The organism is Nocardioides sp. J9, from assembly GCF_007829375.1.
Taxonomy (GTDB): Bacteria; Actinomycetota; Actinomycetes; order Propionibacteriales; family Nocardioidaceae; genus Nocardioides.
On sequence record NZ_VLJQ01000046.1, the window covers coordinates 28,116 to 81,377 of the forward strand.

Annotated in this window: 44 protein-coding genes and 3 pseudogenes; 17 read left to right on the plus strand and 30 right to left on the minus strand. The window is 72.2% G+C overall.

Annotated elements, in window-relative coordinates; all coding sequences use genetic code 11:
- A pseudogene (locus L615_RS03650) lies at nucleotides 1–1,232 on the plus strand (hypothetical protein); the annotation flags it as partial.
- Here L615_RS03650 and pdxH read toward each other — a convergent pair.
- A complete protein-coding gene (pdxH, locus tag L615_RS03655) occupies nucleotides 1,184–1,840 on the minus strand; it encodes a pyridoxamine 5'-phosphate oxidase (RefSeq protein ID WP_145724155.1) in 657 nt (218 codons plus the stop codon). The pseudogene L615_RS03650 and the gene pdxH overlap by 49 nt on opposite strands.
- Nucleotides 1,841–1,978: 138 nt before the next feature.
- On the opposite strand from pdxH, the gene L615_RS03660 reads away from it, so the two are divergent.
- Nucleotides 1,979–3,082 (plus strand): citrate synthase 2, encoded by a 1,104-nt coding sequence (locus L615_RS03660; RefSeq protein WP_028654782.1) that lies wholly within the window; start codon nucleotides 1,979–1,981, stop codon nucleotides 3,080–3,082.
- Between the two features lie 150 nt (nucleotides 3,083–3,232).
- Here L615_RS03660 and L615_RS03665 read toward each other — a convergent pair whose 3' ends face one another.
- Complete coding sequence (locus L615_RS03665) at nucleotides 3,233–4,825, minus strand: DHA2 family efflux MFS transporter permease subunit (RefSeq protein ID WP_028654783.1); 1,593 nt, start codon at nucleotides 4,823–4,825, stop codon at nucleotides 3,233–3,235.
- A gap of 250 nt (nucleotides 4,826–5,075) precedes the next feature.
- Nucleotides 5,076–5,948 carry a LysR family transcriptional regulator gene (locus L615_RS03670; RefSeq protein WP_145724156.1) on the minus strand — a complete coding sequence of 291 codons (873 nt, stop codon included), beginning with the start codon at nucleotides 5,946–5,948 and terminating at the stop codon, nucleotides 5,076–5,078.
- Nucleotides 5,949–6,027: 79 nt separating this feature from the next.
- On the opposite strand from L615_RS03670, the gene L615_RS03675 reads away from it, so the two are divergent.
- Nucleotides 6,028–6,954 (plus strand): EamA family transporter, encoded by a 927-nt coding sequence (locus tag L615_RS03675; RefSeq protein WP_145724157.1) that lies wholly within the window; start codon nucleotides 6,028–6,030, stop codon nucleotides 6,952–6,954.
- A gap of 94 nt (nucleotides 6,955–7,048) precedes the next feature.
- Here L615_RS03675 and L615_RS23695 read toward each other — a convergent pair.
- Nucleotides 7,049–7,258, minus strand: a pseudogene (locus L615_RS23695) (FCD domain-containing protein); the annotation flags it as partial.
- Between the two features lie 179 nt (nucleotides 7,259–7,437).
- A pseudogene (locus L615_RS24675) lies at nucleotides 7,438–7,647 on the minus strand (FadR/GntR family transcriptional regulator); the annotation flags it as partial.
- A 19-nt stretch (nucleotides 7,648–7,666) separates the two neighbouring features.
- Here L615_RS24675 and L615_RS03685 point away from each other — a divergent pair.
- A complete protein-coding gene (locus L615_RS03685) occupies nucleotides 7,667–8,926 on the plus strand; it encodes an MFS transporter (protein ID WP_145724158.1) in 1,260 nt (419 codons plus the stop codon).
- Here L615_RS03685 and L615_RS03690 read toward each other — a convergent pair.
- On the minus strand, nucleotides 8,904–10,319 hold the full coding sequence (locus tag L615_RS03690) for a PLP-dependent aminotransferase family protein (RefSeq protein WP_145724159.1): 1,416 nt from the start codon (nucleotides 10,317–10,319) through the stop codon (nucleotides 8,904–8,906). The two genes, L615_RS03685 and L615_RS03690, sit on opposite strands and share 23 nt — an antisense overlap.
- Before the next feature lie 65 nt (nucleotides 10,320–10,384).
- Here L615_RS03690 and L615_RS03695 point away from each other — a divergent pair, with 65 nt between their 5' ends.
- Entirely contained in the window at nucleotides 10,385–11,131 is a 747-nt protein-coding gene (locus L615_RS03695) for a pyridoxamine 5'-phosphate oxidase family protein (RefSeq protein ID WP_145724160.1), read from the plus strand.
- Here L615_RS03695 and L615_RS03700 read toward each other — a convergent pair.
- Nucleotides 11,052–11,729 carry a response regulator transcription factor gene (locus L615_RS03700; protein WP_028654788.1) on the minus strand — a complete coding sequence of 226 codons (678 nt, stop codon included), beginning with the start codon at nucleotides 11,727–11,729 and terminating at the stop codon, nucleotides 11,052–11,054. The genes L615_RS03695 and L615_RS03700 overlap by 80 nt on opposite strands.
- Nucleotides 11,726–12,823, minus strand: a complete 1,098-nt coding sequence (locus L615_RS03705; RefSeq protein ID WP_186449719.1) for a sensor histidine kinase — start codon at nucleotides 12,821–12,823, stop codon at nucleotides 11,726–11,728. The genes L615_RS03700 and L615_RS03705 overlap by 4 nt, the downstream gene beginning before the upstream one ends.
- A 130-nt stretch (nucleotides 12,824–12,953) precedes the next feature.
- Between L615_RS03705 and L615_RS03710 the strand changes: the two genes are divergently transcribed.
- Nucleotides 12,954–13,883 (plus strand): ATP-binding cassette domain-containing protein, encoded by a 930-nt coding sequence (locus L615_RS03710; RefSeq protein WP_232221692.1) that lies wholly within the window; start codon nucleotides 12,954–12,956, stop codon nucleotides 13,881–13,883.
- Nucleotides 13,880–14,785: an ABC transporter permease gene (locus L615_RS03715; RefSeq protein WP_261376543.1), complete on the plus strand. Its 906-nt coding sequence runs from the start codon at nucleotides 13,880–13,882 to the stop codon at nucleotides 14,783–14,785. The genes L615_RS03710 and L615_RS03715 overlap by 4 nt, the downstream gene beginning before the upstream one ends.
- A gap of 137 nt (nucleotides 14,786–14,922) precedes the next feature.
- Here L615_RS03715 and L615_RS03720 read toward each other — a convergent pair whose 3' ends face one another.
- Nucleotides 14,923–15,402 (minus strand): GNAT family N-acetyltransferase, encoded by a 480-nt coding sequence (locus L615_RS03720; protein WP_145724162.1) that lies wholly within the window; start codon nucleotides 15,400–15,402, stop codon nucleotides 14,923–14,925.
- 104 nt (nucleotides 15,403–15,506) lie between these two features.
- Here L615_RS03720 and serC point away from each other — a divergent pair, with 104 nt between their 5' ends.
- Nucleotides 15,507–16,628 (plus strand): phosphoserine transaminase, encoded by a 1,122-nt coding sequence (gene serC / locus L615_RS03725; protein WP_145724163.1) that lies wholly within the window; start codon nucleotides 15,507–15,509, stop codon nucleotides 16,626–16,628.
- 150 nt (nucleotides 16,629–16,778) lie between these two features.
- On the opposite strand, the gene L615_RS03730 is transcribed toward serC, so the two are convergent.
- The 4 genes from L615_RS03730 to L615_RS03745 form a co-directional block, all read right to left on the minus strand.
- Nucleotides 16,779–17,054 carry a hypothetical protein gene (locus L615_RS03730; protein ID WP_028654792.1) on the minus strand — a complete coding sequence of 92 codons (276 nt, stop codon included), beginning with the start codon at nucleotides 17,052–17,054 and terminating at the stop codon, nucleotides 16,779–16,781.
- A gap of 115 nt (nucleotides 17,055–17,169) precedes the next feature.
- Complete coding sequence (locus L615_RS03735; protein WP_028654793.1) at nucleotides 17,170–17,661, minus strand: O-acetyl-ADP-ribose deacetylase; 492 nt, start codon at nucleotides 17,659–17,661, stop codon at nucleotides 17,170–17,172.
- An 11-nt stretch (nucleotides 17,662–17,672) separates the two neighbouring features.
- Nucleotides 17,673–17,978, minus strand: coding sequence for a DUF1905 domain-containing protein (locus tag L615_RS03740; protein ID WP_036517059.1), 306 nt, complete (start codon nucleotides 17,976–17,978; stop codon nucleotides 17,673–17,675).
- 13 nt (nucleotides 17,979–17,991) lie between these two features.
- Nucleotides 17,992–18,981 carry a DNA topoisomerase IB gene (locus L615_RS03745; RefSeq protein WP_028654795.1) on the minus strand — a complete coding sequence of 330 codons (990 nt, stop codon included), beginning with the start codon at nucleotides 18,979–18,981 and terminating at the stop codon, nucleotides 17,992–17,994.
- A gap of 175 nt (nucleotides 18,982–19,156) precedes the next feature.
- On the opposite strand from L615_RS03745, the gene L615_RS03750 reads away from it, so the two are divergent.
- From L615_RS03750 to L615_RS03765, 4 genes are read left to right on the plus strand one after another with little or no spacing between them, the layout of a single operon-like run.
- A complete protein-coding gene (locus L615_RS03750; RefSeq protein WP_028654796.1) occupies nucleotides 19,157–19,798 on the plus strand; it encodes an ABC transporter permease in 642 nt (213 codons plus the stop codon).
- Nucleotides 19,795–20,979, plus strand: coding sequence for an ABC transporter ATP-binding protein (locus tag L615_RS03755; protein ID WP_051485527.1), 1,185 nt, complete (start codon nucleotides 19,795–19,797; stop codon nucleotides 20,977–20,979). The genes L615_RS03750 and L615_RS03755 overlap by 4 nt, the downstream gene beginning before the upstream one ends.
- Nucleotides 20,972–21,772 carry an ABC transporter permease gene (locus tag L615_RS03760; protein WP_232221693.1) on the plus strand — a complete coding sequence of 267 codons (801 nt, stop codon included), beginning with the start codon at nucleotides 20,972–20,974 and terminating at the stop codon, nucleotides 21,770–21,772. Before L615_RS03755 ends, L615_RS03760 begins: the two co-directional genes overlap by 8 nt.
- A 1-nt stretch (nucleotide 21,773) precedes the next feature.
- Nucleotides 21,774–22,769: a glycine betaine ABC transporter substrate-binding protein gene (locus tag L615_RS03765; protein ID WP_145724164.1), complete on the plus strand. Its 996-nt coding sequence runs from the start codon at nucleotides 21,774–21,776 to the stop codon at nucleotides 22,767–22,769.
- A 48-nt stretch (nucleotides 22,770–22,817) separates the two neighbouring features.
- Here L615_RS03765 and L615_RS03770 read toward each other — a convergent pair whose 3' ends face one another.
- The 5 genes from L615_RS03770 to L615_RS03790 all read right to left on the minus strand — a co-directional run bounded on the left by L615_RS03770 (nucleotide 22,818) and on the right by L615_RS03790 (nucleotide 28,645).
- The gene (locus L615_RS03770) at nucleotides 22,818–23,828 is read right to left on the minus strand and encodes a WD40 repeat domain-containing protein (RefSeq protein ID WP_145724165.1); all 1,011 of its coding nucleotides are present in this window, start codon (nucleotides 23,826–23,828) and stop codon (nucleotides 22,818–22,820) included.
- Complete coding sequence (locus L615_RS03775) at nucleotides 23,825–25,048, minus strand: SAM-dependent methyltransferase (protein ID WP_145724166.1); 1,224 nt, start codon at nucleotides 25,046–25,048, stop codon at nucleotides 23,825–23,827. The genes L615_RS03770 and L615_RS03775 overlap by 4 nt, the downstream gene beginning before the upstream one ends.
- A gap of 135 nt (nucleotides 25,049–25,183) precedes the next feature.
- Complete coding sequence (locus L615_RS03780) at nucleotides 25,184–26,470, minus strand: hydroxyacid-oxoacid transhydrogenase (protein WP_145724167.1); 1,287 nt, start codon at nucleotides 26,468–26,470, stop codon at nucleotides 25,184–25,186.
- Complete coding sequence (locus L615_RS03785; RefSeq protein ID WP_028654802.1) at nucleotides 26,467–27,351, minus strand: NUDIX domain-containing protein; 885 nt, start codon at nucleotides 27,349–27,351, stop codon at nucleotides 26,467–26,469. Before L615_RS03785 ends, L615_RS03780 begins: the two co-directional genes overlap by 4 nt.
- 49 nt (nucleotides 27,352–27,400) lie before the next feature.
- On the minus strand, nucleotides 27,401–28,645 hold the full coding sequence (locus tag L615_RS03790) for a geranylgeranyl reductase family protein (RefSeq protein ID WP_145724168.1): 1,245 nt from the start codon (nucleotides 28,643–28,645) through the stop codon (nucleotides 27,401–27,403).
- Nucleotides 28,646–28,938: 293 nt separating this feature from the next.
- Here L615_RS03790 and L615_RS03795 point away from each other — a divergent pair, with 293 nt between their 5' ends.
- The 5 genes from L615_RS03795 to L615_RS03815 all read left to right on the plus strand — a co-directional run bounded on the left by L615_RS03795 (nucleotide 28,939) and on the right by L615_RS03815 (nucleotide 34,571).
- Nucleotides 28,939–29,490, plus strand: coding sequence for a hypothetical protein (locus L615_RS03795; protein WP_145724169.1), 552 nt, complete (start codon nucleotides 28,939–28,941; stop codon nucleotides 29,488–29,490).
- Between the two features lie 70 nt (nucleotides 29,491–29,560).
- Nucleotides 29,561–31,585: an ATP-binding protein gene (locus tag L615_RS03800; RefSeq protein WP_145724170.1), complete on the plus strand. Its 2,025-nt coding sequence runs from the start codon at nucleotides 29,561–29,563 to the stop codon at nucleotides 31,583–31,585.
- Complete coding sequence (locus L615_RS03805) at nucleotides 31,582–32,316, plus strand: response regulator transcription factor (RefSeq protein WP_261376544.1); 735 nt, start codon at nucleotides 31,582–31,584, stop codon at nucleotides 32,314–32,316. The genes L615_RS03800 and L615_RS03805 overlap by 4 nt, the downstream gene beginning before the upstream one ends.
- Nucleotides 32,317–32,391: 75 nt before the next feature.
- Complete coding sequence (locus tag L615_RS03810; protein ID WP_145724171.1) at nucleotides 32,392–33,102, plus strand: hypothetical protein; 711 nt, start codon at nucleotides 32,392–32,394, stop codon at nucleotides 33,100–33,102.
- Nucleotides 33,099–34,571, plus strand: coding sequence for a hypothetical protein (locus tag L615_RS03815; RefSeq protein WP_028654808.1), 1,473 nt, complete (start codon nucleotides 33,099–33,101; stop codon nucleotides 34,569–34,571). The genes L615_RS03810 and L615_RS03815 overlap by 4 nt, the downstream gene beginning before the upstream one ends.
- 301 nt (nucleotides 34,572–34,872) lie before the next feature.
- Here L615_RS03815 and L615_RS03820 read toward each other — a convergent pair whose 3' ends face one another.
- The 12 genes from L615_RS03820 to L615_RS03875 all read right to left on the minus strand — a co-directional run bounded on the left by L615_RS03820 (nucleotide 34,873) and on the right by L615_RS03875 (nucleotide 53,127).
- A complete protein-coding gene (locus L615_RS03820) occupies nucleotides 34,873–38,754 on the minus strand; it encodes a DNA-directed RNA polymerase subunit beta' (RefSeq protein ID WP_028654809.1) in 3,882 nt (1,293 codons plus the stop codon).
- Nucleotides 38,755–38,844: 90 nt separating this feature from the next.
- A complete protein-coding gene (rpoB, locus tag L615_RS03825) occupies nucleotides 38,845–42,354 on the minus strand; it encodes a DNA-directed RNA polymerase subunit beta (RefSeq protein WP_028654810.1) in 3,510 nt (1,169 codons plus the stop codon).
- Nucleotides 42,355–42,668: 314 nt separating this feature from the next.
- A complete protein-coding gene (locus L615_RS03830; RefSeq protein WP_145724172.1) occupies nucleotides 42,669–43,595 on the minus strand; it encodes a DnaJ domain-containing protein in 927 nt (308 codons plus the stop codon).
- Nucleotides 43,592–44,377: a hypothetical protein gene (locus L615_RS03835; RefSeq protein ID WP_145724173.1), complete on the minus strand. Its 786-nt coding sequence runs from the start codon at nucleotides 44,375–44,377 to the stop codon at nucleotides 43,592–43,594. Before L615_RS03835 ends, L615_RS03830 begins: the two co-directional genes overlap by 4 nt.
- Nucleotides 44,374–45,669, minus strand: coding sequence for an MlaD family protein (locus L615_RS03840; protein ID WP_145724174.1), 1,296 nt, complete (start codon nucleotides 45,667–45,669; stop codon nucleotides 44,374–44,376). The genes L615_RS03835 and L615_RS03840 overlap by 4 nt, the downstream gene beginning before the upstream one ends.
- Nucleotides 45,666–47,093 carry an MCE family protein gene (locus tag L615_RS03845; protein WP_051485530.1) on the minus strand — a complete coding sequence of 476 codons (1,428 nt, stop codon included), beginning with the start codon at nucleotides 47,091–47,093 and terminating at the stop codon, nucleotides 45,666–45,668. Before L615_RS03845 ends, L615_RS03840 begins: the two co-directional genes overlap by 4 nt.
- The gene (locus L615_RS03850) at nucleotides 47,090–48,226 is read right to left on the minus strand and encodes an MCE family protein (RefSeq protein WP_145724175.1); all 1,137 of its coding nucleotides are present in this window, start codon (nucleotides 48,224–48,226) and stop codon (nucleotides 47,090–47,092) included. Before L615_RS03850 ends, L615_RS03845 begins: the two co-directional genes overlap by 4 nt.
- A complete protein-coding gene (locus L615_RS03855) occupies nucleotides 48,226–49,197 on the minus strand; it encodes an MCE family protein (protein WP_145724176.1) in 972 nt (323 codons plus the stop codon). Before L615_RS03855 ends, L615_RS03850 begins: the two co-directional genes overlap by 1 nt.
- Complete coding sequence (locus tag L615_RS03860; RefSeq protein WP_261376545.1) at nucleotides 49,194–50,249, minus strand: MCE family protein; 1,056 nt, start codon at nucleotides 50,247–50,249, stop codon at nucleotides 49,194–49,196. Before L615_RS03860 ends, L615_RS03855 begins: the two co-directional genes overlap by 4 nt.
- Entirely contained in the window at nucleotides 50,249–51,505 is a 1,257-nt protein-coding gene (locus tag L615_RS03865) for an MCE family protein (protein ID WP_028654817.1), read from the minus strand. Before L615_RS03865 ends, L615_RS03860 begins: the two co-directional genes overlap by 1 nt.
- 7 nt (nucleotides 51,506–51,512) lie before the next feature.
- Entirely contained in the window at nucleotides 51,513–52,340 is an 828-nt protein-coding gene (locus L615_RS03870; protein WP_145724177.1) for an ABC transporter permease, read from the minus strand.
- 4 nt (nucleotides 52,341–52,344) lie between these two features.
- Nucleotides 52,345–53,127: an ABC transporter permease gene (locus tag L615_RS03875; protein ID WP_145724178.1), complete on the minus strand. Its 783-nt coding sequence runs from the start codon at nucleotides 53,125–53,127 to the stop codon at nucleotides 52,345–52,347.
- Nucleotides 53,128–53,262: the final 135 nt, after the last annotated feature.

Genomic DNA, 53,262 nt, shown 5'->3' on the forward strand with positions numbered 1-53,262 from the left:
CCCCAGTCACGACGGCCGCCCTGGTCCCCAAGCCGGCCGTCGAGGCGGAGCCGGTCGCCGAGGCGGAGCCGGCCGCCGACCCCGAGCCCCCGGCCTCGGTCGAGCCGATCGCGCACGACGAGTTCCGCAGCCTGCTCACCCCGTCGCGGTCGGTGCCCCGTTTCGACCCACTGACCGACCCGTTGCCCGAGCTGCTGGACGACCCGCTCACCGGCCCCTGGCGGCCCGACGACGAGCCGGCACCGATCGACCTCTCCCGGGTCGCCGGTGGCACGAGCGACCAGACCGCGCAGGTCGATGCCGACGCCGCCTTCGAGGCCGACGCCGACGCCGAGGTCGAGGCCGAGACCGAGCAGCCTGCGGTCGACGCGGAGCCCGGGCCGGTCGACGCGCAGCCGGTCGAGGCCGACCCGGAGCCCGAGCCGCTGGTCGCCACCGCGCCGGTCCCCGCCCCGGAGCCGGTCAGGGCTGCGCCGCCGGCCCCGTCCCGGCCGGAGGCACCGGCCGACCAGCGGGGGATGCACGAGGAGTTCCGCAACTTCGTCTCGCCCGGCTTCGAGGTGCCGCGGTTCGAGCCGCTCGAGGGTGAGCTGCCGGCGGGCAGCGACCTGGTCCGTCGGCGCCGCAGCCGCAGCAGCCGCAGCGCCCGGGGACTCGGACGGCGCCGCGACCGCGCGAGGCGGACACCGTCCCCCGAGCCGCAGCCGGCCGCGGAGCCGAGCCTCGACGAGGCTGTCGAGCAGCGGATCGCCGCGTTCACCAGCCCGGTCACGAGCACGAGCGGCAGCGACCCCGCAGCCACCGAGCCCACCACCGAGCCGGCCACCGAGCCGACCACCGAGGTCGCGCCCGAGCCGGAGCGGACGGCGCTCGACCTCCAGGCCGTCGACGGGGGCGACGACGGCGACCGTGGTGACGAGCCCGCCGCCGCGGACGAGTCCGAGCGGGACGACCACCTGGACGACCAGCCGGACCAGGCCGACGGGGCCGGGCCGGAGCAGCCGGAGGTTCAGGCGAGCACCGCGCGTGCGTCTCGTCAGCGCGGCCCGGCGGTCGCCCACGCCTCCTCCGACGACGACCGCCAGCACACGCTCGTGCTGGTGGCGGTGATCGCGGTCCTGATCGTGCTCGGCGTGGTCTGGGCCTCGCGGGACTCCGGCGAGCCCGAGGAGGCGGGGACGCCTCAGGGTGCCAGCCGCTCCAGCGTCCAGCTCGTGCCGTCGGCGGTGTAGCGCAGCCGGTCGTGCAGCCGGCCGCGCCGCCCCTGCCAGAACTCGAAGCGCTGCGGCGCGACGCGGTAGCCGCCCCACCCGGGCGGCACCGGGACGTCCTGCCCGGCGAAGCGCTCCTCGGCCTCGCGGTAGCGCAGCTCCAGCTCGTCACGCCCGAGCACGACCTGCGACTGCGGTGAGGCCCAGGCGCCGAGCTGCGAGCCGCGGGGCCGGGTCGCCCAGTAGGCCTGCACGTCGCCGGCCGGCAGGCGGGTCGCCGTGCCCTCGACGCGCACCTGCCGCTCGAGCGGGTGCCACGGGAAGAGCAGCGCGCAGGCCGCCGTGTGCTCGAGCGCGGCGCCCTTGCGCGAGGCGGTGTTGGTGAAGAACCGGAAGCCGTCCGGGCCGACGCCCTTGAGCAGCACGGTGCGCGCCGACGGCGTCCCGTCGGGGTCGACGGTGGCGACCACCATCGCGTTCGGCTCGTGCAGCCCGGCGGTCGCGGCGTCGTCGAACCAGCGCTGCCACAGGGCCCACGGGTCGGGGCCGGCGCCGACCTCGTCGAGCCCGGCGTCGCCGTACTCGGCACGCAGCGCGGCGAGGTCGGACGGGTGCTCGTGCTCTGCCATGGACCCAACCTAGACGTGGGCCGGATCGCGTTGGCGGGGACGCCCGTAGGGGCCGTTACGGGAGTGGGGCAGAATGCGGGTGGCCCGCGGCCCGCTGCGCCCTCGCGCGCGCCGCCCGAAGCAACGAAGGAGTCGCCGATGGTCGAGGTACATCACGGACTGGAAGGCGTCGTCGCCTTCGAGACCCAGATCGCGGAGCCGGACAAGGAGGGCTCGGCGCTGCGCTACCGCGGCGTCGACATCGAGGACCTCGCCGGCCGCGTCCCCTTCGAGAACGTGTGGGGGCTGTTGATCGACGGCTCCTTCACCCCCGGCCTGCAGCCGGCCGAGGCGTACTCGCTGCCCGTCCACACCGGTGACGTGCGCGTCGACCTGCAGTCGGCGATCGCGCAGCTGGCGCCGGCCTTCGGCATCACCTACACCTACGACTCGACCCCCGAGAAGGTCCGCGAGGACCTCGGCCGGGCGGCCGTCATGGTGCTCGCCTGGGCCGGGCAGTCCGCCCGCGGCCTGGGCCTGCCGGTCGTGCCCCAGAAGGTCGTCGACGAGGGCAAGACCCTCGCCGAGCGGTTCCTGCTGCGCTGGCGCGGCGAGGCCGACCCGAAGCACGCGAAGGCGATCGACGCCTACTGGTCGTCGGCGGCCGAGCACGGCATGAACGCCTCCACGTTCACCGCCCGCGTCATCACCTCGACCGGGGCCGACGTGGCAGCCGCCCTCTCCGGCGCCATCGGCGCGATGAGCGGCCCGCTGCACGGCGGCGCCCCCTCGCGCGTGCTCGGCATGATCGAGGACGTCGAGAAGTCAGGCGACGCCCGCAAGTACGTCAAGAACCTGCTCGACTCCGGCGAGCGGCTGATGGGCTTCGGCCACCGCGTCTACCGCGCCGAGGACCCGCGCGCCCGCGTGCTCCGCCGCACCGCCCGCGAGCTGGGCGCCGCCCGCTACGAGGTCGCCGAGGCCCTCGAGCAGGCCGCCCTGGCCGAGCTCCGCGAGCGCCGCCCGGACCGCGTGCTGGAGACCAACGTCGAGTTCTGGGCGGCCATCGTCCTCGACTTCGCCGACATCCCGGCGCACATGTTCACCTCGATGTTCACCTGTGCCCGCACCGGCGGCTGGTCGGCACACATCCTCGAGCAGAAGAAGACCGGTCGCCTGATCCGCCCGTCGGCGGTCTACACCGGTCCCTCGTCGCGGCCCGCCAGCGAGATCGACGGCTGGAACGCCGACTGGGCGGGATGACCCGCTCCCCCTGACGACGACAGCGCCCCACCGGCTCGGCCGGTGGGGCGCTGTCGTGTCGTACGGCGTCGGTCGGCGCCGTCCTTCAGTGCCGTGGGTCAGTGCCGTGGGTCAGTGCCGTGGGTCAGTGCCGTGGGTCAGTGCCGTGGGTCAGTGCATGAGCACCGGGGCGACGTCGCCGTCGGCGTCGGCGGCCTCGTCCTCCTCGCGGCGGCGCGGCAGGAACGCGACCGGGACGAGGGTGACCAGCACCAGGGCGAGCGCGACCCCGAAGGTGCTGCCGAAGGCACCGGCCGCAGCGTCGAGGCCGCTGGCGACGAGCTCGCGCGGCAGCTCCAGCGCCGTGGCCAGGCCCGGGTCCATGGTCGCGGCGATGGCGAGCTCGGCCTCGGAGAGCGACTCGCCGCCAGCCAGCGGGACGCTGTCGCCCTTGCCGAGCTGCGTGGTCAGCACGACCGAGAGCACGGCCGTGCCGACCGAGCCGCCGACCTGCTGGATGATGTTGAGCAGGGTGGACCCGCGGGCGGCGTCGGCGTGGCTGAGCGTCTTCAGCGCCGAGGTCATGATCGGCATCATCGTCATGCCCTGGCCCAGCCCCATCACGAACAGCGCGCCGCTGAGCAGCCAGTACGACGTGTCCGCCTCGAGCTGGGTGAAGCCGAGCAGGCCGACGGCCATCGCGACCAGGCCGAAGGGCGCCGTACGACCGATCGGGACCCGGTCGGCGAGCACGCCGGCCAGCGGCATCATCAGCATCGCGCCCAGGCCCTGCGGGGCGACGAGCAGGCCGGCGTGGAGCGTGGACTCGCCACGCACCTGCAGGTAGTAGCTCGGGAAGAGCAGGCCGGCACCCATGAACGCGACCATGAAGATGAACATGGTGATGGTGGCGACCGTGAGGCGCTTGTTGCGGAACAGGCGCAGGTCGACCAGCGGGTGGGCGGGCTTGAAGCTGTAGAGCACGAACGCGACGATCAGCACGATGCCGGCGGTGGCCGAGACCCACACCCGCGGGCCGAAGGACGCCCCCTCGCCGGACTCGGCGATCGAGGAGACGCCGAAGAGCAGCAGCGCCAGGCCGGGCGAGAGCAGCAGCATGCCGAACAGGTCGAAGCGCTCGGAGGGGTGCGGCTCGTCCTTCGGCAGGATCGCGGCGGCAGCGGCGATCGCGATCGCGCCCAGCGGCAGGTTGATGAGGAAGATCCAGTGCCACGACGCGATGTCGATCAGCCAGCCGCCGAGGATCGGGCCGCTGATCGGGCCGAGCAGCATCGGGACGCCGAGGATCGCCATCAGGCGACCCATCCGCTTCGGGCCGGCGGCCCGGGTCATCATCGCCATGCCCAGCGGCATCAGCATGCCGCCGCCGAGGCCCTGCAGCACCCGGAACAGGATGAGCATGCCGACCGAGTCGGCGAGCGCGCACAGCGCCGAGCCGGCGGTGAAGAGCAGCAGCGCCACCAGGTAGAGGCGCTTGGTGCCGAACCGGTCCGCGGCCCAGCCGGTCATCGGGATGACCGTGGCCAGGGCCAGCGTGTACGCCGTCATCGTCCACGCCACGGTGGCCAGCGAGGCGTCGAACTCCTCGCGGAAGGTCGGCAGCGCGACCGACACGACGGTGATGTCGAGGATGGACATGATCGCCCCGAGCACCACGACGAGCGCGACCTTGAGGACCGCGGCGTCGATGTGGTCGGGGTACTCGGGCTCGGCGGGGCGTGATGGCGCCGCAGCGTCAGTCATCGGGCGGGCTCCTTGCGGTCGCGGTCCGTCGGGAGCGGGTGCACCCGACGGGGAGTCTCGTTCGGTGTGCGCTCGCCGCGGCGGCGGTCCGACGACCGCGGCCTGCGGGGCGGCCGACCTGCGGCGCGTCCCCTGCTCGCGCGCAACCTTGGCAAACTATCACCAACCAGCGGTTGTTCCCGGCCGCGCGGCGTGATCCCGCGCACACACCCCGGGCCTCCGCGCTGGTGCTCCCGGCAAGTCGCCCGGGTCAGTGGGCGATGCCGAGCTGGTCGAGCAGCGCCGCCGCGGCCGGTGCCGGCCCGAAGCTGCTCCACACCAGGTGCTCGGTGCGCACCGGCGCCCCGGTCACCGGGATCGCGACCAGGTCCGGGAACTGGTCGACGAAGGCGGAGGCGAGCAGCGCGACCGCGAGACCCTCGCGCAGGATCCGCGCCATCAGCAGCATGTCCGCGACCTCGAAGGCGACCTCGCGGGTCAGCCCCGCCCGCTCGAACGCGAGGTCGCTCTGCTGGCGGCCCGGGCTGGTCGCCGGGAAGTCGACGAAGGTCTCCTCCGCGAGCCGCTCCAGCCGGACCCGGCGCCGGGAGGCCAGCGGATGGCGGGGCGCGACGACGGCGCGGTGCTGGTCGCGCGGGAAGACGTGCCCGGCGACGCCGGAGGGGACTCGCCCCTCGGGCAGCCCGAGGAACGCGAGGTCGAGCGAGCCCTCCGCCACCCGGCGCACGAGGGTGTCGCTGCTCGCGCTCTCGAACCGGACCCGGACACCGGGGTGGTGGGAGCGGAACTCCCGCAACGCTGCAGGCACGTCGACCGCTGCGACCGTCGGGATCACCCCGATGGACAGCGGTCCACGGATCTCGCCGACCGCCGCGGCGACCTCGGCGGCGGCGCGGTCGGCGGCGTCGAGGCACTGCCGGGCGACGGGGAGGAAGGCCTCGCCGGCAGGCGTGAGGCGGACCTGCCGACTGGTCCGGTGGAACAGGCGCGCGCCCAGCTCCTGCTCGAGCCGGGCGACCTGGTGGCTCAGCGCCGACTGCACGACGAAGCACCGCTCCGCCGCGCGGGTGAAGCTGCCGAGCTCGGCCACCGCCACGACGTACCGCATCTGCTGGAGCTCCACGAGATCAATCGTGCAGCACGATCGATCTCATGAAAAGCATGCGTTGGACTCATGGCTCGGAAGCGAGCACCGTGGAGGCATGACCTCCTCCACCCTCGCCGCTCCCGGCTCGCCGGCACCCGCCAGCACCTCCCCCGCCGTCGACCCGGGTCGCGCCGGCCTCACCGCGCTGACCGCGCTCGCGCCGGTGGTGTGGGGCACGACGTACCTCGTCACCACCGAGCTCCTCCCGGCCGGCCACCCGCTCTTCGCCGGCCTGCTGCGCGCCCTGCCCGCCGGCCTCCTGCTGCTCGTCGTGCTGCGGCGGCTGCCGCAGGGGGTGTGGTGGTGGCGGACGCTCGTGCTCGGCGCCCTCAACATCGGCGTCTTCTTCCCGCTGCTCTTCGTCGCCGCCGAACGGCTGCCGGGCGGCGTCGCCGCCACCGTCGGCGCGATCCAGCCCCTCCTGGTGGTCGCCCTGGCGCTGCCCGTGCTCGGCGAGCGGCCCACCACGCCGCGGGTGGGGTGGGCCGTCGCCGGCGCCGCCGGCGTCGCGCTGGTGGTGCTGAACCCGGCCGCCGACCTCGACGCCCTCGGCCTGCTCGCCGGCGCCGGTGCCGCGCTCTCGATGGCTGCGGGCCTCGTGCTGACCCGCCGCTGGGGCCGCCCCGAGGGCACCTCCTCCCCCGTCCTGGTCAGCTGGCTGCTCACCGCCGGCGGCCTGGTCCTGCTGCCCGCCACCGTCCTCGTCGAGGGCGCGCCGCCCGCGGTCGACGGCGGCGCGGCCSCSGSCTACCTGTGGCTCGGCGGCGTCGGCGGCCTGGCGGCGTACCTGCTGTGGTTCCGCGGCGTCGGCCGCCTGCCCGTCGCCTCCACCGCCCTGCTCGGCCTGCTCTCCCCGATCGTCGCCGCCACCCTCGGCTGGCTCGTGCTGGGCCAGGACCTCCGCCCCGTCCAGCTCGCCGGCTTCGCCCTCGCCCTCGCCGCCATCCTCGGCGGCCAGCTCGCCACCGGCGAGCGGCGGTGACGCGCACGGTAGGCCCTCGGGCACGGGAACGAGCACGGGCACGGACACGGGCCCGGCTCGACCACCGGGCGTCCGATCACGCCGTCCCGGGCAGTCAGCGGGTGACGTGGTCGAGCAGCTCGGCGCTGGCGCGGGCGGCGGCCCCGGCGTCGCCGCGGCGGACGGCCTCGAGGACGGCGTCGTGCTCGGGGAGCATCGCGGGGTAGCCCCGGGTCGGGTCGTCGATGCTGGCGCGCAGGGTCTCGACGAGGCCGCCGTAGAGCTCGCTGAGCAGCGGGTTGTGGGCGGCGGTGACCACGGCGACGTGGAAGGCGNNAGCCGATCGAGGGCGGCCAGGTCGTCGTCGGTACGACGCTGGGCGGCCAGCGCAGCGGCGCGCACCTCGATCGCCTGGCGCACCTCCAGCAGGTGCAGCGCGTCGACCCGCTCGACCTGGCGGCGCATCAGCGCCTGCACCTCGGTGGTCGCGGCGACGTAGGTCCCGTCGCCGCGGCGCACCTCGAGCACCCCGACGTGAGCGAGCGCCTTGACCGCCTCGCGGACGGTGTTGCGGCTGACCCCGAGGGTCGCGGCCAGCGCCGGCTCGGGCGGGATCCGGGTGCCGACGGACCACTCACCGCTCGCCAGCAGGCGACGCATCCCGTCGATCGCCTGGTCGACGAGGGAGGTGGGGGTGGCGGGCGCGAGGGGCATCCATTCGTCCAATCATCCGATGTCTGTCATGCTAGGGGACGTGCCCGACGTCGTCCACCCGACCCCGAGCCGCCCGACCAGCAGGCCACGCCGCGGCGGGCTCGGCCTGGTGGTCGCGGTCCTGCTCGTCTCGGTCAACCTGCGCATCGCCGTCACCAGCCTCGGCGCGCTGCTCGACCGGCTCGGCGAGATGGGCGTCTCCCCCACCACGCAGGGCGTCCTCACGTCCCTGCCCGTGCTGTGCTTCGCGATCGTCGGCGCCACGGCGATGGCGGTGACCCGCCGGGTCGGCGTCGACCGCGGCCTGGCGATCGCGCTGCTCGTGCTCACCGCCGGGCTCGTGCTGCGCGTGCTCGACGGCACCCCGGCCCTGCTGGCGGGCACCTTCGTCGCCTGCGCCGGCATCGCGCTCGCCAACGTGCTGATCCCTGCGATCGTCAAGGAGCACTTCCCGGGCCGGGTCGGCGCACTGACCGGCGCCTACACCGCGTTCCTCTCGATCGGCTCCGCGGCGGGCGCCGCGCTCGCCGTGCCCCTCACCAACGCCACCGGCTCCTGGCGCCTCGGGCTGGGCCTGTGGGCCGTCGTCGCGCTCGCGGCCGCGCTGGCGTGGGCGCCCTTCGCGCGCGGCGGCGCCGAGCGCCGCTCGACCCAGCGCGGCGCACCGATGTGGCGCCACCCGACGGCGTGGGCGGTCACCGTCCTGTTCGGCACCCAGTCGCTCTACGCCTACGTGATGATGAGCTGGCTGCCCAGCGTGTACGTCGACGCGGGGTTCAGCGAGGAGGCCGCCGGCGTGCTGCTCGCGGTCAGCATCATGATCGGCGTCCCGTTCTTCTTCGTCGTCCCCAGCATCGCCGGACGGATGCGGCAGCAGGGCCCGCTGATCGCCGGCCTCACCGGGCTCACCGTCCTCGGCTGGACCGGGCTGTGGGTCGCGCCGGAGCAGGGCGCGTGGCTGTGGGCGGCGCTGCTCGGCGCCGGCGGCTCGGTCTTCCCGGTCGTGCTGCTCTGCTTCGCCCTGCGCACCTCGACCTCGGCCGACACCGCCGCGCTGTCGACGATGGGCCAGAGCGTCGGCTACCTGATCGCGGCCGGCGGCCCCTTCCTCGTCGGGGTGCTGCACCACGCGACCGACGGCTGGGCCGTGCCGTGCGCGCTGCTCGTCGGCCTCGGCGTCGTGCAGGTGGGTGCCGGGTTGCTCGCCGGCCGACCGGTGACCATCGACGCACCGGCCGGTCCCGCTGCGAGCCAGGTCAGGACCGGTCCAGCGCGCTGACCAGCACCGCCAGCGCCTGGTCCAGCTCGGCGTCGCTCGGCCCGCCGAAGCCGACGACCAGCCCGCTGAGCCGCGCCGTGCGGCAGTAGTCGCGCAGCAGGTTGACCCGGAAGCCCGCCCGCTCCGCGGCCGCCCGGGCGCGGACCGCCCGGGCGTGCGGCAGCAACCACGTCGAGTACATGCCCGCCACCGGGCCGGCCAGCTCGGCGAAGGGCTCCAGCGCCGCCACCACCCGCGGCGCCCGCTCGGCGTAGACCCGGCGGGCGGAGCGGACCACCGCGTCGACGTACCCGTCGCGCAGCAGGGTGACCATCGCCCGCTGCACGGGCCACGCCGGGGCGTCGTGGGTGAGCGAGCGGTGCGCGTCGTAGGCATCGAGCAGCGCGTCCGGTACGACGCTCCAGCCCAGCCGCAAGGACGGCGAGATCGCCTTCGACGCGGTGCCGAGGTAGGCCACCCGCTCGCGGTCGAGGGTGGCCAGCGCCGGCACCGGCGCGACGTCGTAGCGGAACTCGGAGTCGTAGTCGTCCTCCACCACCAGCGCGCCGTCGCGTCGGGCCGTGGCAACCAGGACGAGCCGGTCGGCCGCCGGCATGACCCGGCCAAGCGGGTGCTGGTGGGCGGGGGTGACGTAGGCCGCCGCACACCCGGCGAGGTCGTGGACCGGCTCGAGCGCGGGCAGGTCGCGCACCTCGCGGCCGGACTCGCGCACCGTGGCGACGGCGGCGCGGTAGCCGGGGTCCTCGACCGCGACCGGCTCGCGCGGCAGGACGGCGAGCAGGTGCCGCAGCCCGGCGCCGGTGCCGCTGGTGACGCGCACCTGGTCGGCGTCGACAGCCAGGCCGCGGGTGCGGCCGAGCCGCTCGGCGACCAGTGCGCGCAGCTCCGGCAGCCCGCGCGGGTCGTCGTACCCCCGCGGCGGCGTCGCCGACGACACCTCGCGCCACGCCCGCCGCCACACCGCGGCGTGCCGCGGGTCGACCCACGGCGTGCCGGCGTCCATCATCACCAGCTCCCGCTCCGCCCGAGGGGTACGACGGCGCGCCGGTCGCGCCAGCCCCGCCGCACGACCGCCCGGGCCGCCCGCGACCCAGGTGCCGGCACCGCGGCGGGCCTCGAGCCGGGCCTCCCACATCTGGCCCTCGGGGCCCCAGCCGCCGGGGCGCGAGCGGAAGTCCCGGGCCTCGAGCCAGCCCTCGGCGAGCAGCTGGTCGAAGGCCTGCTCGACGACCGACCGGGAGACGCCGAGGTCCGCTGCGAGCCGGCGCGAGGCCGGCATCCGGTCGCCCGGGGCGAGGCCTCCGTCGAGCACCAGCTGGCGGACCCGGTCGGCGAGCTGGGTGCCGAGCGGGCGCGGGTCGGCCCGGTCGAGCCGGACAGGGAGGGTGCTCATTGGCCTGCCGAACTTGTCGAGAACTGGCCCGGGACAACAGGCCACTTGGCGCGCACCATGGTGCCATGACCACGCCCCCGACCGCACCGCCGTCCCACCAGTCCCTGCCGCCGCTCGAGCCGACCGCCCGCACCCGGGTGACCCGCGGCCGCAACCGCGCGGTCACCGATCGTGCCGCGCTGCTGGACCTGCTCGCCGACGGCCTGGTCGCCCACCTGGGCGTCACCGTCGGGGACCACCCGGTCGTGCTGCCCACGGCCTACGCGGTCGACCCCGACGGGCCGGACGAGGGTGGCAGCCTCTACGTGCACGGATCGGTCGCCGCCCGCTGGTTGTGCGGGTCCGTGGGCGCGACGGTGTGCGTCACGGTGACCGAGCTCGACGGGCTGGTCGCCGGCCGCTCGGCCTTCCACCACTCGATGAACTACCGGTCCGCGGTCGTCATCGGCCGGCCCCGGCTCGTCGACGACCCGGCGGAGCGGCAGCACGCGCTCGACCTCCTCGTCGACCACATGATCCCGGGCCGGTCGGCGACCCTGCGACCGAGCACGCGCAAGGAGCTGGCCGCCACCGCGGTGCTGGCGGTGCCGCTGCACGAGGCGTCGATGAAGGCCCGCGCCGGCGGGCCGGTCGACGAGCCGGAGGACGTCGCCGCGGGGGTCTGGGGCGGGCACGTGCCGGTGCGCCGCGAGCTCGGGCCCGTCGTACCGGCCGGGGACAACCTGCCGGGGCTCAGCGTCCCGGCGGACGTCGCAGGCCGGACTCGATCGCGAACACGACCAGCTGCGCCCGGTCCCGCGCCTGCAGCTTGACCATCGCCCGGCTCACGTGGGTGCGCACGGTGTCCGGGCTGACGACCAGCGCGTCGGCGATCTCGGCGTTGGACATGCCGGTCGCCACCCAGCCGAGCACCTCGCGCTCGCGCTCGGTGAGGTCGCCCAGGCGCGGGTGCGGCCGCTCGGCGCGGCTGGCACCGAAGTGGTCGATCACCCGGCGGGTGACCGACGGCGCGAGCAGGGAACCGCCCTCGGCGACGACCCGCACCGCGTCCAGCAGCGCGGTCGGCTCGGCGTCCTTGAGCAGGAAGCCGCTGGCGCCGTTGCGCAGCGCCTCGAAGACGTACTCGTCGAGCTCGAAGGTGGTCAGCACGACCACCCGCACGTCCGCGAGCGTCGGGTCGGCGGCGACCTCGCCCAGCAGCGCCAGCCCGTCCATCACCGGCATCCGGACGTCGCAGAGCACGACGTCGGGGCGGGTACGACGCAGCAACGCCAGGCCCTCACGCCCGTCGCCAGCCTCCCCCACCAGCTCGAGGTCGGGCTCCGCGTCGACGAGGGTGGCCAGGCCCATCCGCACCAGTGGCTGGTCGTCGACCAGCGCCACCCGGACCGGCGCACCGGCCGCCGTCATGCGGGCAGCACCGCCGCGACCTCGAAGCCCCCGCCGGTCGCCGGCCCGGCGCGGAAGCTGCCACCGACCGCGGCCACCCGGGCGCGCATCCCGCTGATGCCCATGCCCTCATCCTGCACCGCACCGCCCCGGCCGTCGTCGGAGACGCGCAGCGCCACGGTCTCGGCGCCGCGTTCCCAGGTGACCAGCGCGGTGCTGGCGAACGCGTGGCGCAGCACGTTCGTCAGCGCCTCCTGGAGGAGCGCGTACGCCGTCTCGCCGACCGCCGGGTCGAGGACGCCCGGGTCGCCGAGCACCTCGACGCGCAGCCCGGCGGCGCGGACGCGATCCACCAGCGCCGGGATCGCCTCCGCGCCGGGGGCGGGACGCCACGGAGCAGGCTCCCCGGCCATCGTCGCGAGCTCGGTGCGCAGCGCGTCGAGGGCCTCACGGCTCGTCGTCCGGATCGCCTCGAGGCTCTCCCGCGCCTTGGCCGGGTCACGGTCCAGCACGTGCAGGGCGACCCCGGCCTGCATGGCGATCACCGCCAGCCCGTGTCCGACGCCGTCGTGCAGGTCCTGCGCCATCCGCAGCCGCTCCTCGGCCGCCGCCCGCGTCGTGCGGTCCACCCGCGCGCTGCGGCCGTGGCGCAAGGAGGTCCCGATGGCGGTCGCGGCAGCGACCAGGGCACCCACCCCGATGCCCTGCCAGGTGCCGACGACGACGTCGTCCCACCGCAGCCCGCGTACGAGCAGGCCGGCCCACAGCAGCACCGCTGCCGCACCCAGCACGGGCAGCCACCCGCGCACCGGCCGACCGGTCGCGAGCACGAAGGCGCCGACGATGAGCGCGAAGAAGATCGGCCCGTTCTCGCCCCCGACGGCGAAGTAGCCGCCGGACAGCGCGCCGGTCGCGAGCAGGCCCGTCGGCCAGCGGTCCAGGGCGAGCAGCGACAGCGCCGCCGCCGCGGCGAGCACGACGGCGAGGAACCGCGCGGCCACGCCGGGGTCGACCACCCCGCCCGGACCGAGGTTGGTGCCGGCCGAGCCGCCGATGATGACCACCGCGACCGGGACCAGCCACCAGCGCCGTGCGAGCCACGTGTTCGTGTCCATGCACCGAACGTAGGCGAGTCGACGGCCGACGTCGTACGACGAGGAGAGCCTCCGCCCTACGCAGGCTTGCGTACGTCGACGCCTCCTGCCGGCGGACGCGCCGGACGCCGTCGGCCCGCAGGGTGGAGCCATGGACGACATGGCACCCACGGTGGCCTCCACCGACAACCTCACCAGGGTCTACGGCGACCGGGTCGCCGTCGACCGCGTCACCATGACCGTGCGGCGCGGGGAGGTCTACGGCTTCCTCGGACCGAACGGGGCCGGCAAGACGACGACCCTGCGCATGCTGCTCGGCCTGGTCCGGCCCACCTCGGGTTCGGCGTACGCCACCTCCCCGGTGGGCGCGCTGATCGAGGGGCCGGGCTTCTTCCCCTACCTGTCCGGGCGCGCGAACCTGCGCACCCTCGCCCGGCACCGCGGCTTCGACGACGCCGAGGTGGAGCGCGTGCTCGAGCGGGTCGACCTCGCCTCGCGCGCCGACGACCGGTTCAAGGGCTACTCCCTCGGCATGAAGCAGCGCCTCGGCGTCGCGGCCGCGCTGCTCGGCGACCCCGAGCTCGTCGTCCTCGACGAGCCGACCAACGGCCTCGACCCCGCCGGGATGGCGGACATGCGCGCCCTCGTCGTCGACCTCGCGCGCGGCGGCCAGACCGTGCTGCTGTCCAGCCACCTGCTGGCGGAGGTGCAGGAGATCTGCGACCGCGTGGCGATCATCCACGAGGGCCGGCTCCTGCACGAGGGCAGCGTGGCCGAGCTGCGCGGCGGCGTGTCCCTGCGCGTGCGGGCCGCCCCGGAGGACGAGGCGCTGGCGGTCGCGATGCGGCTCGCCGGCGACGACGGCGTCGCCCGCACCCCGGACGGGGCGCTGCAGCTGGCCCTCCGTCCCGAGCGGGCGCCCCGGGTCGTGCGCGACCTCGTCGCCGCCGGCGTCGACGTGCACGAGGTCACCGCCGTCGAGCGCAGCCTCGAGGACGTCTTCTTCGAGATGACCACCCACCACGTGACCAGCCCGACCGACCCGTCCAGCCACCACACCACCGAGGAGGTGCCGGCATGAGCACCACCGCCGCCACGCGACCCACCGCACCGAGCGCCCGCACGGGCGCCGTGACCGCGACCGTCCGCAGCACCCGCGCCGAGCTGCTCCGGCTGCGCGCCTGGCCGGCCGTGTGGATCACGCTCGGCGCCTGGCTCGCGCTGAGCCTGATGTTCGGCTACCTGTTCACCTACCTGTCGTACACGACCGGCGACCCGGGGTTCGCGGACGAGGGCACCACGCGGGAGCAGCAGCTCGCCGAGCTGCTGCCCACCGCGGTGCCCGACGTCTTCCTGCAGGGCATGCCGATGTTCGGCGGCGCGCTGATGDTGGTGCTCGGCGCACTGGTCGCCGGCAGTGGCTACGGCTGGGGCACCTGGAAGACGGTGTTCTCCCAGGGGGTACGCCGTGGTCCCGCCGTGGTCGGCTCCGCCCTCGCGCTGAGCGCGTTCGTCGTAGCGACCCTGCTGGTCACCCTCGCCTTCGACCTTGGCGTCTCCCTGGTCATCACCGCCAGCGAGGGCCACGACGTCGTGCTGCCCTCGACCGGCGCGGTCGTCGAGTCGCTCGGCGTCGGCTTCCTCGTGCTGGAGACGTGGGCGCTGGTCGGCTTCGCCCTCGGCACCCTCGCCCGCGGCCCCGCGCTCTCCGTGGGGCTCGGCCTGGTCTGGGCGCTGGTGGTCGAGAACCTGCTGCGCGGCGTCGGACAGCTGCTCGGCTGGGTCGAGGCGCTCACCGAGGTGCTGCCCGGCACCGCCGCCGGGTCCCTGGTCGGCGCCCTCGTCGGGGCCGGTGAGGGCGACGGCACGCCCGGTGTGCTCGACACCGTCCCGGCCACCCGGGCCGCCCTCACCCTGGTCGCGTACGTCGTCGTGGCGCTCGTGCTGAGCGCCGCCCTGGTCCGCCGGCGCGACGTCTCCTGACCCACCGACCGCACTGGCCGCGCGGGCCGCACCAAGGCTTTACCGGTGCAGATGTTTGAGAGCCCTCGCGGCGGGAAGTGGCAGGACCGGAGCTGAGCGGCCATCTCGGGGCCGCTCAGACCGGCGAGTCGAACCTCTCAGATCCGCTTGCCGAAGCAGCGCGACAGCTCGTGGCCGGCGTAGTAGCCGAAGTCGGGGACCTCGACGTAGCCCTCACTGAGGTAGAGGCTGATCGCCTCCGGCTGCTTGAGGCCGGTCTCGAGGACGGCGAGGTCGTGCCCGGCAGCCGCAGCCGTCGCCTCCAGCTCACGCAGCACCATCCGCGCCAGGCCGCGGTTGCGGGCCTCCGGCACGACGTACATCCGTTTCACCTCGACCGCGGACGTGCCGCCGAGCTCGCGGACCGGGGAGCGGCGCCAGGCGCCGGTGGCGACCGGTGTCGCGCCGTCGTACCCGACGAGGAAGAGGCCCTCCGGCGGGTCGAAGACGGTCGGGTCGATCGGCGCCTCGTCGGGCGAGCCGTAGCGCTCGGCGTACTCCTGCTGGACGCGGTCGACCAGCAGGGTGGCGTCGGCGTGGAGGTAGCCGACCGGACGGAGCTCGAGCGAGGCTTGCATGGCGAAACCGGTTTAGCACCGGCGTCACCTGCCTGTCACACTGGTTTCACCCCTGACAACGTCGTCAGCCTCACTCTGCTCGCACCGATGAGAAGGTTGACCACGTGACCGACATCCAGATCCCCGCCGACCTCAAGCCCGCCGACGGCCGCTTCGGGGCGGGGCCGTCGAAGATCCAGACCAGCCACCTCGACGCGCTGGCCGCGACGGGCGACTCGCTGATGGGGACCTCGCACCGCCAGGCGCCGGTCAAGGACACGGTCGGTCGCGTGCTGCAGGGCCTCGCCGACCTGTTCACGCTGCCCGAGGGCTACGAGGTCGTCCTCGGCAACGGCGGCGCCACGGCCTTCTGGGACATCGCCGCCTTCGGCCTGATCGAGAAGAAGTCGCAGCACCTGTCGTTCGGCGAGTTCTCCAGCAAGTTCGCCGCGTCGGTCAAGGCCGCCCCCTGGCTCGACGAGCCGTCCGTCATCACGGCCGAGCCCGGCTCGCGCCCCGAGGCCGTCGCCGAGGAGGGCGTCGACGTCTACGGCTGGGCGCACAACGAGACCTCGACCGCCGTGATGGCCCCGGTCGTGCGCCCCGCGGGCGCCGCCGACGACGCGCTCGTCCTCATCGACGCCACCTCGGGCGCCGGCGGCCTGCCCGTCGACCTCGCCGAGACCGACGTCTACTACTTCGCGCCGCAGAAGTGCTTCGCCTCCGACGGCGGCCTGTGGTTCGGCATCTTCAGCCCGCGGGCGCTCGAGCGCGCCGAGCGGATCGCCGCCTCGGACCGCTACGTCCCGCCGTTCTTCGACCTGCACACCGCGATCGACAACAGCCGGAAGAACCAGACCTACAACACCCCGTCGGTCGCCACCCTCTTCCTGATGGCCGAGCAGCTCGACTGGATGAACAGCCAGGGCGGCCTCAAGGGCATGGTCGAGCGGACCACCGCCTCCTCCGACGCGCTCTACGGATGGGCCGAGCGGACGTCGTACACGACGCCGTACGTCGCCGACCCCAGCCACCGCTCGCTCGTCATCGGCACCGTCGACTTCGACGACGCCATCGACGCCGCCCAGGTCGCGAAGGTGCTGCGCGCCAACGGGATCGTCGACACCGAGCCCTATCGCAAGCTCGGCCGCAACCAGCTCCGGATCGCGATGTACCCCGCGGTCGACCCCGCCGACGTCGAGGCGCTGACGCGGTCGATCGACTACGTGGTGGAGCGGCTGGGCTGAGCCTCGGTGGGTGGGGGTTTCACCACCTGGGTGGTGAAACCCCTGCCTGGCGCAGGAAATCCGGGCCGGATCGGCGAGTTTCGTGTGCCCAGTCCCGTAGTTTCACCACCTGGGCGGTGAAACCCCGCCCCGCCAGCCCCCGCACAACCCTCAGGCCATCACGTCCACCCGAGGGGCTCCGAGCGCGACCATCAGGTCGCGTCGGGCCTCCCCGGTCACGGCGCCCGGCGTGGAGAGGGCCTCGGCGACGGAGCGCCGGAGGTCCTTGGCCTCGTGGAAGTGGTGGAGGGCGGCAGAGCGCCACTCCTCGATGTCCGGCCCCATCTCCGGCATCGGGTCCACGACGACGGGCGTGCGGAGGACGAAGGCCCCGCACAGGAGCGCGAACCCGGTCAGCAGCACCGCGGTGGTCAGCTCGATCGGCATGGTCGTCTCCTCTTCTCCTCGCCTGCGTCGGTGACCGGACCAACGCGGGTCCGCAGGGGAGGTGACGATCGGACGACGAAATCGGGACGAAGTCCCGATCACCCGCCGGAGGCGTTCAGAGGCGCCCCGCGACGAGCTCGTACGACGACCGGCCGAACGCGACGATGCGGGCGAGCTCGACCTGCGTGGGGGTGCCGCGCAGGGTCTCGAGGGCGGCGTCGACCGCGTCCTCCTTCGGCCAGCCGTAGATGCCGGCGCTGACGAGCGGGAAGGCGAGGCTGCGGGCGCCGAGCTCGTCGGCGACCTCGAGGGCACGGCGGTAGCAGGAGGTCAGCAGACGGCGGTCGGTCTGCCCGATGCGGTAGTTCGGGCCGACGACGTGGATCACCCACCGGGCGGGCATGTCGCCGGCGGTGGTCCAGCCGGCGTCGCCGGTGGCGAGCCCGTCCGGGAAGCGTCGTACGCAGTCCTCGAGCACCGCCGGGCCGCCCGCCTGGTGGATGGCACCGTCGACGCCGCCACCGCCACGCATGCGGGAGTTCGCTGCGTTCACGACCGCATCGACGCGCTGCTGGGTGATGTCGCCCTCGACGACCTCGATCTCCATGCCTGTCCCCTTCACTCGACCGTGCGGAGCCGCACCCGGCACGGTCCGCCCTCGACCAGGCCCTCCGCGGTGCGCACCGACTTCTTCACCGGCAGCACGAACGTCTTCTGCTCGGCGCTGGGGAAGACCGACGTGCGCCACGTGCTCGCACCGATGGTCACCTCGACGCGGACGCTGCCGAAACCCTTGCGCGGCGCGACGTCGTCGATCGCGTCGGACACCTCGAACGGCAGGCTGACGAAGAACCAGCTGCTGCCCGCCTGGTCGCGCGCCTCCCAGCGCCACAGGTCCGCGGTGAACGCGAAGTCCTCATCCACGCGGCCGATCCTGTCAGCGACCTCCGACAAGGCGCAGCGTCGCCCGCTCCAGCGCGGCCCGGCGGGCATCGGGGTCCACGTCCTCGCCGGAGGTACGACGCACGGCCGCCCGGATGGTCCGGTCCGCCTCGTAGGCGTCGACCACCCGCGGGTCGACGTACGCGCTGCGGGCCAGGGCCGGCGTGTTGCCGAGGAACTCCGACACCTCCCGCATGGCCGAGGCGATCGCCCGCTTCCGTGCGGTCTTCGACGACTCCGACGCCGGGGGCGCCTCGGCGAGGGCGGCCGCGGCGAGCACGGTGCCGTGCCAGGTGCGGAAGTCCTTCGCCGACACGTCGAGCCCGCTGACGTTGCGGAGGTACTCGTTCACGTCGGTGCCGGTGACGTCCAGCAGCCGCGTGTCCTTGCGGCGACGCCGGCGCCGCTTGTCGAGCGCCTCGACCGCGACCTGGTCGTCGATCTCCACGTGGTGCTCGACGCCGGACTTGCCGGTGAACTCGAAGACCAGCTTCTCCTTCCGGCGACGCACGTGCTGCCGCTCGAGCGTGGTGAGCCCGACCGAGCCGTACTCCTCGGCGTAGATGTCGTTGCCGATGCGGAAGCAGCCCAGGTCGATGAGCCGTACGGCGAGGGCGCAGGTCGCCTTCTGCCCGAGGTCGTCCTCGCCGAGGTCGGCGAGCACCTCCTCGCGGATGCGCGGCAGGCGGCGGCCGAGCTTCACCACCCGGCGGTGCTTCTCGTCGCTGCGCCGGGTCACCCAGTCCGGGTGGTAGATGTACTGGCGGCGGCCGGCGTCGTCGGTGCCGACAGCCTGCAGGTGCCCGTTGGGGAACGGGCAGATCCAGACGTCGGTCCACGCCGGCGGGATCACCAGCGCCTTGCACCGCTCGACGTCCTCCGGATCGAGGCGCGCGCCGGACTGGTCGAGGTGCACGAAGCCACGCCCGGCACGGCGCCGGATCCAGCCCGGCTGGTCGGGTGAGCTGCGACGGAGACGGACCACGCAGGACAGGTATCCAGTGCGGCTGGTTCCAGCCGTCCGCCCGTGCGTGACCATGCGCACCGTAGCGGTCGCACACGCGTTTGTGGTTAGGTCTTGTCGGGTCGTGACATCCGTCGGCTGTTCGTGGGGAACGTGACGGGACGTTCCCGGCGGCCCACCAGGAGGTGCCCTCCCCGTGTGGGAGTTCATCAGTGAAAGACGCGCCAGTCTGGCCTTCGACGCCTACCAGCACACGAGCCTCGTGCTCCAGTGCGTGCTCCTCGCGACGGTGATCGCCGTCGTCGCCGCTGCCCTCATCACCCGCGCCCCGCGGCTCGAGCCGGTGGCCAACGCGGTGTCCGCGATCGGCCTCACCCTGCCGTCCCTGGCGCTGATCGGCCTGCTGATCCCGCTCTCGGGGCTGGGCACGACCACCGCCGTCGTGGCGGTGACCTTCTACGCCGTGATGCCGATCCTGCGCAACGCCGTGGTCGGCTTCGCGCAGGTCGATGCCACGCTTCTGGAGTCCGCACGCGGCATGGGGATGTCGGAGCTGCGGACGCTGACGCGCATCCGGCTGCCGCTCGCCTGGCCGGTGATCCTCGCCGGGGTCCGGGTCTCCACCCAGATGTCGATGGGCGTCGCGGCGATCGCGGCGTACGTCATCGGCCCCGGCCTCGGCAAGTACATCTTCACCGGGCTCGCCACCGACGGCGGGGCGAACTCCGTCAACAACGCCGTCGTCGGCACGTTCGGCATCGTGCTGATCGCGCTCGTCGCCGACGCACTGCTCCTGCTCCTGGGCCGCCTGACGATCTCGAAGGGAATCCGCGCATGACCACCACCGAGGGTGCACCCGACGACACCGCCCACAACGACGACACCTCCCGCGAGATCAGCGGTGCGGAGCTGGTGCTGACCGACGTCGTCAAGAAGTACCCCGGCCAGAAGACGGCCGCGGTCGAGGGCCTGTCCCTCACCATCCCCGCCGGCGAGATCGTGATGTTCATCGGGCCGTCCGGCTGCGGCAAGACGACCTCGCTGAAGATGATCAACCGGCTGATCGAGCCGACGTCCGGCACGATCACCATCGACGGCAAGGACATCCGCCAGCAGGACGAGAACGAGCTGCGTCGCCACATCGGCTACGTCATCCAGGGCGGCAGCCTGTTCCCGCACATGACGGTGGAGAAGAACATCGCCATCGTGCCGAGGCTGCTCGGCTGGGACGCCGACCGCATCGAGGAGCGGGTCACCGACCTGCTCGACCTGGTCGGCCTCGAGCCGGCGCGCTACCGCCACCGCTACCCGCGCGAGCTCTCCGGCGGCCAGCAGCAGCGCGTCGGCGTGGCCCGCGGCCTCGCGGCCGACCCGCCGGTGATCTTGATGGACGAACCCTTCGGTGCGGTCGACCCGATCACCCGGCAGCGGCTGCAGGACGAGCTGCTCAGCATCCAGCGCGAGCTGCGCAAGACGATCGTCTGCGTCACGCACGACATCGACGAGGCGATCAAGCTCGGCGACCGGATCCTGATCCTCCAGGAGGGCGCGAGGATCGCGCAGTACGACACCCCGGAGACCATCCTCAGCGCGCCGGCCAACGACTTCGTCGCCGACTTCGTCGGCGCCGGCTCGTCGCTGAAGGCGCTCAGCCTGGCCCGGGTCTCCGACGTCGAGCTCCGCCAGCCCACCACCGCACGCGTCGGCGAGTCGACCGCGGAGGCGCGCAAGAGGGCCGAGGCGAACGGCGACACCGCCGTCGTCGTCCTCGACGACCGCGGCCGGCCACGCGGTTGGCCGTGGCTGCGGCAGCTGCGCGGGGAGACGATCATCGTCCCCGACCACGAGGTCAACGACGTCGACGAGCGGTCCACGCTCAACGACGCGCTCGACACGATGCTGTCGAGCAGCCACGGCGCCGCGATCGTCACCGGGCGCCGCGGCCAGTACCTCGGCGTGGTCGACTTCGCCGCGGTCACCGAGCAGATCCGCGCGATGGAGGAGCAGGCCGGTGGCTGAGCCCACGACCGTCACGCCCACCGCGCCCGCGACCGAGTCCGCGCCCCGCGGCCGGCTGACCCGCGAGGCCCTGCTGATGCTGGTCCTGCCGCCCGTCGTCGTGCTGCTGGTCTTCGGCGCCTGGGTCTGGTGGCGCCAGACCACCGACCTGGACGTCATCGAGGCCAACCAGCTGCGCTGGTCGGAGATCCGCTCGCTGCTCGTCGAGCACGTCCAGCTCACCGTCGTGACCTCGCTGATCGTCGTCGGCATCGCCGTCCCGCTCGGCATCGTGCTCACCCGCCGTGCCTTCCGCGCCGCGGCGCCGGTGGTCGTCGGCATCGCGAACGCCGGCCAGGCCGCGCCGTCGGTCGGCCTCATCGTGCTGCTGTTCCTGTGGCTCAACGACTGGCTCAGCGGCTTCTGGATCGCGGTGATCGCGCTGAGCCTCTACGGCATCCTGCCGGTGCTGCGCAACACGATCACCGGCATCGAGGGGGTCGACCCGACCCTCGTCGAGGCCGGACGCGGGGTCGGCATGACGACCTTCGGGACGCTGTTCCGCATCGAGCTGCAGCTCGCGCTGCCGGTGATCATGGCCGGCGTCCGTACGTCGCTGGTGCTGGTCGTCGGCACCGCCTCGCTCGCGTGCTTCATCAACGCCGGCGGGCTCGGCGAGATGATCATCACCGGCATCACCCTGTTCAAGTACTCCCTGATGATCTCCGGCGCCCTGCTCGTCGCACTGCTCGCGCTCGTCTTCGAGTGGCTGGGACGGGTGCTGGAGCTGCTGACCCGACCGAGGGGCATCTGACATGCGCATGCTGCGGAAGGCCGCCGGTGCCGCACTGATGGCGCTGTGCCTGGTGGCGACGCTCACCGGCTGCGGCCTGGGCACCGCGGGCGGACGGATCCTGTCCGGCTCGCTCTCCGGGCCGGTCGAGGACGTCGAGTCGCTGGAGGGGCTGCACATCGGTGTCGGCTCCAAGAACTTCAGCGAGAACATCATCCTCGGCAAGATGGCGATCAGCCTGCTCGCCTCGGCCGGCGCCGACGTCACCGACCTCACCAACATCCCCGGCTCCGCGTCCGCGCGGGAGGCCCACCTGCAGGGCCAGATCGACGCGATGTGGGAGTACACCGGCACCGGGTGGATCGCCTACCTCGGCGAGGAGAAGCCGATCCCGGACGAGCAGGAGCAGTACGAGGCCGTCCGCAAGCGCGACCTCGACGAGAACCAGCTGGTCTGGCTGCCGCCGGCACCGATGAACAACACCTACGGCTTCGCGATGACCCAGGCGACGAAGAAGAAGCTCGGCATCAGCAAGCTCTCGGAGCTGCCCACGGTGCCGGTCGAGGAGCGCACCTTCTGTGTCGAGTCGGAGTTCACGAACCGCCCCGACGGCCTGCCCGGGATGCTGAAGACCTACGGCGTCCCGCAGGGCCGGCCCAACGGCGTGCCGGACGGGAACCTGAAGACCTTCCAGACCGGTGCGATCTACAGCGCCACCGACGCCGGCAAGTGCAACTTCGGCGAGGTGTTCACCACCGACGGCCGGATCAAGGCGCTCGACCTCGTCGTGCTCGAGGACGACAAGCAGTACTTCCCGAAGTACAACGTCTCCCTCGTGGTCCGCGAGGAGGTCCTCGACGACTACCCCCAGATCGCCGACCTGTTCGCGCCGGTCTCCGAGGAGCTCACCGACGAGGAGCTCATCGAGCTCAACGCACGGGTCGACGTCGACGGCGAGGAGGCCGTCGACGTGGCCTGGGAGTGGCTGGTCGAGAAGGGGTTCGTCACCGAGGAGTGACGCTCGGTGGCCCGGCTGCCAGCGGCTGGCAGGTCAGCGGCCGGTCCGTCAGCGGGGGCGCAGCGAGCGCAGCAGCGCGACGACGATGACCGCGCCGACGACCCCGCCGAGGGCCCACGGCCACCAGCCGCGCTCGTCGGCCCGCACCGGTACGGACTCGCCGTCCTCGCCGTCCTCGCCGTCAGCACGGCTGTCGCCGTCGGTGGCGGCGTCCGCCGGCGCACCGGTCGCCGAGCCGTCGACGGCGGCCCGGACGTCGGCGGGCAGCTCGACCCGCAGCACCTCGGCGGCCTGGCCCTCCGAGCTGAGCAGCACCTCACCGTCCGCGGTGACCGCCAGGCCCTCGCCCTGCTGCTGGGAGGGCAGGTCGAGCAGCGCGACCCGGTCCAGCGCGGGCCAGGTGTAGACGGCGGCCTGCGTGTAGTTGCGGATGATGACGTGCCGCCCGTCGGGGAAGAAGGCTCCGTCGGTGGCGATGCCGAGCACCTCGTCGACCGGCTCCAGCTCGTTGACCCGGTCCTCGGACAGCTCCTCGGGCGCGGCGTACACGCGACCGAAGACGCCCTTGGAGACCACGTAGATGCGGCCGGTGCCGGGCTCGGTGAGCAGCGTCTCGGCGTCGCGGGGTCCGCCGTCGTAGGCCAGGCGGTACGACGGGGCCCGCACCTCGCGGTCGCCGCGCCCGACCGGCACCTTCGTCACCGTGACGGTGCGCCGCGCGGCCAGGTTGTCGCCGATGTCGCCGACCCACACGTGCCCGTCGCCGGCGGGTGCGAGGGCCTCGATGTCGGTGGCCTCGCCCTGCCACCGGGTGACGCCGACGGTCTCACCGGTCGCCGGGTCGATGGTGAAGACGCGGTTGCTGTCGCCGGAGTCGTTGACGGTGACCGCGAGGCCGTCCTGCAGCACCAGGCCGCTGGACTCGACGACCTCGGGGTCGGCGAACGCGAACACGACCTCGGAGTCGACCGGCTCCCGGGCCGCGCCCGGCGCGAGCAGCGCGACGCCGAAGGGCACGGGCAGCAGCGCGAGCAGCACCTTCTCGACCACGCGGCTCACGCCCCCGCGGCCGGCAGGTCGAGGAGCTCACCGAGCCGCGGTCGGATCCCCCACGTCGCCACCAGGTCGTCGTACTCGTCGAGCGGCTGGGCGCCGCCCGTGCGCACCGCCCGCAGCAGGGTGTTGCGCGGGGTGTGCTTGCTGTCCACGAACTCCATCACGTCGACCCGGTAGCCGCAGCTGCGCAGCAGCTGGGCGCGCAGCGCGTCGGTGAGGGTGTCGGCGAACCGCTCACGCAGGATCCCGTCGCGCACCAGCGAGGTGTACGGCGACGGCGAGTCCGCCTTGCGCAGCTGGGCGGCGATGTCGTGGTGGCAGCAGGGCGCGGCCAGCACCAGCGAGGCGTCCCAGCCGAGGGCGCGGGCGAGTGCGTCGTCCGTGGCGGTGTCGCAGGCGTGCAGGGCCAGCACGACGTCCGGCGGCTCGGGCAGCTCGGCGTCGCCGATGGTGCCGGCGACGAAGCTGGCGTCGATGCCCAGGCCGGCGGCCACCGCGGCGTTGTGGTCGCGGGACTGCTCCTTGACGTCGACGCCGGTGAGCCGCACGGGCAGGCCGCGGCGCTCGCTGAGGAAGCGGTGCGCGGCGAAGGTGAGGTAGCCGTTGCCGCACCCGAGGTCGACGATGCGCAGCGGGTCCTCGGGCGTGGGGGGGCGCAGGTGGCCGCGGGTGCGGGCGTCGGCGATGGACCGGTCCAGGATGCGCAGGAAGTCCTCGACCTGGCGGTACTTCGCCATCCGGCTGGGCTTGATCCGGCCCCTGGCGTCGGCGAGGCCGAGGGCGGCGAACAGCGGGTCGTCCTCGGGCAGCATCCGGTCCTTGGCGCGGTCGTGGTCGCGGGTCGGCGCTGCCGCGTCGTCGGCCTGCCGCTGCGCGGTGTGGACCTGGGCGTCGCCCTTCTTGGTGACGCGCAGCGACAGCTGTCTGTCGGTCGTCTCGACGGTCCAGTTGCCGAAGGGCTCGGCCAGCAGGCCGTCGACCGCGGCCCCTGCCGCCTCGCCGAGCAGGTGGTTCGAGGTGTGGGCCTGGGTGGCGTCGTACCGCACGACCTGGAGGTGCCGGCCCGCCTTGAGGTCGACCCAGCGCAGCTCGACGCGGCGCCACCCGGGAGCGGCGGTGCGGCGCTTGCCGGACGCGACCGCACGGACCAGGCGGTCGTCGGCGAGCAGGTCCTCGCGCACCCGCGCCAGGCCCTGCTCGAGCGTCTCCGTGCGGCTGCTCATCGCGGGCTCACTGCACGACGGCGGCCACGACGACGATGAGCAGCAGGAGCACCAGCGCAGCCGGGATGACGAGTCGACGGTGGCGCGGGTTCACGCACCGATCCTACGGTCCGCCCGGTCCGCGTCCGCATCGGCTCACCACAGCGAGAGGGAGGCGCCGACGATGCCGGCGAGGTCGTCGGCGGTCACCTGCTTGGGGGCGGTGTCCAGCAGGCGCTGCTGCTTGAGCGCACCGTCGACGAGGTCGTCGACGTCGCCCTCGTCGTAGCCCACGGCGGCGAGGCCGTTCGGGATCCCGATGTCCTGCATCAGCCTGGCGACCACGCCCGGCAGCACGTCCGGACCGTTGCCGGAGACCGTAGGGTCGAGGAGCTGGGCGGCGCGCAGGTGGCGCTGGGGCGCGGCGTCGAAGGTGAAGCGGAACGCCTCCGGTGCGGTCAGCGACACCGCCATCCCGTGCGGCACCATCGGCTCGTCCKGCGGGTAGTCGGGCGGCACGAAGTCCCGCACGCGCCCGGCGATCGGGTAGGCGTTGGCGTGCGGGATGTGCACGCCGGCGTTGCCGAAGCCCAGGCCGGCGAAGGTGGCGGCGAGCGCCATCTGCTCGGACACCACCGCGCCGAGCGCGTCGTCGGGCTTGCGGTGGACCGCGGCCCGGAAGGCGCCGGAGAGCAGGCCGAGGGCGCGCTCGGACCACAGGTCGGCGATCGGGTTGGAGCCGCAGTAGGGCACCCGCTGCTCGGGCGACTTCGCCTCGTAGTCGCCGTACCAGCGCGCGGTGTAGCTCTCCAGCGCGTGGCACAGGATGTCCATGCCCGCGGCGGCGGTGACGGCGGCAGGCTGGGTCGCCGACAGCGCCGGGTCGACCACCGCGAGGCGCGGGCGGAGCGCGGCGTGGCTGATGCCGGTCTTCACCTTCAGCGACAGCACGTCCATCACGCAGATCGTGGTCGACTCGCTGCCGGTGCCGGTCGTGGTCGGCACCGCGACCAGCGGGAGCACGGGCTGCTCGGGCGCCCGGGCCTTGCCGACGGGGGCGTTGACGTAGTCCATCAGCTCGCCGGGGTTGGTCACCAGCAGTGCGACCGCCTTCGCAGTGTCGATGGACGACCCGCCGCCGACCGCGACCACCGCGTCGAACGGGCCCTCGGAGCGCGCGAACGCGACCGCCTCCTCCATCGACACGTCCGTCGGCTCGACCCGGGCCCGGTCGAAGACGACGACCTCCAGCCCGCTCGAGCGCAGCGCGCCCGCGACGTCGTCCGCGTGACCGACGAGCGCGACCCCGGGGTCGGTCACCAGCAGCACCCGGCGCGCGCCCCAGGCGCTGACGTCGTACCCGATCTCGCGGGATGCGCCGCGCCCGAACTTGAGCGCCGGCGCGGCGTAGGTGAAGACGGTCTCCTGCCGAGAAGTGGTCACACCTTCACGTTATCGCCGGCCACCTCGATCGCCGCGCGGACCGAGCCGTAGACCTTGAGCCGGCCCGCGGCGACGTCGGCGAGCGGGACCCAGGCGACGTGGTCCGTCGTACCGCCCTCCTCGACGACGCGGGGCTCGCCCTCGCCGACGCGTGCGCGGTAGATGATGCCGATGGCGTGGAAGTCCTCGGCGCGGCCGTTGGGGGCGGTGCCGGTGAAGTGGTGGTCGAGGACCGTCAGCAGGCCGGTCGCCTCCCCCTCGAGGCCGCACTCCTCCCACAGCTCGCGGCGGATCGTGTCCGTCGGGGACTCGCCGTGGTCGATGCCACCCCCGGGCAGGTGCCAGGTCCCGGGGTCGGGGGCGAGGTCGGAGGTGCGGGTGAGCAGGATGGCGCCGTCGCGCACCACGTAGGCGTAGGCGGCGGCGCGCTGCCGGCGACGGACCTGGTACGACGCCAGCGCCTCGCCCACGAGGCCGACCGTCGGCACGGTGCCGTCGAGCACCTCGGCGAGCGGCTTCCAGGCGGCCTCGGCGGTGCTGCCGTCGACCTCGGTGACGTGGGGCTCGGGCGCGTCGGCGGGCACCCAGCCCTCGAAGACGATCCGCACCGAGTGCGCGTCGACGCGACGGCCCCGGCGCCACGCGTCGGCGACGTGCATCGAGAACACGTGGGCGGTCGGCTCGACGGTCACGTCGAGGCCGGTCTCCTCGTAGACCTCCCGCACCACCGCGTCGGCGGGGTCCTCACCGTGGTCGACACCGCCGCCGGGGAGCGACCACAGCTCCTTGCGGGTGACCTTCTCCGAGAGCCGCGAGAGCAGGATCTGGTCGCCCCGGACGATGACGGCGTACGCCGCCAGTCGCTGCACCCGCTGCGCCATCGCCGCCTCCTGTCCGTCTCGGTCCACCCTAGGGCGTGCCCGGTGGCGGTCAGGAGAAGGGCGGGCGGGCGTCCCTGGCGAGGGAGCGCTTGCCGGCCCAGCGCCACACGCGCGCCGCGCGGTCGCGGTCCTCGTCGGTGACGAGGTTGCCCATCCAGCGCAGCGCGAGGGTCATCAGCAGGTCCGAGCGCATGCCGAGCGGACCCAGCGTGGGCAGCAGGCGCGGGACGGTGACGAGGCCGGCGAGGCGACGGGCGATGGAGAACGACTCGCCGTAGTGCTCGCGCAGCAGCGCCGGCCAGACCGTGGCGAGGTCGACGTCGGGGGTCTCGGCCAGCAGCTCGGCGACCAGTCGCCCGGTCTCGAGGCCGTAGTCGATGCCCTCGCCGTTGAGCGGGTTGACGCAGGCGGCCGCGTCGCCGATCAGCGCCCAGTTGCGGCCGGCGACGTTGGACACCGCGCCGCCCATCGGCAGGAGCGCCGAGGTCGGCATGCGCAGCTCCTCGCCGAGGCCGAACTCCTCACGGAGCCGGTCGGCGTACAGCGCCATCAGCGGCTTGATCGCGACGTCCGCGGGTCGCTTGGCGGTCGCGAGCGTGCCGGCACCGAGGTTGACCTCACCGGCACCGGCGCCGAGGGGGAAGATCCAGCCGTAGCCGGAGAGGATCTCGTCCTGCTCGCCGCGCAGCTCGAGGTGGGAGCTGATCCACGGGTCGTCCGCGCGCGACGACTTCACGTAGCAGCGCCCGGCGACGCCGTACACGGTGTCGCGGTGCCACTCCCGGCCGAGCACCTTGCCCAGCGGCGAGCGGACCCCGTCGGCGACGACGAGGCGGCGGCAGGCGACCTCGCGGCCGTCCTTGAACACCACGGCGGCGACCCGGTCGCCGTCCATGCGCACGTCGACGGCGCGAGCGCCCTCGAGGCCGACGGCGCCGGAGTCCAGCGCGGTCGTGCGGAGGTGGTCGTCGAGCTCGGTGCGGGCCACGGCGCTGCCCCAATCCGGCAGGTGGCCGCCCGGCCAGGGCAGGTGCAGCGTCTGCCCGAACCCGTGGGCGCGCAGGCCCTGGTTGACGGTGTGCGAGCGGACCCAGTCCCGCAGGCCGAGCCGCTCGAGCTCGCCGATCGCGCGCGGGGTGAGCCCGTCGCCGCAGGTCTTGTCGCGGGGGAAGACGGCGGCGTCCGCGAGCACCACGTCGGCGCCCGCGCGGGCCGCCCACGCCGCAGCCGCCGATCCGGCCGGACCGGCGCCGACGACGAGGACGTCGGTGCTCACCGGGGTGCTCGCGCTCATCCTCCGATTGTGTCAGCCGCCCTCCCGCTCCCGCGCATCCACCACCCCGCCCGTGGGACAGCCTGTGGAGACAGCTGCGATAGTCCCGGGCCAAAAGCACCGCGACACGCCGGTCCAGGGTGCTTTTGACCCGGGACTACCGCCGCGTCGTCCACAGGCAGGTGCCCGGGAAGTCGGGCCGCGGGGCACTGGAATCCGGGTCGGCGGGGTCGTGAGGGTCGGGGCATGCAGCTTCCTCGACCGACCACCGGCACCGCACCGACCACGTCCGCCCTCGTCACCGGGGTGGCCCGGTGAGGGCCGGACGGAGGCGGTCCCGCGCCGTCGCCGCGGCAGCCTGGGCCCTGCTGGCGGTGGCCGGTACGACGTTGGTGACCGGGTGCGACGACGGCGGCGAGCCGCCCGGTGCCCGCGGCGTCCCCGGCAACGAGGGCGGTGACACCCCGGGCGGTCCCGGCGGGCCCGGCGACGACACCGACGGCGCCCCGGGCGCCGGAGACGTGCCGGAGGAGTGCCGCGAACCGTTCCCGCTCGCGTTCGGCCCCGCCGACCTGGACGACATCGCCCTGCTGCCCGACGGGTTCCCCGACCCACCGGTCCCGGCGACCCTGTGCCTGACCGACGAGACGTTCGACGGGACGCAGGAGTCGGCGTCGTACGCGACCTCGGCCAGCGAGGAGGAGGTGCTCGCCGGCTACGAGGCGGCACTCGCCGACCTCTCGCCGGTCAGGGAGCAGGACGGCGCCGGCCGGCCGGTCGTGACCGCCAGCGACGGTGACCTCTTCATCCAGGTCACCCCGCGCCCCGGCGGCTTCGTGCTGGCCCTCGCCCTGAGCTCGGGGTGAGCCGCCGGTGGGGTGGTCGACTCGGCCGAACCGGTCACCTCACCGGCCCGGACCGGCGATGATGGCGCCCGTGCCAGCGACGACCAGCGGCCCCGCCCCGGTGCGCGGGCTCCCCGAGCGCGCCGGCGCGGCCCTCGGCGTCGTGCTGGTCGCGCTCGGCCTCGCGACGCTGGCGAGCCTGCTGCTCACCGCGGAGGCGCCGGGCCCGTCGTACGAGGTCCGGCGCGAGCTGGCGCCGTTCGACCTGGTGATGAGCGCGGTCTACGGCACGGTCGGCGCACTGATGGTCGCCCGGCGGCGCCACCTCGCCGGCTGGGTCTTCCTCGTCGTCGGGTGGGGGTACGGCGTCACGGCGGCCAGCATCGCCTGGACGGTCCTCGGCGGGGAGCACCCCGACCTGCCGGGCCTGGCGTGGGCGCCGCCGGTGGTGCTGGCCGGCTGGACCACCTCGGCGCTGCTCACCGTGCTGGTCCTGCCGTGGCTGCTGACCCCCCGGGCGCCGACCGGCTGGCTGCGCGGCGGCGCGATCGGCGGGGCCGCCGTCGTGGCGGTCGCGGCCGTCGTGCGGATGCTGCTCCAGGTCCCCGGCGCCCCGCCGCACCCGCTGACCGGCGGCGGCCGGGTCTCGGACCTGGCCCGCCGCGCCGACGACGCCCTGATCCCGGTGTACTTCCTGCTCGCCCTGCTGGTCGCGGCGCACCTGGCGTGGCGGCTGCGGCGAGCGCCGGTCCAGCAGCGGCGGGAGCTGCTGTGGTTCGTGGCCTCGGTGCTGGCGGTCGCCGTGGGCTACATGGCCTTCGAGATCGGCGTCAGCCTCGACGGGCGGTGGTTCGTGATCGGCACCGCCGCCATGTTCGTCGCGGCCCTGACCCTGCCGGCGGTGGTGTTCCTGCTGCTGCGCCGACAGCCGTCGTGGCAGCTCGACCTCGCGATCTCCCGCACCCTGGTGGGCGGCCTGCTCACGGCGATCCTGGTCGCGAGCTACGTCGTGCTGGTGTGGGCGCTGAGCATGGTCGCGCCATGGGGCGAGCAGTCGCGCGGCGTGGTCGTCGTCGCCGGCCTCGCCCTCGCCGTCCTGCCGCTGCGCGACTGGCTGCAGCGCCAGGTCGAGCGGCTCGTCTTCGGCTCGGGGGCGGACCCGTCGGTGCTGCTGGAGCGGGTGGCCCAGGCCCTGAGCGCGGCCGACGAGGACCAGCCGCAGCTCGACGGGATGATCGCCGCACTGCGCCGCGCCCTGCGCCTGAGCCGGGTCGAGGTCACCCTCCACGACACGCTGCTGACCGCCGACGGCCGCGAGGAAGAGGACCAGGACGAGCGCGCCATCCGGCTCCCGCTCAGCAACGGCCGCACGATCGGCGAGCTGGTCGCGGTCGCACCCCGCGGCGAGCGCCTCGACCCGCGCTCGGTGCGGCTGCTGCGCCAGATCTCCGGCCTCGTCGCCGTCGCCGCGGAGCTCGACGAGACCAACCGGGCGCTGGAGGCCGCGCGGGCACGGGTCGTCGAGGTGCGCCACGAGGAGCGGCGCCTGCTGCGCCGCGAGCTCCACGACGGCCTCGGCCCGGCCCTGTCCGGCACCGCGCTCGCCCTCGCCGCCGTACCGGCCACGTCCTCGCTCAGCGCGGACGACGCCGTCCTGCTGCGCCGCCTCGTCGAGGAGCTCAGCCGGCGGGCCGACGACGTGCGCCAGATGGCGCGGGTGCTGCTGCCGCCGGTGCTCGACGACGGGCGGCTCGGCGAGGCACTGGCCTTGCTGGCCGACCGCTACTCGATGGGCCGCTTCTCGGTCTCCGTGGACGCGCCGCAGGCCGACCGGCTCGACGGGATCCACCAGGTCGTGGTCTACCAGGTCGCCGCCGAGGCCGTCCGGAACGCGGCGCGGCACGCGGGCGCGCGACACTGCCTGGTCCGCGTGGAGCTGCCCGACGGCGGCGGGGTGCGTCTGGAGGTCTGCGACGACGGGCGCGGCATCAGCGCCGAGGCCGCGCCCGGCGTGGGCATGGCGTCCATGCGGGAGCGGGCGGGCGAGCTGGGCGGGTCGGTCGAGGTCACCGCCACCGAGGGAAGGGGGACCACTGTGGTCATGGTGCTGCCGTGAGCACGTCCGAGGGCACCGCCGGAAACCCGGTCGGGACTGTGTCCGGCAGCGCGTCGGGCGCGAGCGACACGATCCGGGTGGTGGTCGTCGACGACCACCCGGTCTTCCGGATCGGCATGAGTGCGCTGCTGCGCTCGCTGCCGGACGTGGAGGTGGTCGGGGAGGCCGCCGACGGTGACGAGGCGCTGGCGGTCGTCGCCGAGCACGCTCCCGACGTCGTGCTCATGGACCTCGACCTCGCCGGCGACTCCGGCGTCGAGACGACCCGAGAGCTGTGTCGCCGGGCCCCCACCCTGGGGGTCCTGGTGATCACCATGCTCGGCGACGACGACTCGCTCTTCGCCTCGATCCGCGCGGGGGCACGGGGCTTCCTGCTCAAGGGCGCCTCGCCGGACGAGGTCGCCCGCGCCGTCCGCTCGGTCGCCAACGGCGACTTCCTGCTCGGGCCGCAGCTGGCGCAGCGCGGCGCGCTCTACCTGTCCGGGGCCCGCACCCGCGGCACGGTGCCCTTTCCCGAGCTCACCGACCGGGAGCGCGAGGTGGTCGACCTGGTCGCCCGCGGCTACGACAACGCGACCATCGCACGGCGGCTGGTGCTGAGCACCAAGACCGTGCGCAACTACGTGTACGGCGTGCTGGCCAAGCTCGACGTCCCCGACCGCGGCCAGCTCATCGTCCGGGCCCGCCAGGCCGGTCTGGGCGGCGACGAGCCGGAGGACACAGGTCGGTAGCCCGGGCGGCGTGCCCGGGAAGTCGGGCGCTGCTGACCTGTCCCCCGGGCCGTCGGGCCGCGCACGCTCGGCAGCATGAACGAGACGACCCCCCTGACCACGCCAGCGGGCGCTCCGCCCGGCCCCGCGCCTTCGCGCTTCACGGCGTGGCCCCTGATGATCACGCTCTGTGGGCTGCTCGGCCTGGTCGCCCTCCTGCTGGAGGGACGGCCTGACAACAGCAGCGACTTCGACTACCCCGTGACCGCGGAGCACGTGCTCGAGATCGACCATCTGCCGTACCGGCTCTCCGGCGCGATCGGCTACGTCGTCGCGCTCCTGCTCGTCGCAGCTGCGGTGATGTGGCGGCACCGCGTCGAGCGCCGGTTCCCCGGGTCGGCCGGGGCGACGGCCGTGTCCTACGGCGTGCTGGCCACCGCCGCCCTGGTGACCCTCACGTACGGCTGGCGCGGCGCGTTGGGCGACTACCTGCCCGGCGGACCGGAGGAGGACACCTACGACACCGAGGGGCTCTACAACTACTTCGTGATGACCGACTTCAGCCCCTACATCGCCTTCGTTCCGTTGCTGGCCTCGGCGTACGGTCTGGCGTGGATGGCGTTCCACGAGCGCCTGGTCTCGCGGGGTCTCGGAGCGCTGTCGGCCGTCTTCGCCAGTGCGCTGCTGCTGGCGGTCTTCGTCACCGGCGTGCCCGGGCTTCCCGCCCTGATCGTGGTCGGTCTCATCGTCGCCGGCATCTGGCTCGCCGTGGGTCGCAGCCCGATCACGATGGAGGTCGGCCGATGAGGCGCCGCATCGCCCGGACCGGCGCCATGGTGTCGGCCGCCGTGCTGGTCACGGCCACCGCGCCCGCCCTCGCCCAGCCCGGTACCGACCCCGAGGTCCCGAGGGACACCATCGGGCCCGCGATCGCGATCACCGCCCCGGACCCGGTCTGGCAGGACTGGCACGGCGGCGCCGTCGAGCTCTCGGTCCGCGCCACCGACATCAGCGGGGTCGAGTTCGTCTCCTACACCCTCGACGGCGCCCAGTCGGGCGGCGGTTCGTTCCCCGTGTCCTCGGGCAAGGTGTCGGTCTGGGCCGACGGCGTCACCACGATCACCGTCACCGCGATCGACGGGGAGGGCAACGACGCGACGAAGACCCACACCGTGCGGGTCGACGCGACGGACCCGACGACGCAGCTGCTGGGCGTCGCGAACGGCGCCCGGCTGGTTCGCGGCTCGCTGCACGCGCTGTTCCACAGCTGCGAGGACCTGCGCACCGGCATCGCGAGCTGCGCGACGACACCGCCCCGCACCTCGGGCGCCGGCGTCGACACCAGCACGCTCGGGCAGCACACGATCACCCTCACCGCGACCGACAACGTCGGCCGGACGAGCACCCGCAGCCTGAGCTACACCGTCGTCGAGCCGGAGCTGCGCGTCACGCGGCCCCCCGAGGTCACCGGGCACACGGGCGCACCCCGTGTCGGGGACATCCTGCACGTCTCGGGTGCGGAGTTCGAGCCGGCCGCGGAGTCGCTGACCTACCGGTGGGTCCGGGGCGCGGAGATCGTCGCCACCGGCACGTCGTACGAGGTGACCGCTGCGGACCTGGGCCACCAGGTCGGCGTCCAGGTGACCGGGCACCGCAGCGGGCACGAGGACCTGACGTGGGGCAACCTCTACGTCGGCTGGGCAGTCGAGGGCGAGTTCACGGTCAGCGGCGTGGGGCGGCTGAGCGGGACCGCGACCGAGGGCCGCACGCTGCGAGTGACGCCGCCGGAGGTGAGCCCGACGCCGACCTCGACCACCTACGAGTGGACCGTCGGCTCACGGGTGGTCACCACCTCGGTCCCGACGCTGGCGCTGACGTCGGCGATGGTCGGCCGGCGGGTCAGCGTCCGGGTCGGCTTCCAGGCGCCGGGCCGCACCACCGCCTGGACTCCGGCGACCCTCACCGGCGAGCCGGGCGGGGCGACCCGGACCGCCGTGGTCACCGGCAAGGCCTGGAAGGTGCTGCGTCGCCCCGCCGTCACCGGCACCCCGCGGGTCGGCAAGCGCCTCGCCGTTCGCGCACCGCGGCTGTCGGGCAAGGCCCAGCGCCTGACCTACCAGTGGCTGCGCAACGGCAAGGTGATCAAGGGCGCCACCGGCACGCGCTACGTCCTACGCACAGCCGACCGCGGCAAGCGGATCAGCGTCCGGGTCCGCGCCACGACACCGCACCGCCCGGCCACCCGCGCCACCTCCCCCGCCGTCCGCATCCGCTGACGGCTCCCTCCCCCCAGGGCGAAGGCCCTCCCGACCGGCGTCGGGAGGGCCTTCGTACGTCGTGGGCGAGTCCACGCGCGTCACGTGGTGGCCGTTCCCGGGCGAGCGTGACCCGCCACTTCCTGACCGTTCCTGTTGCTTCCTGACCTTTGCAACACTCAGGAAGCGAGGGAATCACCGCTGAGGAGGTGATTCCGCCCCCCGCCGGGCGCCGCGCCCGGAACGCCCGAAGGCCCCCACGAGCGTGCTCGCGGGGGCCTTCGGCTGGTTGACCCGGTCTCGGACCGGGACCTGGCTTCGCTCAGTTCTGGTACGAACCGAAGTCGAAGTCGTCGAGCGCGACGGCCTGGCCGGCCGCGTTGCCGAACTCGTAGTCGTAGGACTCGTAGCCCGTGACGGCGTACGCCGCGGCGCGCGCCTCCTCGGTCGGCTCGACGCGGATGTTCCGGTAGCGCTCCAGGCCGGTGCCGGCCGGGATGAGCTTGCCGATGATCACGTTCTCCTTCAGGCCACGCAGGCTGTCGGAGCGGCCGTTGATCGCGGCGTCGGTGAGCACCCGGGTGGTCTCCTGGAAGGAGGCCGCCGAGAGCCACGACTCGGTCGCGAGCGAGGCCTTGGTGATGCCCATGAGCTCCGGACGACCCGAGGCCGGCTTGCCGCCCTCGGAGACCACGCGACGGTTCTCCTCCTCGAAGAGCACGCGGTCGACCAGGTCGGAGGGCAGCAGGTTGGTGTCACCCGACTCGAGCACGGTGATCCGGCGCAGCATCTGCCGCACGATGATCTCGATGTGCTTGTCGTGGATCGACACACCCTGGCTGCGGTAGACCTCCTGGACCTCGTCGACGAGGTGCTGCTGCGTCCGGCGGACACCGAGGATGCGGAGCACCTCCTTCGGGTCCGGCGTACCCTTGGTCAGCATCTGGCCGACCTCGATGTGGTCGCCGTCGTTGACCAGCAGGGCCGAGCGGCGGCTGACGACGTACTCGATGACGTCGGAGCCGTCGTCCGGGGTGACCAGGACCTTGCGGGCCTTGTCGGTCTCCTCGATCTGCACGCGGCCGGCGGCCTCGGAGATCGGGGAGACACCCTTGGGCGTACGGGCCTCGAAGAGCTCGACGACGCGGGGCAGACCCTGCGTGATGTCGTCGGCGGAGGCCACACCACCGGTGTGGAAGGTACGCATGGTCAGCTGCGTGCCGGGCTCACCGATCGACTGGGCGGCGATGATGCCGACGGCCTCGCCGATGTCGACCAGCTTGCCGGTGGCCAGCGAGCGGCCGTAGCACTTGGCGCAGGTGCCGGTACGGGCGTCGCAGGTCAGCACGGAGCGCACGGAGACGGTCTCGATGCCGGCCTCGATGAGCTCGGCGATCTTGACGTCACCGAGGTCCTCGCCCGCGGCGGCGAGCACCTCGCCGGTCTCCGGGTGGGCGATGTCCTTGGCCGCCGTACGGGCGTAGGCCGCGGTCTCGGCGTTGTCGTCCTTGACGACGGTGCCGTCCTCGGTCCGCACGCCGATGACCTTCGGCAGGCCACGCTCGGTGCCGCAGTCGTCCTCACGGATGATGACGTCCTGCGAGACGTCGACCAGACGACGGGTCAGGTAACCCGAGTCGGCCGTACGCAGCGCGGTGTCGGCCAGACCCTTGCGTGCACCGTGGGTCGAGATGAAGTACTCCAGCACCGACAGGCCCTCACGGAAGTTGGCCTTGATCGGGCGCGGGATGATCTCGCCCTTCGGGTTCGCCACCAGGCCTCGCATGGCGCCGACCTGGTTGATCTGGTTGAAGTTACCCGAGGCGCCCGAGTGCACCTGCACGTAGATCGGGTTGGTCGGGTTGGCCTCGAACGTCGACCGCAGGGCCTTGCCGACCTCCTGGCTGGCCTTGGTCCAGATCTCGATGAGCTCCTGGCGGCGCTCCTCGTCGGTCACCAGACCGCGCTCGAACTGCTTCTGGATCTTGGCGGCCTGCGCCTCGTACTCGCCGAGCAGCTCCGCCTTGTTCTCCGGCGTGATGACGTCGTCGATCGAGACGGTGACACCCGAGCGGGTGGCCCAGTGGAAGCCGTTGTCCTTGAGGGCGTCCAGCGACGCCGCCACGACCACCTTGGGGTAGCGCTCGGCGAGGTCGTTGACGATGGCGCCGAGGCGCTTCTTGCCGACCTCCTCGTTGATGTACGGGTAGTCCGCCGGCAGCGTGTCGTTGAAGATCGTGCGGCCGAGGGTGGTCTCGAGCAGGACGGGCTCGCCCGGCTCGTGGCCCTCGATGACGTAGTCGGTCAGCATGATCTTCACGCGGTCCTGCAGCGCGATCTCGCCACGGTCGTAGGCCATGATCGCCTCGGACGGGGACGAGAAGGAGCGCAGGTGCGTCTCGCCGTCGACCTCGACCGTCGCCTGGCCACGCTCGGTGGTCAGGAAGAACAGGCCGATGATCATGTCCTGGGTCGGCATGGTCACCGGACGGCCGTCCGACGGCTTGAGGATGTTGTTCGTCGACAGCATCAGGATGCGGGCCTCGGCCTGCGCCTCCGCGGAGAGCGGCAGGTGGACAGCCATCTGGTCACCGTCGAAGTCCGCGTTGAACGCGGTGCAGACGAGCGGGTGCAGCTGGATGGCCTTGCCCTCGACGAGCTGCGGCTCGAAGGCCTGGATGCCGAGGCGGTGCAGGGTGGGCGCACGGTTGAGCAGCACGGGGTGCTCGGTGATGACCTCTTCGAGGACGTCCCACACGACCGGGCGGCCGCGCTCGACCATCCGCTTGGCCGACTTGATGTTCTGCGCGTGCGACAGGTCCACGAGCCGCTTCATGACGAACGGCTTGAAGAGCTCCAGCGCCATCTGCTTGGGCAGGCCGCACTGGTGCAGCTTCAGCTGCGGACCCGACACGATGACCGAACGGCCCGAGTAGTCGACGCGCTTGCCGAGCAGGTTCTGGCGGAAGCGACCCTGCTTGCCCTTGAGCATGTCGGACAGCGACTTGAGCGGCCGGTTGCCCGGGCCGGTCACGGGACGACCGCGGCGACCGTTGTCGAACAGCGAGTCGACGGCCTCCTGGAGCATCCGCTTCTCGTTGTTGACGATGATCTCCGGCGCACCGAGGTCGAGCAGCCGCTTGAGGCGGTTGTTGCGGTTGATGACGCGGCGGTACAGGTCGTTGAGGTCGGAGGTCGCGAAGCGACCACCGTCGAGCTGCACCATCGGGCGCAGGTCCGGCGGGATGACCGGGACGGCGTCGAGGACCATGCCCTCGGGCTTGTTGCCGGTCTTGCGGAAGGCCTCGACGACCTTGAGGCGCTTGAGGGCGCGGACCTTGCGCTGGCCCTTGCCGGTGGCGATCGTCTCGCGCAGGCTCTCGACCTCGGCGTCGAGGTCGAAGGACTGCAGGCGCTTCTGGATCGCCGTGGCGCCCATGTGGCCCTCGAAGTACTTGCCGAACCAGTTCTTCATCTCGCGGTAGAGGACCTCGTCACCCATGAGGTCCTGCACCTTGAGGCTCTTGAAGGTCTCCCATACCTCCTCGAGGCGGTCCAGCTCGCGCTGGGCGCGGTCGCGCAGCTGCTTGAGCTCACGCTCGGCACCGTCGCGGACCTTGCGGCGCTGGTCGGCCTTGGCACCCTCGGCCTCGAGGGCCGCGAGGTCCTCCTCCAGCTTCTTGGTCCGGTCCTCGAGGCCGGCGTCGCGGCGCTTCTCGATGGACTGGCGCTGCAGGCTGATCTTGCCCTCGAGGTCGGCGAGGTCGCGGTGGCGCGCCTCGTCGTCGACGTGGGTGATCATGTAGGCCGCGAAGTAGATGACCTTCTCGAGGTCCTTCGGCGCCAGGTCGAGCAGGTAGCCCAGGCGGCTCGGCACACCCTTGAAGTACCAGATGTGCGTGACCGGGGCGGCCAGCTCGATGTGGCCCATCCGCTCACGGCGGACCTTGGACCGGGTCACCTCGACGCCGCAGCGCTCGCAGATGATGCCCTTGAAGCGCACGCGCTTGTACTTGCCGCAGTAGCACTCCCAGTCCCGGGTGGGACCGAAGATCTTCTCGCAGAAGAGGCCGTCACGCTCGGGCTTGAGCGTGCGGTAGTTGATGGTCTCCGGCTTCTTGACCTCGCCGTGGCTCCAGGTGCGGATGTCGTCCGCGGTAGCCAGGCCGATCTGAAGCTGGTCGAAGAAGTTCACGTCGAGCACGGTGGCTGATGTCCTTCGTTAGTTCTTGAAAGTGAGGCTGGGGACTGAGGGAGGCGGTACGACGCCCGGGGCGTCGTACCGCCGTCGCGCTCAGACTTCTTCGACCGTCGAGGGCTCGCGACGCGACAGGTCGATGCCGAGCTCCTCGGCGGCGCGGAAGACGTCCTCCTCCGCGTCGCGCATCTCGATGGCGGTGCCGTCCTGCGACAGGACCTCCACGTTGAGGCAGAGCGACTGCATCTCCTTGACGAGCACCTTGAACGACTCCGGGATGCCGGAGTCGGGGATGTTCTCGCCCTTGACGATGGCCTCGTAGACCTTGACGCGACCGGGCACGTCGTCGGACTTGATGGTCAGCAGCTCCTGCAGGGCGTAGGCGGCGCCGTACGCCTCCATGGCCCAGACCTCCATCTCGCCGAACCGCTGGCCACCGAACTGGGCCTTACCGCCCAGCGGCTGCTGCGTGATCATCGAGTAGGGGCCGGTCGAGCGGGCGTGGATCTTGTCGTCGACCAGGTGGTGCAGCTTGAGGATGTACATGTAGCCGACCGAGACCGGGTCCTTGAACGGCTCGCCGGAGCGGCCGTCGAACAGGCTGGCCTTGCCGGTCTCCTTGACCATCCGGACGCCGTCGCGGTTGGGCAGGGTCTGGCCGAGCAGGCCGGTGATCTCGTCCTCGCGGGCGCCGTCGAAGACCGGCGTCGCCAGCTTGGTGTCGGGCTGTGCCTCGTCCGCGCCGATGGCGACGAGCCGCTGGGCCCACTCCTCGTCGCGGAGGTCGGCGTCGATGTGCCAGCCCTGCTTGCCGAGCCAGCCCAGGTGCAGCTCGAGGATCTGGCCGATGTTCATCCGTCGCGGGACACCCAAGGGGTTGAGCACGACGTCGACCGGCGTGCCGTCCTCGAGGAACGGCATGTCCTCGATCGGCAGGATCTTCGCGATGACACCCTTGTTGCCGTGACGGCCGGCGAGCTTGTCACCCACGGAGATCTTGCGCTTCTGCGCGACGTAGACGCGCACCAGCTGGTTGACGCCCGGCGGGAGCTCGTCGCCCTCCTCGCGGTCGAAGACCCGGACGCCGATGACCGTGCCGGTCTCGCCGTGCGGGACCTTCATCGAGGTGTCGCGGACCTCGCGCGCCTTCTCGCCGAAGATCGCGCGGAGCAGGCGCTCCTCGGGGGTCAGCTCGGTCTCGCCCTTGGGCGTGACCTTGCCGACGAGCAGGTCGCCGTCGCGGACCTCGGCACCGATGCGGATGATGCCGCGCTCATCGAGGTCGGCCAGCATCTCCTCGGAGACGTTCGGGATGTCCCGGGTGATCTCCTCGGGGCCCAGCTTGGTGTCGCGGGCGTCGACCTCGTGCTCCTCGATGTGGATCGAGGTGAGGACGTCCTCCTGCACCAGGCGCTGGCTGAGGATGATGGCGTCCTCGTAGTTGTGGCCCTCCCACGGCATGAACGCCACGAGGAGGTTGGTGCCCAGCGCCATCTCGGCGTTGTCCGTGCAGGGACCGTCGGCGATCGGCGAGCCGACCTCGACGCGGTCGCCGGCCTCGACCAGCGGACGCTGGTTGATGCAGGTGCCCTGGTTGGAGCGCTTGAACTTCGCGAGGCGGTACGACGAGTAGCCGCCGTCGTCGTCCATGGTCTCGACCAGGTCGGCCGAGACGGACTTGACGACGCCCGCCTTGGTGGCGACGACGACGTCACCGGCGTCGACCGCAGCGCGGTACTCGATGCCGGTGCCGACGATCGGGCTGTCGCTCTTGATGAGCGGGACGGCCTGGCGCTGCATGTTCGCGCCCATGAGCGCGCGGTTGGCGTCGTCGTGCTCGAGGAACGGGATCAGCGCGGTCGCGACCGACACCATCTGGCGCGGCGAGACGTCCATGTAGTCGACGTCGTCGGCCGGGACCTCGGCGACCTCGCCGTCGCGCTGGCGGACCAGCACGCGCTCGTCGGTGAAGCGGTTGTCGGCGCCCAGGGCCGCGTTGGCCTGGGCGATGACGTACCGGTCCTCGTCGTCCGCGGTGAGGTAGTCGATCTTGTCGGTGACCTGGCCGTTCTCGACCTTGCGGTAGGGCGTCTCCACGAAGCCGAACGGGTTGATCCGGCCGTAGGAGGCGAGCGAGCCGATCAGACCGATGTTCGGGCCCTCAGGGGTCTCGATCGGGCACATGCGGCCGTAGTGCGACGGGTGGACGTCACGGACCTCCATGCCGGCGCGGTCGCGGGACAGACCACCGGGGCCGAGCGCGGAGAGGCGACGCTTGTGCGTCAGGCCGGCGATCGGGTTGGTCTGGTCCATGAACTGCGACAGCTGCGAGGTGCCGAAGAACTCCTTCAGCGCCGCGACGACCGGGCGGATGTTGATGAGGGACTGCGGCGTGATCGCCTCGACGTCCTGGGTCGTCATCCGCTCGCGGACCACGCGCTCCATGCGGGCGAGGCCGGTGCGGAGCTGGTTCTGGATCAGCTCGCCGACCGTGCGCATGCGACGGTTGCCGAAGTGGTCGATGTCGTCGGCCTGGACCGGCAGGTCCTTGCCGTCGGCGTCGGTGAGGACCTCGCCGCCGATGGCGGTGACGAACTCGTCGCCGTTGTGGAGCTGGACGATGTACTTGATCGTCGCGACCATGTCGGCGATCGTCATCGTCTGCTGGTCGAAGGCCTGGTGGAGGCCCAGCTTCTTGTTGACCTTGTAGCGGCCGACCTTGGCCAGGTCGTAGCGCTTCGGGTTGAAGTAGTAGTTCTTCAGCAGCGTCAGCGCGGCCTCGCGCGTCGGCGGCTCGCCCGGGCGCAGCTTGCGGTAGATGTCGAGCAGCGCGTCGTCCGGACCGGAGGTGTTGTCCTTCTCCTCCGTCAGCTGGATCGACTCGTACTGGCGCAGGTCGGCCATGACGGCCTCGTAGTCGTAGGCCTCGCCGGTGTCCTCGGCGATCGCCTGCAGCGCCTTGAGCAGGACGGTGACGTTCTGCTTGCGCTTGCGGTCGAGGCGGACGCCGACCATGTCGCGCTTGTCGATCTCGAACTCGAGCCACGCACCGCGGCTCGGGATGAGCTTGGCGGTGTAGATGTCCTTGTCGGACGTCTTGTCGGCGGAGCGCTCGAAGTACACGCCGGGCGAGCGCACGAGCTGCGACACGACGACGCGCTCGGTGCCGTTGATGACGAAGGTGCCCTTCGGGGTCATGAGCGGGAAGTCGCCCATGAACACGGTCTGGCCCTTGATCTCACCGGTCTCGTTGTTCGTGAACTCGGCGGAGACGTAGAGCGGGGCGGAGTAGGTGAGGTCCTTCTCCTTGCACTCGTCGACCGTGTACTTCGGGTCGTAGAACACGGGGTTCTCGAACGAGAGCGACATGGTCTCGGAGAAGTCCTCGATCGGGGAGATCTCCTCGAAGATCTCCTCGAGACCGGACTTGAAGGTGGCGTCCTCCCCCGCGTCGATGCGGGCCTGGATACGGGCCTGGTGGGCCTCGTTGCCGACGAGCCAGTCGAAGCTGTCGGTCTGGAGGGAGAGGAGCTGCGGGAGCTCCAGCGGCTGCTGGATCTTCGCGAAAGAAATGCGGGACTTACCGGGGGTGGTGCGCGCGGCCAAGAGTTGTCCTTCGACGGGTTCGACTCTTCGAGAAGCGCCCTGCCCACCACGTCATCGGCCACCGGGCAGGCCGAAGCGCATCTGAGGGCAGGCGCAAGGAGCCACGATACCTGATATGGGCGCGCTCCACAATGCCGGCTGCGTCTCTCCTCGCAGTCGCGGAGCCGATCGCCTCACTTCCGTCGATCCGGTGCCGCCGATCATGCGTCGCCCGACCGGGCGAGGTCAAGGGCGCCACGCCCGGCCCGGGGTGTGAGCGATCGCACCGCAGGTGCGGTACGGCGCCCGGGCAGCCGGGCCGGCCGAGTAGCGGATCAGCCGGGACGGTCACAGTTGGAGTCGACGCAGACGTCGTCGACGAGCCAGCTCTGCGAGCTGCCGGACTCGCGGACCATGGCCAGGGAGACCCACATCCGCAGCGGGGTCTGACGGACCTCGTTGCGGGTGCTCTCCTGGACGAGGAAGACCATGACCGTCGCGTTGCGGCCGTCGCGGCTGAGCCGGGTCAGGGCGACGGCCTCGGCCCGGGCCTGGACCACCAGCTTCTGGTCGGCGGCGTCCTTCGCGATGTCGGGCCAGCCCTTGGCCTGCTTCGCGCCGAGCTCGGGGGTGACATGCTGCTGGACCCGCTCGAGGTCGGCGTCCATGGTCTCGTAGTTGTACGAGAACACCTCGCCCACCAGCCGCTCGGCGGCGGACTCGACCGAGCGCGCGGACTCCTGGAAGCGCTGGTTGGCCGCGGCGACCTCCGCCGGGGAGTCGTCGCTGAAGAGCTTGCCGCCGGGCTGGAGCAGCAGCACGACGGCGAGCACGAGGGAGACCACGGCCGCGACACCGGCGGCGCCGAGCGCCCAGCCGGGAGGGCCGGCCGGCTCTGCCTGCTGCTTCGTCGTGGCAGCGGGCTCGCGGGCCGGGGCCGCGCGCGTCGGGACGGCCTCGTCCTGGCCGCGGGCCTCGCCCTCCGCGTCGTCGGCAGCGTCGTCGGCAGCGTCGTCGGGCGCGTGCTTGGTCAGCACGACCGGGGCCCCGGCCGGCTCGTCGGCGTCACGGGCGGCAGCCAGCTCGGCGTCGTACGCCGCGCGCTTGTCGGCGTCGAGGAGCACGGCGGCGGCGTCGTTGAACGCGCGGAACCGCCGGTCGGTCGGGTCGAGGTCGGCGACCGCGGCCTTCCAGGCGCCGCGGATCTCGTCGACGGAGGCGGTCTCGTCGACGTTGAGGATGTCGTAGAGGTTCGCGCTCACTGCTCGCCGCCCTCCTCGTCCGCGCCGCCGGACTGCCCGGCGCCGGACTCCTCGGTGGCCGGAGCGTCCGGGGTGACGTCCTGGCCCGGCGCGCCCGACGGCGACTGGCCCGGGTCGGGGACGGCGTCCTGCGAAGTCGAGCTGGCGAACGACGGCAGGCCGTCGTCGACGTCGTCGAGGTCGTCGACGACCCAGCTGCCGCTGATCTTGACCAGCGTCACCTCGTAGCGGAAGCGCTGCGGCTCGAAGTCGACGCGCTCCTCGTCGTCCTCGCCGCTGGGGTACGACGACCGGACCTCGGCGCCGACGAGCACGGTCGCGGAGTCGGAGTCGATCGCGGAGATCCCGATGCCGTAGACCGTGGCCGCGCGGTCGATGCCGGTCTCGGCGACCGCCTTCTCGGCGATGGCCAGGTTCTCCTCGAACGCGGCACGGAACTTGGCGGTCATCAGCTCGCCGACGGCGCGGTACTCCGGCATCTGCCCGGAGTCCTCGAGCTGGTCGGGGCCGTAGGTGTTGAAGCGCTGCACGAAGGTGCGGGCCGCGGCCAGCACCTCCTCGCGGTCGCGGGTGGGGTCCTCCGGCGGGTCGAAGACCGAGGAGACGCGGTCACCGAGGCTGGAGCCCGCGCCGTTGCCGAAGACCACCAGGGCCGACACGGTCAGCCCGGCGACGCACAGGCCGACGAGCGCGGCGAGGACGGCCCAGCGCGTGCGGGCAGCACGGGCTGCGCCCGTCGTCCCCTCCGCCTTCTGGTCGTCCGCCTTGCCGTCCGCGGTCACCGGCTCGCGTTGAGCATCGGTTGGACGTACAGCCACTTCCACGAGTCCTCTCCGAGCGTCGGAGGGGCCACGTTACCCCGGTCGCTCGAGGCGCCCTCGGGGACGTCCCAGGTCACGTCGCCGGTCTCCTCGTCGACCCGGACGGCGATGTCGTAGCGGGTGCCGCCGGGTGCCACGCGCTGCAGGTTCTGCAGGCCGCGGGGGTTGGACTTGGTGATCGGCTCGGTGCAGCCGACGTCGTGGGGCATGGGCAGGTCGCCGCGGTCCGACTCCGGGTTGCGGCGCTCCTTGACGTAGCCCTCGTAGCAGATCTTCGGCAGCGTGTTGAGGATGAGGCCGAAGTGCGCGTCCCAGTAGCCGCTGCCGCCCTGGGCGACCGACTTCTTGCCGACGACGACCTGGCCGGCGCCGACGGCGTACGGGTAGACGACGAGCATCTGCCGCAGGCCGGGCAGGTGGCGGACCACGACCCGACCGGTGGTGACGAGGTTGGCGAGCAGCTCGCTGAGCTCGACGCCGTTCTGCTCGAGGAAGGTGCGCAGCTGGGTGGCGGCCACGGAGCCGGAGTCGATCACCTTGCGCAGGTCCTTGTCGGCGCCCGCGAGCGACGACGAGAACGCCGAGAGCTGGCTGGCGAAGGCACGCAGCGACGTCTGGGTGGCGAGCTGGCCGCGGAGCACGGTGTTGCTGTCGCGGATCAGCGCGGTGGTGACGTCGAAGTTCTCGTCCGCGGTCTCGATGAACGAGTTGCCGGTGTCGATGATCCGCTGGAGGTCCTGGCCGGTGCCGGCGAAGGCCTTGCCGAGCTCCTCGACCGTGGTGGAGAGGGCCTCGCGGTCGACGCTGGCGACGGTCGCCGACAGGTCGCCGAGGAGCTTCTCGGTGGCGATCGGCGTGGCGACGTCCTCGATCTCGGAACCCTCGGCGAGGTAGGGCTCGCCGTCGCTCTGCGGCTGGAGCTCGACGTACTGCTCGCCGACCGCGGAGCGGTTGCCGACCAGGGCGATGGTGTCGCTCGGGATCTCGTCCCACTTCTTGTCGATCTCGAGGGCGACGTCGACGCCGTCGGAGGTGAGGGTGAGCTCGCCGACCTCGCCGATCCCGACGCCGCGGTAGGTGACCTCGGCGCCGGTGAAGATGCCGCCGGAGTCGGGGTAGTGCGCGATCACGGTGTAGGAGCGGTCGATGACGACGCGGTCGAGCTGCGCGTAGCGCGCGCCGACGTAGGTCACGCCGAGCAGCGTGATCATCGCGAAGATGAGCAGCTGGATGCGGGTGCGACGGGTGATCACCGGCTCACGCTCCGTCCGTCGTCCGAGGCCCGCAACGGGGCGGAGTAGACGTCCACGAGGTCCGTGTCGTACTGCTCGTCGAAGTCACGCCACATCTTGCTGGCGTCCTCGGACATGCCCGGCCGTGGCCGGTTGAGGCCGCCGCCCTTGAGGGCGTTGCCGAGCACGTTGCCGAGCAGGTCGCCCGACGCCCGGGTGCCGGAGGTGCCGGTCCGGCCACTGCCGCAGAGGATCTTGACCGCGTCGCAGATGTTGTCGAGCAGGTAGCCCGGCAGCTTGAGGCACTCGGTCGGGTTCGGCGGGGTCCGCAGGCACTTCTGCAGGGTCTGGGTGACGCCGTTGCACAGCGTCTTGAGGTCCACCAGCACGTCGAGCGGCAGGTCGGGCAGCTCGTTGATCGGGATGCAGGCGATGTCCGGCAGCACCAGGTTGCCGAGGTCGAGCTGCAGGTCGACCGACAGGTTGACGTAGTCGCCCATGTGCAGGTTGCGGGCGGTCTGCGGGTTGCGGCCCACGGCGTCGTCGACGAACGGGTAGGTCAGGAAGGTGCTGAAGCCCGTCGCGAAGTTGTCGCCGGACGCCGCGATCTGGGTGAGGATCGGGTCGAGCTGCCTGAGCGTGGTGATCGTCGACTGCTTGGTCGTGTTGATCACCCGCACACCGACGTCGCTGAGCTTCGTCAGGCCGTCGAGCATCGACACCAGGTCCTCGCGCTGCCGGTCGAGCGAGTCGAGCGCGCTCGGCAGCTCCTCGAGGGCGAGGTCGATGCTGTCCTGGTGCTCGCGGGCGCTGATCGCCAGGCGGTTGACCGACTCGATGGCGTTGACGATGTCGCCCTTGCGCTCGTCGAGGCGCCGCACCAGCGACTCCACCTGGGTCAGGACCGACTTCGCGGAGTCCTCGCGGCCGTCGAGGGCCAGGTTGAGCTCCGAGGCGATGGTCTTGATCTGGGCCACGCCACCGCCGTTGAGGACCAGGCTGAGCGCGCCCAGCACCTCCTCGACCTCGGGGTTGCGGCCGCCCTTCTCGATGACGTCGCCGTCGTCGAGGCGTCCCTCGCCGCCGCCCGACGGCGCGGCCAGGGACACGAACTTCTCACCCAGCAGGCTGGTCTGGCGGATCGAGGCGATCGGCTGGTCGGGCAGGTCGACGTCGTTGCGGAGCTCGAGCTCGACCACCGCCTGGTAGCCGTCGAGGTCCACGTCGACGACCTGGCCGACGGTGACGTCGTTGACCTTGACCGAGGACTTCGGCACGAGGTCGAGGACGTCGTCGAACCGGACGGTCACCGTGATCGGGTCGCTGCCGACGTCGGCGCCACCGGGCAGCGGCAGCTGGTAGACGTCGAAGTCACAACCGGTCAGCGCGACCATGCCGACGAGGGTGGCGGCCACGACGCGGGCGCGGGAGCGCAGGCGCTTCATCGGTCACCTCCCACCAGGCCGAAGAGGGTCGGGTCGTAGGGCTGCGAGAACGCGGAGCCGGTGCCGAACGGTGCGCCGCGCGGCAGCAGGGTCCCGATCAGGTTGCACAGCTCGCCCTTCGGGTCGTTCGCCGACACCAGGGTGCACAGCACCGTCTTCGGGTTGGACGTGAGCTCGTGCACCAGGTTGCCGATGTTGGCGTTGGCGTCGAGCGTGCCGTTCTTGGGGTTGTAGGTGTGGTAGAGGTTCGTCAGCGCGAGCGGGCCGGCGCGCAGCAGCTCGTCGAGGTTCTCGCGCTGGCGCACCAGCACCTTGGCGACCCGGTTGACGTCGCGGATGTTGCGGCCGAGCACGGCGCGGTTGGTCTTCACGAAGGTCGCGACCTCGCCGAGCGCCGTACCGAGGTTCGACAGCGCCGAGGTCAGCTCCTGGCGCTCGTCGGCGAGCAGGCCCGAGACGTCGCCCAGCGACTTGTTGAAGTCGCGGACGGTCTGGTCGTTGTCGGCCAGGGTCTTGATGAAGCTCTCGAGCTGCGCGGCGGAGTCGAACAGCTCTTCCTTGTTGTTGTCGAGGGTGTCGCTGAGCCGGCCGAAGTCCTTGATGGTCTGGCGGAACTGCTCGCCCTGGCCGCCGAAGTTCTTCGCGGTCTGCTCGAGCAGGTCGGTCAGCGCGCCCTCCTTGTTGGCGCCCTCCGGGCCGAGCGCGACCGTGAGCTTGTCGATGCTGGAGTAGATCTCGTCCAGCTCGAGCGGGATCGCGGTGCGGTCGGCCTTGATGACGGTGTTGTCCGCCATCACGGTGTCACCGTCCTCGTAGGCCGGCGTGAGCTGGATGTAGCGGTCGCCGACGACGGACGGGGAGACGATCACCGCCTGGGCGTCCTGCGGCACGTCGACGTCGCTGTCGTAGGTCATCACGACCTTGACCTGGGTGCCCTCGGGCACGACCTCCTCGACCTTGCCGATCGCGACCCCGAGCACACGGACCTCGGAGCCCTCGTAGACCGACACCGCACGCGGGAAGTACGCCGTCACGGTCTTGGCGTCGCCGGCACCGCCGATCATCCACACCACGCCGGCGGCCAGCAGCAGCACGACCGCGGCCACGGGCAGGAGACGTCGCAGGTCGCTCATCAGTTGCCACCTCGCAGACCAGGCACCGGCGGCAGGTTGAAGATGTAGTTGTCGAACCACGGCCCGTTGCCGAGCGTGCTCGCGAACACGCGGTAGAAGGGGGCCATCGTCTTGATGGCGGTCTCCAGGTTGTCCTCATTCTTCTTGATGACCTGCAGCACCGAGTCGAGCTGGTCGAGGGCGGGCTTGAGGTCGGCGCGGCTCTTGCGGATCAGCCCGGTCAGCGTCTTGCTGAGGGTGCTGGTCGACACGAGCAGGCGGTGGACCTGCGCCTTGCGCTGCAGGAGCGCCTTGAACAGCGTGTCGGCGTCGTCCATCAGCGCGACGATCTCCTCGTCGCGGGCGTCGAGCACCGTGGAGACGCGGTCGAGGTTCTTGAGCAGCGAGTTGATCTCCTCGTCGCGCGAGGCGATCACCTTCGACAGCGCCGAGACACCGTCGAGCGCCGCCCGGAACTCCTCGGGGGTGTTGCGGGTCAGGTCGGCGAGCGTGGTCAGCGCGTTGGCCAGCTGGTCGGTGTCGATGTCCGCCGAGGTCTCGGCCAGGCCGGTGAAGGCCTCGACGACGTCGTACGGCGAGGTGGTGCGCTCGATCGGGATCGTCGCTCCCTCGGCGAGCTCACCGGTCCCCGCCGGGTAGAGGGAGAGGAACATCGAGCCGAGGATGGTCTTCACCTTGATGTCGGCGCGGGTGTCCTCGCCGATCTCCTGGTCGGTCTTGACCTGGAAGCCCACCTTGACGGAGTTGCCGTCGAGCTCGACGGAGGTCACCTGGCCGACGCGGACGCCGGCGATGCGGACCTCGTCCTTGACCTTGAGGCCGCCCGCCTCCTCGAAGGAGGCGTAGTAGGTGTCGCCGCCGCCGATCAGCGGCAGGTCCTGGGCGCGCATGGCCGCCACCAGCATCAGGACGAGGACGGTGATGCTCGCCGCCCCGACCACGACGGGGTTGCGCTCGCGGAACGGCTTCACTCCCCCACCTCCTGCTTGAGCGAGCAGCGCGGCGCGTTGATCGGGATCGTCGCCCCGATCGGGTTGTTCAGGCCGGGCACCTTGATCCTCGCCGTGAAGTGGCAGAGGTAGAAGTTGAACCAGGAGCCGTAGATCGCCGTCCGTCCGATCTTGGTCAGCTTGATCGGGAGCACCTGCAGGGAGCGGTCGATCTCCTTGCGGTTGCGGTTGAGGGTCGTGGCGACCTTGCGCAGCTCCTTGACGTCCTTGAGCAGCGGCTTCTCGATGCCGGTCACCAGCGCCGCGGTCTGCACGGACAGCTCCGAGATCGAGTCCAGCGAGGACAGGATCGCCTCGCGGTCCTCGTTGAGCCCGCCGACGAGCGAGCGGAAGCTGTCGATCAGGTCGGTGAGCTGGTCGTCGCGGTCGGCGATGTGGTCGAGGACGTAGTCGAGGTTGTCCAGCAGCTCACCGATCACCTCGTCCCGGTCCGCGAGGGTGCGGGTGATCGAGGCGGTGCTGGACAGCAGCCCCTCGACGGTGCCGCCCTCGCCCTGGAAGACCTGGACGATCTCGTACGACAGCTTGTTGATGTCGTCGGGCGAGAGCGCCTCGAACAGCGGCTTGAAGCCGTTGAACAGCACCGTGAGGTCGAGGGCCGGGGTGGTCCGGTCGACCGGGATCTTGCCGCCCTCGTCGAGCCGGTCGCTGCCGCTGCCCTGCTGGGTCAGCGAGATGTAGCGCTGGCCGAGCAGGTTGCGGTAGCGGATGGTGGCGTGGGTGGCGTCGTCGACGACGGTGTCCTCGGCGACCTTGAAGGTGAGCAGTGCCCGGTCCGCGGCGAGGATCTCGATGTCCTCGACGGAGCCGACCTTCACGCCGGCGATCCGGATGTCGTCACCCTTGTTGACGCCCGTGACGTCGACGAACTCGGCGGCGTACTCCTTCGTGGCGCCGAAGGACAGGTTGCCGATCGTGATGATCAGGACGCCGGTGGCCATCGCGGTGGTCACCATGAAGATGACCAGCCGGACGAGGTCGCCGGAGGTGCGCTTGTCGAGCCCGCGGATCATCAGCGACCACTCCCCGCGGCCACGGCCGGACCGGCGAGCACGACGTTGATGTCGGCGCCGGCGCCGTACTCGGCCTCGAGCGCGCCCCGGAGCGCGGTGACGTCGTCGGGCGTGCCCTGGTAGGCCGCCGACGGCGCGGGCCGCAGGTTGCCCTTCTCCGTGGAGCCGTTCATCCCGTCGTTGATCTTCGGCAGCGGCGGGTAGGGGTTGTCCTGGCTGTAGGGGATGTCCGGCAGGCCCAGGCAGTCCGGGCCGCGGTCCTCGCCGAACTTCGGCGCGTCGGCCGGGGTGTAGGCCCGCGGCTGGTCGATCAGCGTCTCGAGGACGATGTGCAGCTCGTAGCCGCGGAACGCCTCGGCGAGGCGGCCCTGCGCCTTGACGATGCCCGCCGACATGCACGGGAAGATCGGGGAGTACCGCGCCACCACGGCCAGCGTGCGGGTGGAGAGCTCGCCGGCCTCGCGCAGGTTGGCCTCGTTGGCGTCGAGGAAGGAGCGTGCCGTGTCGGAGAAGCTCCGGATGTCACGCAGCGTCGCGGTCAGCGCCGCCTCCTTCTCCTCGATGGTGCCGGTGGTCTTGACGGTGTCGTCCAGGATCTGCGCGACCTCCGGGAGGATGTCGGCGTAGGTGTCGGAGACCTGCGCGGTCAGGCGCAGGTCCTCGAGCAGCGCCGGGATCTCCGGGTTGATCCGCTTCAGGTAGGAGTCGACGGTCTCGAGGTTGGACCCGAGCTGCTCGCCGCGGCCCTCGAGGGCGGTGGAGAGCGCGGTGAGGGTGGCGTTGAGGTCGGCCGGCCGCACCGTGCGCAGCAGCGGGTAGATGTCGGACAGCACCTCCTCGAGCTCGGTGGCGACCTCGGTGCGGTCGATGACCGCGCCGGCCTGGATGGTGCCGGACGGACCCGTCTCGGGGACCACCAGCGACACGTACTTCTCCCCGAAGAGCGTCTTGGGGACGATCGAGCCGGTCACGTTGGCCGGGATGTCGTCGATCTTGTCGGGGTAGATGCCCAGGGTCAGCTCGGCACCGCGCTCGTCGCCGGCACTGGCCTCGAGGACCTCGCCGACGATGACGCCACGGACCTTGACGTCGGCGCGGATCGGCAGCTGGAGACCGATGTTGGAGGTCGTCAGCGTGATCCGCTCGTAGCTGGCGAACTTCTTCGTGAAGGTCGCGTAGGTCAGCCAGACACCGAGCAGGAGCAGGCACAGGAAGACCACGCCGAGCGCCTTGTGGGCGGAGAGCAGCTTGTTCATCGCCTCGTCACCCCGCCAGCCTGACCGTCGTGGACGCGCCCCAGATCGCCATCGACAGGAACAGGTCGATGACGTTGATGGCCACGATGCTGGTCCGCACCGCACGGCCCACGGCGATGCCCACGCCGGCGGGACCGCCCGACGCCGTGTAGCCGTGGTAGCAGTGGATGAGGATCACGACGACCGCGAAGACCAGCACCTTGCCGAAGGACCACAGCACGTCGCCCGGTGGCAGGAACTGGTTGAAGTAGTGGTCGTAGGTGCCGGCTGACTGTCCGTAGAACTGGGTCACCACGAGTCGGCTCGCGACGTACGACGAGAGCAGGCCGACGACGTACAGCGGGACGATCGCGATCAGGCCGCCGATGACCCGGGTCGCGACCAGGAAGGGCATCGAGGGGATCGCCATGACCTCGACGGCGTCGACCTCCTCGGAGATGCGCATCGCGCCGAGCTGGGCGGTGAAGCCGCAGCCGACGGTCGCGGCGAGCGCGATGCCGGCGACCAGGGGCGCGATCTCGCGGGTGTTGAAGTAGGCGGAGACGAAGCCGGTGAAGGCGGCGGTGCCGAGCTGGTTGAGCGCGGCGTAGCCGGACAGGCCGACCTGCGCGCCGGTGAAGAAGGTCATGCCCGCGATGACGCCGACGGTGCCGCCGATGACGGCAAGCGCACCGGTGCCGAGGGTGACCTCGGCGAGGATCCGCAGGATCTCGCGCGGGTAGTGCATCACCGAGCGCGGCAGCGCCAGCAGCACCTTGATGTAGAAGGACAGCTCGTGGCCGAGGGTGTCCAGGCCCTTGACGGGCCGTTCGTAGATCGCCTTGAGGTTCGCCATCGCGCTAACCCGTCTTCGGGGGCACGACCTGCAGGTAGATCGTGCTCAGGGTGAAGTTGACGACGAACAGGAGCAGGAAGGTGATGACGACGGACTCGTTGACCGCGTCGCCGACACCCTTCGGGCCGCCGGCGGCGTTCATGCCCTTGTAGGACGCGACGACGGCGGCGATGAGGCCGAAGACGAGGGCCTTGATCATGCCGATCCACACGTCGGGCAGCTGCGCGAGCGCGGTGAAGCTGGCCAGGTAGGCGCCCGGGGTGCCGTCCTGGAGGATCACGTTGAAGACGTAGCCACCGCCGACGCCGACGACCGCCACCATGCCGTTGAGGAAGACCGCGACGAGCATGCAGGCGAGCACGCGGGGCACGACCAGGCGCTGGATCGGGTCGATGCCCAGCACCATCATCGCGTCCAGCTCCTCGCGGATCTTCCGCGCACCGAGGTCAGCGGCGATCGCGGAGCCGCCGGCGCCGGCGATGAGCAGCGCCGTGGCGATGGGACCCGCCTGCTGGATGACCGCGAGCACGGASGSCGAGCCGGTGAACGACTGCGCGCCGAACTGCTTGATCAGGCCACCCACCTGCAGCGCGATGACCGCGCCGAAGGGGATGGCGACCAGCGCCGTCGGGACGATGGTGACCGAGGCGATGAACCACGCCTGTTGGAGGAACTCCCGGGTCTGGAACGGACGCCGGAACAAGCTGCGCCCCACGTCGAGCGCGAACGCGAAGAGCTTGCCAGCGGTTCCGACAGGCTGGAGAGCCCGAGCAACCGTCAGTGACATGAAGATCCGTCAGTGCTCGGCGCGTCCACTGGCGTGCTCGGCTTCCTTGGTGAAGGAACCCGGCGGCGGCGTCACGCCGTTGAGGCGGCACCACTCGCCCGGCGGGCGCTGGGCCCGGCGCGGGATGCCGTTGGA

Coding starts and splice junctions, on each gene's coding strand:
- pdxH (WP_145724155.1), bottom strand. CDS start 1,840: ATGGCAGAGCACGAGCACCCGTCCGACCTCGCCGCGCTGCGTGCCGAG.
- L615_RS03660 (WP_028654782.1), top strand. CDS start 1,979: ATGGTCGAGGTACATCACGGACTGGAAGGCGTCGTCGCCTTCGAGACC.
- L615_RS03665 (WP_028654783.1), bottom strand. CDS start 4,825: ATGACTGACGCTGCGGCGCCATCACGCCCCGCCGAGCCCGAGTACCCC.
- L615_RS03685 (WP_145724158.1), top strand. CDS start 7,667: ATGTCTGTCATGCTAGGGGACGTGCCCGACGTCGTCCACCCGACCCCG.
- L615_RS03690 (WP_145724159.1), bottom strand. CDS start 10,319: ATGAGCACCCTCCCTGTCCGGCTCGACCGGGCCGACCCGCGCCCGCTC.
- L615_RS03695 (WP_145724160.1), top strand. CDS start 10,385: ATGACCACGCCCCCGACCGCACCGCCGTCCCACCAGTCCCTGCCGCCG.
- L615_RS03700 (WP_028654788.1), bottom strand. CDS start 11,729: ATGACGGCGGCCGGTGCGCCGGTCCGGGTGGCGCTGGTCGACGACCAG.
- L615_RS03705 (WP_186449719.1), bottom strand. CDS start 12,823: ATGGACACGAACACGTGGCTCGCACGGCGCTGGTGGCTGGTCCCGGTC.
- L615_RS03710 (WP_232221692.1), top strand. CDS start 12,954: ATGGACGACATGGCACCCACGGTGGCCTCCACCGACAACCTCACCAGG.
- L615_RS03720 (WP_145724162.1), bottom strand. CDS start 15,402: ATGCAAGCCTCGCTCGAGCTCCGTCCGGTCGGCTACCTCCACGCCGAC.
- L615_RS03730 (WP_028654792.1), bottom strand. CDS start 17,054: ATGCCGATCGAGCTGACCACCGCGGTGCTGCTGACCGGGTTCGCGCTC.
- L615_RS03735 (WP_028654793.1), bottom strand. CDS start 17,661: ATGGAGATCGAGGTCGTCGAGGGCGACATCACCCAGCAGCGCGTCGAT.
- L615_RS03755 (WP_051485527.1), top strand. CDS start 19,795: ATGACCACCACCGAGGGTGCACCCGACGACACCGCCCACAACGACGAC.
- L615_RS03765 (WP_145724164.1), top strand. CDS start 21,774: ATGCGCATGCTGCGGAAGGCCGCCGGTGCCGCACTGATGGCGCTGTGC.
- L615_RS03775 (WP_145724166.1), bottom strand. CDS start 25,048: ATGAGCAGCCGCACGGAGACGCTCGAGCAGGGCCTGGCGCGGGTGCGC.
- L615_RS03785 (WP_028654802.1), bottom strand. CDS start 27,351: ATGGCGCAGCGGGTGCAGCGACTGGCGGCGTACGCCGTCATCGTCCGG.
- L615_RS03790 (WP_145724168.1), bottom strand. CDS start 28,645: ATGAGCGCGAGCACCCCGGTGAGCACCGACGTCCTCGTCGTCGGCGCC.
- L615_RS03810 (WP_145724171.1), top strand. CDS start 32,392: ATGAACGAGACGACCCCCCTGACCACGCCAGCGGGCGCTCCGCCCGGC.
- L615_RS03815 (WP_028654808.1), top strand. CDS start 33,099: ATGAGGCGCCGCATCGCCCGGACCGGCGCCATGGTGTCGGCCGCCGTG.
- L615_RS03845 (WP_051485530.1), bottom strand. CDS start 47,093: ATGAAGCGCCTGCGCTCCCGCGCCCGCGTCGTGGCCGCCACCCTCGTC.
- L615_RS03850 (WP_145724175.1), bottom strand. CDS start 48,226: ATGAGCGACCTGCGACGTCTCCTGCCCGTGGCCGCGGTCGTGCTGCTG.
- L615_RS03860 (WP_261376545.1), bottom strand. CDS start 50,249: ATGATCCGCGGGCTCGACAAGCGCACCTCCGGCGACCTCGTCCGGCTG.
- L615_RS03865 (WP_028654817.1), bottom strand. CDS start 51,505: ATGAACAAGCTGCTCTCCGCCCACAAGGCGCTCGGCGTGGTCTTCCTG.
- L615_RS03870 (WP_145724177.1), bottom strand. CDS start 52,340: ATGGCGAACCTCAAGGCGATCTACGAACGGCCCGTCAAGGGCCTGGAC.